The 56,033-nt window shown below is 70.6% G+C and carries 54 protein-coding genes and 2 pseudogenes; 19 read left to right on the top strand and 37 right to left on the bottom strand.

Features of this window, described 5'->3' with window-relative positions; genetic code table 11:
* Positions 1 to 13: 13 nt before the first annotated feature.
* Positions 14 to 670 carry an aminoglycoside phosphotransferase family protein gene (locus GFD30_RS18530; protein WP_153026675.1) on the bottom strand — a complete coding sequence of 219 codons (657 nt, stop codon included), beginning with the start codon at positions 668 to 670 and terminating at the stop codon, positions 14 to 16.
* Between the two features lie 75 nt (positions 671 to 745).
* Between GFD30_RS18530 and GFD30_RS18525 the strand changes: the two genes are divergently transcribed.
* A complete protein-coding gene (locus tag GFD30_RS18525; RefSeq protein ID WP_227996596.1) occupies positions 746 to 1,456 on the top strand; it encodes a sulfotransferase domain-containing protein in 711 nt (236 codons plus the stop codon).
* Positions 1,457 to 1,519: 63 nt separating this feature from the next.
* Here GFD30_RS18525 and GFD30_RS18520 read toward each other — a convergent pair whose 3' ends face one another.
* The 3 genes and pseudogenes from GFD30_RS18520 to GFD30_RS26365 all read right to left on the bottom strand — a co-directional run bounded on the left by GFD30_RS18520 (position 1,520) and on the right by GFD30_RS26365 (position 2,773).
* Entirely contained in the window at positions 1,520 to 1,981 is a 462-nt protein-coding gene (locus GFD30_RS18520; RefSeq protein WP_153026674.1) for a hypothetical protein, read from the bottom strand.
* Between the two features lie 287 nt (positions 1,982 to 2,268).
* Positions 2,269 to 2,535: pseudogene (locus tag GFD30_RS28355) on the bottom strand (DUF3885 domain-containing protein); the annotation flags it as partial.
* Complete coding sequence (locus GFD30_RS26365) at positions 2,420 to 2,773, bottom strand: hypothetical protein (protein ID WP_194202014.1); 354 nt, start codon at positions 2,771 to 2,773, stop codon at positions 2,420 to 2,422. The gene GFD30_RS26365 and the pseudogene GFD30_RS28355, both read right to left, overlap by 116 nt.
* A 77-nt stretch (positions 2,774 to 2,850) precedes the next feature.
* On the opposite strand from GFD30_RS26365, the gene nucS reads away from it, so the two are divergent.
* Complete coding sequence (nucS, locus tag GFD30_RS18510) at positions 2,851 to 3,516, top strand: endonuclease NucS (protein ID WP_153026672.1); 666 nt, start codon at positions 2,851 to 2,853, stop codon at positions 3,514 to 3,516.
* Between the two features lie 183 nt (positions 3,517 to 3,699).
* Here the strand turns inward: nucS and GFD30_RS18505 are convergent, their stop codons facing one another.
* Complete coding sequence (locus tag GFD30_RS18505) at positions 3,700 to 4,128, bottom strand: hypothetical protein (RefSeq protein ID WP_153026671.1); 429 nt, start codon at positions 4,126 to 4,128, stop codon at positions 3,700 to 3,702.
* A 607-nt stretch (positions 4,129 to 4,735) separates the two neighbouring features.
* Here GFD30_RS18505 and GFD30_RS18500 point away from each other — a divergent pair.
* From GFD30_RS18500 to GFD30_RS18490, 3 genes and pseudogenes are all read left to right on the top strand, one after another.
* On the top strand, positions 4,736 to 5,824 hold the full coding sequence (locus GFD30_RS18500) for a mannose-1-phosphate guanylyltransferase (RefSeq protein WP_153026670.1): 1,089 nt from the start codon (positions 4,736 to 4,738) through the stop codon (positions 5,822 to 5,824).
* Positions 5,824 to 6,354, top strand: a complete 531-nt coding sequence (locus tag GFD30_RS18495; protein ID WP_153026669.1) for a hypothetical protein — start codon at positions 5,824 to 5,826, stop codon at positions 6,352 to 6,354. Before GFD30_RS18500 ends, GFD30_RS18495 begins: the two co-directional genes overlap by 1 nt.
* A 328-nt stretch (positions 6,355 to 6,682) precedes the next feature.
* A pseudogene (locus tag GFD30_RS18490) lies at positions 6,683 to 6,934 on the top strand (WhiB family transcriptional regulator); the annotation flags it as partial.
* A gap of 424 nt (positions 6,935 to 7,358) precedes the next feature.
* Here the strand turns inward: GFD30_RS18490 and GFD30_RS18485 are convergent.
* Positions 7,359 to 7,790 (bottom strand): metallopeptidase family protein, encoded by a 432-nt coding sequence (locus GFD30_RS18485; RefSeq protein WP_153026668.1) that lies wholly within the window; start codon positions 7,788 to 7,790, stop codon positions 7,359 to 7,361.
* Between the two features lie 121 nt (positions 7,791 to 7,911).
* Between GFD30_RS18485 and GFD30_RS18480 the strand changes: the two genes are divergently transcribed.
* The 5 genes from GFD30_RS18480 to manA all read left to right on the top strand — a co-directional run bounded on the left by GFD30_RS18480 (position 7,912) and on the right by manA (position 12,767).
* Positions 7,912 to 8,355, top strand: coding sequence for a DUF3499 domain-containing protein (locus tag GFD30_RS18480; RefSeq protein ID WP_322633387.1), 444 nt, complete (start codon positions 7,912 to 7,914; stop codon positions 8,353 to 8,355).
* A gap of 113 nt (positions 8,356 to 8,468) precedes the next feature.
* On the top strand, positions 8,469 to 9,848 hold the full coding sequence (locus GFD30_RS18475; protein WP_322633386.1) for a phosphomannomutase/phosphoglucomutase: 1,380 nt from the start codon (positions 8,469 to 8,471) through the stop codon (positions 9,846 to 9,848).
* A 3-nt stretch (positions 9,849 to 9,851) separates the two neighbouring features.
* On the top strand, positions 9,852 to 10,073 hold the full coding sequence (locus GFD30_RS18470; protein ID WP_153026667.1) for a Trm112 family protein: 222 nt from the start codon (positions 9,852 to 9,854) through the stop codon (positions 10,071 to 10,073).
* 98 nt (positions 10,074 to 10,171) lie between these two features.
* Complete coding sequence (locus GFD30_RS27600; RefSeq protein ID WP_153026666.1) at positions 10,172 to 11,368, top strand: SIS domain-containing protein; 1,197 nt, start codon at positions 10,172 to 10,174, stop codon at positions 11,366 to 11,368.
* A 250-nt stretch (positions 11,369 to 11,618) separates the two neighbouring features.
* On the top strand, positions 11,619 to 12,767 hold the full coding sequence (manA, locus tag GFD30_RS18460) for a mannose-6-phosphate isomerase, class I (protein ID WP_322633385.1): 1,149 nt from the start codon (positions 11,619 to 11,621) through the stop codon (positions 12,765 to 12,767).
* A gap of 113 nt (positions 12,768 to 12,880) precedes the next feature.
* On the opposite strand, the gene GFD30_RS18455 is transcribed toward manA, so the two are convergent.
* The gene (locus GFD30_RS18455) at positions 12,881 to 13,912 is read right to left on the bottom strand and encodes a GNAT family N-acetyltransferase (RefSeq protein ID WP_194202013.1); all 1,032 of its coding nucleotides are present in this window, start codon (positions 13,910 to 13,912) and stop codon (positions 12,881 to 12,883) included.
* Between the two features lie 346 nt (positions 13,913 to 14,258).
* Between GFD30_RS18455 and ahcY the strand changes: the two genes are divergently transcribed.
* Entirely contained in the window at positions 14,259 to 15,704 is a 1,446-nt protein-coding gene (gene ahcY, locus GFD30_RS18450) for an adenosylhomocysteinase (RefSeq protein ID WP_153026664.1), read from the top strand.
* 63 nt (positions 15,705 to 15,767) lie between these two features.
* Here the strand turns inward: ahcY and GFD30_RS18445 are convergent, their stop codons facing one another.
* The 6 genes from GFD30_RS18445 to GFD30_RS18420 form a co-directional block, all read right to left on the bottom strand.
* Positions 15,768 to 16,646 carry a serine hydrolase gene (locus GFD30_RS18445; RefSeq protein WP_153026663.1) on the bottom strand — a complete coding sequence of 293 codons (879 nt, stop codon included), beginning with the start codon at positions 16,644 to 16,646 and terminating at the stop codon, positions 15,768 to 15,770.
* Positions 16,647 to 16,784: 138 nt separating this feature from the next.
* A complete protein-coding gene (locus GFD30_RS18440; protein WP_153026662.1) occupies positions 16,785 to 17,678 on the bottom strand; it encodes a serine hydrolase in 894 nt (297 codons plus the stop codon).
* 173 nt (positions 17,679 to 17,851) lie between these two features.
* Positions 17,852 to 19,030 carry an adenylyltransferase/sulfurtransferase MoeZ gene (gene moeZ, locus GFD30_RS18435; RefSeq protein WP_153026661.1) on the bottom strand — a complete coding sequence of 393 codons (1,179 nt, stop codon included), beginning with the start codon at positions 19,028 to 19,030 and terminating at the stop codon, positions 17,852 to 17,854.
* Between the two features lie 101 nt (positions 19,031 to 19,131).
* Positions 19,132 to 19,974, bottom strand: a complete 843-nt coding sequence (locus GFD30_RS18430) for a DUF3152 domain-containing protein (RefSeq protein WP_153026660.1) — start codon at positions 19,972 to 19,974, stop codon at positions 19,132 to 19,134.
* 59 nt (positions 19,975 to 20,033) lie between these two features.
* Entirely contained in the window at positions 20,034 to 21,023 is a 990-nt protein-coding gene (locus tag GFD30_RS18425) for an alpha/beta fold hydrolase (protein ID WP_153026659.1), read from the bottom strand.
* Between the two features lie 5 nt (positions 21,024 to 21,028).
* Positions 21,029 to 23,101 (bottom strand): hypothetical protein, encoded by a 2,073-nt coding sequence (locus tag GFD30_RS18420; protein ID WP_153026658.1) that lies wholly within the window; start codon positions 23,099 to 23,101, stop codon positions 21,029 to 21,031.
* Positions 23,102 to 23,277: 176 nt separating this feature from the next.
* Between GFD30_RS18420 and GFD30_RS18415 the strand changes: the two genes are divergently transcribed.
* Positions 23,278 to 23,895, top strand: a complete 618-nt coding sequence (locus GFD30_RS18415) for a TetR/AcrR family transcriptional regulator (protein WP_322633384.1) — start codon at positions 23,278 to 23,280, stop codon at positions 23,893 to 23,895.
* A gap of 147 nt (positions 23,896 to 24,042) precedes the next feature.
* Positions 24,043 to 24,270, top strand: a complete 228-nt coding sequence (locus GFD30_RS18410) for a DUF3107 domain-containing protein (RefSeq protein ID WP_322633383.1) — start codon at positions 24,043 to 24,045, stop codon at positions 24,268 to 24,270.
* A 166-nt stretch (positions 24,271 to 24,436) separates the two neighbouring features.
* On the opposite strand, the gene GFD30_RS18405 is transcribed toward GFD30_RS18410, so the two are convergent.
* From GFD30_RS18405 to GFD30_RS18365, 9 genes are all read right to left on the bottom strand, one after another.
* Positions 24,437 to 26,167 carry an LpqB family beta-propeller domain-containing protein gene (locus GFD30_RS18405; RefSeq protein WP_153026656.1) on the bottom strand — a complete coding sequence of 577 codons (1,731 nt, stop codon included), beginning with the start codon at positions 26,165 to 26,167 and terminating at the stop codon, positions 24,437 to 24,439.
* Positions 26,151 to 27,788, bottom strand: a complete 1,638-nt coding sequence (mtrB, locus tag GFD30_RS18400) for an MtrAB system histidine kinase MtrB (protein WP_153026655.1) — start codon at positions 27,786 to 27,788, stop codon at positions 26,151 to 26,153. The genes GFD30_RS18405 and mtrB overlap by 17 nt, the downstream gene beginning before the upstream one ends.
* Complete coding sequence (gene mtrA / locus GFD30_RS18395; protein ID WP_153026654.1) at positions 27,789 to 28,478, bottom strand: MtrAB system response regulator MtrA; 690 nt, start codon at positions 28,476 to 28,478, stop codon at positions 27,789 to 27,791.
* Between the two features lie 73 nt (positions 28,479 to 28,551).
* Positions 28,552 to 29,928 carry an NAD(P)/FAD-dependent oxidoreductase gene (locus tag GFD30_RS18390; protein WP_407649091.1) on the bottom strand — a complete coding sequence of 459 codons (1,377 nt, stop codon included), beginning with the start codon at positions 29,926 to 29,928 and terminating at the stop codon, positions 28,552 to 28,554.
* 20 nt (positions 29,929 to 29,948) lie between these two features.
* Positions 29,949 to 30,590, bottom strand: a complete 642-nt coding sequence (locus tag GFD30_RS18385) for a hypothetical protein (protein ID WP_153026652.1) — start codon at positions 30,588 to 30,590, stop codon at positions 29,949 to 29,951.
* A gap of 27 nt (positions 30,591 to 30,617) precedes the next feature.
* The gene (locus GFD30_RS18380) at positions 30,618 to 32,000 is read right to left on the bottom strand and encodes a DUF58 domain-containing protein (protein WP_153026651.1); all 1,383 of its coding nucleotides are present in this window, start codon (positions 31,998 to 32,000) and stop codon (positions 30,618 to 30,620) included.
* Positions 31,997 to 32,992, bottom strand: a complete 996-nt coding sequence (locus tag GFD30_RS18375; protein ID WP_153026650.1) for an AAA family ATPase — start codon at positions 32,990 to 32,992, stop codon at positions 31,997 to 31,999. Before GFD30_RS18375 ends, GFD30_RS18380 begins: the two co-directional genes overlap by 4 nt.
* Positions 32,989 to 33,519: a hypothetical protein gene (locus GFD30_RS18370; protein ID WP_153026649.1), complete on the bottom strand. Its 531-nt coding sequence runs from the start codon at positions 33,517 to 33,519 to the stop codon at positions 32,989 to 32,991. Before GFD30_RS18370 ends, GFD30_RS18375 begins: the two co-directional genes overlap by 4 nt.
* Complete coding sequence (locus GFD30_RS18365) at positions 33,516 to 34,238, bottom strand: DUF4129 domain-containing protein (RefSeq protein WP_153026648.1); 723 nt, start codon at positions 34,236 to 34,238, stop codon at positions 33,516 to 33,518. The genes GFD30_RS18370 and GFD30_RS18365 overlap by 4 nt, the downstream gene beginning before the upstream one ends.
* A gap of 191 nt (positions 34,239 to 34,429) precedes the next feature.
* Between GFD30_RS18365 and GFD30_RS18360 the strand changes: the two genes are divergently transcribed.
* Together GFD30_RS18360 and GFD30_RS18355 are read left to right on the top strand one after the other, a co-directional pair.
* A complete protein-coding gene (locus tag GFD30_RS18360; protein ID WP_153026647.1) occupies positions 34,430 to 34,888 on the top strand; it encodes a helix-turn-helix domain-containing protein in 459 nt (152 codons plus the stop codon).
* 1 nt (position 34,889) lies between these two features.
* Positions 34,890 to 35,444: a PIN domain-containing protein gene (locus GFD30_RS18355; RefSeq protein ID WP_322633382.1), complete on the top strand. Its 555-nt coding sequence runs from the start codon at positions 34,890 to 34,892 to the stop codon at positions 35,442 to 35,444.
* A 14-nt stretch (positions 35,445 to 35,458) separates the two neighbouring features.
* Here GFD30_RS18355 and GFD30_RS18350 read toward each other — a convergent pair whose 3' ends face one another.
* The 10 genes from GFD30_RS18350 to pruA all read right to left on the bottom strand — a co-directional run bounded on the left by GFD30_RS18350 (position 35,459) and on the right by pruA (position 45,393).
* Positions 35,459 to 35,881, bottom strand: a complete 423-nt coding sequence (locus tag GFD30_RS18350) for a protein-tyrosine phosphatase family protein (protein WP_153026645.1) — start codon at positions 35,879 to 35,881, stop codon at positions 35,459 to 35,461.
* Between the two features lie 57 nt (positions 35,882 to 35,938).
* A complete protein-coding gene (locus tag GFD30_RS18345; RefSeq protein WP_153026644.1) occupies positions 35,939 to 37,177 on the bottom strand; it encodes an MFS transporter in 1,239 nt (412 codons plus the stop codon).
* 40 nt (positions 37,178 to 37,217) lie between these two features.
* On the bottom strand, positions 37,218 to 39,731 hold the full coding sequence (locus GFD30_RS18340) for a CHAT domain-containing protein (protein WP_153026643.1): 2,514 nt from the start codon (positions 39,729 to 39,731) through the stop codon (positions 37,218 to 37,220).
* A 10-nt stretch (positions 39,732 to 39,741) separates the two neighbouring features.
* Positions 39,742 to 40,272: a hypothetical protein gene (locus tag GFD30_RS18335; RefSeq protein WP_153026642.1), complete on the bottom strand. Its 531-nt coding sequence runs from the start codon at positions 40,270 to 40,272 to the stop codon at positions 39,742 to 39,744.
* Positions 40,262 to 40,876 carry an RNA polymerase sigma factor gene (locus tag GFD30_RS18330; RefSeq protein WP_153026641.1) on the bottom strand — a complete coding sequence of 205 codons (615 nt, stop codon included), beginning with the start codon at positions 40,874 to 40,876 and terminating at the stop codon, positions 40,262 to 40,264. Before GFD30_RS18330 ends, GFD30_RS18335 begins: the two co-directional genes overlap by 11 nt.
* A 9-nt stretch (positions 40,877 to 40,885) precedes the next feature.
* A complete protein-coding gene (locus tag GFD30_RS18325) occupies positions 40,886 to 42,430 on the bottom strand; it encodes a S8 family peptidase (RefSeq protein ID WP_153026640.1) in 1,545 nt (514 codons plus the stop codon).
* 347 nt (positions 42,431 to 42,777) lie between these two features.
* Positions 42,778 to 43,065, bottom strand: a complete 288-nt coding sequence (locus GFD30_RS18320) for a DUF397 domain-containing protein (RefSeq protein ID WP_153026639.1) — start codon at positions 43,063 to 43,065, stop codon at positions 42,778 to 42,780.
* Positions 43,066 to 43,117: 52 nt separating this feature from the next.
* Complete coding sequence (locus tag GFD30_RS18315) at positions 43,118 to 43,438, bottom strand: type II toxin-antitoxin system PemK/MazF family toxin (protein WP_194202012.1); 321 nt, start codon at positions 43,436 to 43,438, stop codon at positions 43,118 to 43,120.
* A complete protein-coding gene (locus GFD30_RS18310; RefSeq protein ID WP_153026637.1) occupies positions 43,435 to 43,692 on the bottom strand; it encodes a hypothetical protein in 258 nt (85 codons plus the stop codon). Before GFD30_RS18310 ends, GFD30_RS18315 begins: the two co-directional genes overlap by 4 nt.
* 75 nt (positions 43,693 to 43,767) lie before the next feature.
* Positions 43,768 to 45,393, bottom strand: coding sequence for an L-glutamate gamma-semialdehyde dehydrogenase (gene pruA, locus GFD30_RS18305; protein WP_153026636.1), 1,626 nt, complete (start codon positions 45,391 to 45,393; stop codon positions 43,768 to 43,770).
* Between the two features lie 212 nt (positions 45,394 to 45,605).
* Between pruA and GFD30_RS18300 the strand changes: the two genes are divergently transcribed.
* On the top strand, positions 45,606 to 46,529 hold the full coding sequence (locus tag GFD30_RS18300) for a hypothetical protein (RefSeq protein ID WP_153026635.1): 924 nt from the start codon (positions 45,606 to 45,608) through the stop codon (positions 46,527 to 46,529).
* Here GFD30_RS18300 and GFD30_RS18295 read toward each other — a convergent pair.
* The 3 genes from GFD30_RS18295 to secA all read right to left on the bottom strand — a co-directional run bounded on the left by GFD30_RS18295 (position 46,512) and on the right by secA (position 51,164).
* Entirely contained in the window at positions 46,512 to 47,717 is a 1,206-nt protein-coding gene (locus GFD30_RS18295) for an RNA-guided endonuclease InsQ/TnpB family protein (protein WP_227996594.1), read from the bottom strand. The two genes, GFD30_RS18300 and GFD30_RS18295, sit on opposite strands and share 18 nt — an antisense overlap.
* Before the next feature lie 71 nt (positions 47,718 to 47,788).
* The gene (locus GFD30_RS18290; RefSeq protein WP_153026634.1) at positions 47,789 to 48,256 is read right to left on the bottom strand and encodes a DUF6912 family protein; all 468 of its coding nucleotides are present in this window, start codon (positions 48,254 to 48,256) and stop codon (positions 47,789 to 47,791) included.
* Between the two features lie 4 nt (positions 48,257 to 48,260).
* Positions 48,261 to 51,164, bottom strand: a complete 2,904-nt coding sequence (secA, locus tag GFD30_RS18285) for a preprotein translocase subunit SecA (RefSeq protein WP_322633381.1) — start codon at positions 51,162 to 51,164, stop codon at positions 48,261 to 48,263.
* A 116-nt stretch (positions 51,165 to 51,280) separates the two neighbouring features.
* On the opposite strand from secA, the gene GFD30_RS18280 reads away from it, so the two are divergent.
* From GFD30_RS18280 to GFD30_RS18270, 3 genes are all read left to right on the top strand, one after another.
* Entirely contained in the window at positions 51,281 to 52,399 is a 1,119-nt protein-coding gene (locus GFD30_RS18280) for a GNAT family N-acetyltransferase (RefSeq protein ID WP_194202011.1), read from the top strand.
* Positions 52,400 to 52,477: 78 nt separating this feature from the next.
* On the top strand, positions 52,478 to 53,446 hold the full coding sequence (locus GFD30_RS18275; protein ID WP_153026632.1) for a GNAT family N-acetyltransferase: 969 nt from the start codon (positions 52,478 to 52,480) through the stop codon (positions 53,444 to 53,446).
* 183 nt (positions 53,447 to 53,629) lie between these two features.
* A complete protein-coding gene (locus GFD30_RS18270) occupies positions 53,630 to 54,676 on the top strand; it encodes a L,D-transpeptidase (protein ID WP_153026631.1) in 1,047 nt (348 codons plus the stop codon).
* 157 nt (positions 54,677 to 54,833) lie between these two features.
* Here the strand turns inward: GFD30_RS18270 and hpf are convergent, their stop codons facing one another.
* Together hpf and GFD30_RS28290 are read right to left on the bottom strand one after the other, a co-directional pair.
* Positions 54,834 to 55,508: a ribosome hibernation-promoting factor, HPF/YfiA family gene (gene hpf, locus GFD30_RS18265; protein WP_322633380.1), complete on the bottom strand. Its 675-nt coding sequence runs from the start codon at positions 55,506 to 55,508 to the stop codon at positions 54,834 to 54,836.
* Positions 55,509 to 55,884: 376 nt separating this feature from the next.
* Positions 55,885 to 55,995 (bottom strand): hypothetical protein, encoded by a 111-nt coding sequence (locus tag GFD30_RS28290; protein ID WP_407649095.1) that lies wholly within the window; start codon positions 55,993 to 55,995, stop codon positions 55,885 to 55,887.
* Positions 55,996 to 56,033 lie beyond the last annotated feature (38 nt).

Raw genomic sequence — 56,033 nt, 5'->3', positions numbered from 1 at the left:
GCAGGCCACCGCCCTACCTCGCGGGCCCGGCACTCCAAGCCGCGGTGATCGCGGCCCGCGACTCCCATTGGCGGACACCGCCTTCGGACTCCCAGCGCCGGCAGAACTCCCGAAGCTCGGCACACCGTTCGAGCATCGCGGCGCGGCGCAGCGGCCATGCCGGCACCGGCAGGCCGTACGCCGCGTGGAACCGCGGAACCGCATCAACGTGATCGGGGTGGTGCATCCGCACGATCCACTCGCACCACGCCAGGTCCTTGACGGGTTCGCCGATCCCCGCGAACTCCCAGTCCACAATGGCGGTCACCGCGGACGACTCCGGGTCGATCAGCAGGTTGTTCGGGCCGAAGTCGCCGTGGACCGGCACTCCGGGAGGCGAACCCGGCGGAGGCGCCACCGAATGCAGCCGCCGCAGCACCGTGCCGCACGCCTGAAGCACCTGGTCTGCAAAACCGGCCTCGATGAGCTCCTGCCCCTGCACGCCCTGGACGAAACCGAGTGTCAACCCGTCGCCCTCAGTCGAAAGCACCGGCGGCACCGGGACCACGCCTTGCAGCTCGGTCAGCCATCGCCGCTCGCGTTCACGACGCACCTCGGCATCAGGGCCGAGGTATCGCTTGACCACCGTCTCGCCGTCGCCGTCCGTCTGATTGGTGTAGCCGTGTCGCATCCCCTCATCATCGGGACCGCGTCAACCCGATCAGCGTGCCCGCACACCGTCCGGAGCGGGCGCTACGCTGCCGCGGTGATCGTCTGGCTCGCTTCGTATCCCCGCTCCGGCAACACCTTCTTCCGCGTGGTGCTGCACCGGCTCTACCGGGTCCCGACCTACACGGTGTACGACGTCGACGGGGTCGCCGAACAGATCGGCCCCGAGCTCATGGACGCCCGCGCCCGGCCGGCCGCGTTCGAGCAGATGCGCGACTCATCCGAAGTCTTCTACGTCAAGACGCACCGCCGCCGTGACGACCCGGTCGTCTCGGAGCAGGACCGGGCGATCTGCCTGGTCCGCGACGGCCGCGACAGCGTGGTCTCCTGGGCCCGCCTGGGCACCCGACACCTCGCGGACCAGCCCGACTACGCCGACCGCTTCGCGGCCGAAGCCCGCACGATCATCACCCGCCGCACCGGCGGCACCGGCGGCTGGGGCCAGAACGTCCGCTCCTGGCAGGAGTCCACCGCGCCCGCCCCGGTCTGGGTCCGCTTCGAAGACCTCATCGCCGTCCCTGAGTCCACCGTCCAAGCGGCCGTCACCGCAGTCGCGCCCGAACTCACCCCGCAGCCTGCGCCGCTCCCCTCCTTCAACGACCTCCAGGCCCACGACCCCGACTTCTTCCGCACCGGAACCACCGGCACCCACCGCACCGAGCTCCCGCCCGACCTCCACGACCTCTTCTGGCGCCAACCCGACAACGCAGAAGCCATGCACCACCTCGGCTACCGCCGCACGACCTGAATCGATCGGGAGCGGCACCACGCGCGACCAGCGGAGCCCGAAAACACGGAGCCGCTGCGCCGCTCAGTCGCCGGTCATGCCCCAGAACGCCACCCAGCGGCCGCCGGATTCGTCGCTCAGCGTCAAAAAGCGGCCGCTGTCGCGTTCGACCACATCCCACAGTTCCAGGCCGGGTCCGGCCCCGTCCGAGGACTTCCCGTCCAGCTCGACCTTGCGATTCCAATCCGCGACACTGGGCGTCGCCGTCCCGAAGATCGCGAGCGCCTCAGACTCGGTCAGCGCCAGTACCTCGCCCTGATCGATCTGGCCGAGTTCGATACCCGACACGATTTCCCGCACGTCGACGATCGAGTGGGCACCGGGGTAGTCGTTGCCGTACTCGGACTCCTCCCACTCCGCCAGAGTGCGCGGCTTCGGCCCCTTCTTCGGCTCGTCCTCCGGATCCCACAACCAGTCCCCTGTCGCGAACGCCCGCTCCCGCAGCGCGGCGAACGTCGTCTCCACCGAGCCCTCGAACTCCACCAAATACGTCCAACCTGATGAACCCACTGCCGTACCGCCCAAACTCCTCGAAGGGTCACCCCGCCACTCGCGGGGTCGCCCCGGCAACCTACCTCGCAGGTCCGACAAGCGCCTCGCGCGCTTGAACACCGGCAGTCCCGCGGACACCGGTCCCCTGCGATCCCCATGACCTGGTCCGCCGCAGCTTCCGTCCTCCCGGACCCGACTTCGAAGCCGACCGCCGCATCAGCCCGCTCGGTGCCGCCGTACACCGGTGCCAGGCACCATTGGTCTTCTGAATGCGCGGATAACCCGTCACGATGGCAGTCACGCAGCAAGTCTCGGTCTGCGATGCTCGGGGCGATGACGTCCATGCCGCCGTCGTACAAGTGGAAGTAGCGCAGCCTGGCAAGAAGTCCTCGCTCCTCCGCGGGACCGTCTTCGGCTACCGGTCTTCGCTCGCTATGCCTTCCAGGAACGGCGAGGCCGCAGTTCGAGGTCGGGCACGGCCGACGGATACGGAGGATACTTCTCGACGAGGCCTTCCCAAACCTCGTTCGGGATCGCGAGCCCCGCATCGATCATCGCCGCCCCATGCCACAGTCCGATCGCCTTGAGCGCCTTAGCGGTGCTTCGGCAGATCTCCTCGTTGAGGTTCGCGAACCGCTCCTCGGCCGCCTCCCGCTCCGCCAGCTCCCCCGGATCGGTCGCATCCTCCAACCGATCCAACGCCACCCCCAGCCGCTCGCACTCCTCCACCAGCGCCAGCACCGGCCGGAACCTCGCAGCGATCCCCTCGTCGGTCAACTTCTCCACGCTCCGCCCCTTTCGGGACAAACTCTATCCGCGGCATGGCAGAAGCGACCCTCTCAGGCCCGGGTAGGGTGCATCCCATGCGTTTGGTTGTGGCCCGCTGCTCGGTCGACTACACGGGGCGGCTCTCCGCCCACCTGCCCATGGCACCCCGCCTCATCATGCTGAAGGCGGACGGGAGTGTGCTGGTTCACGCGGACGGGGGCTCGTACAAGCCGCTGAACTGGATGACGCCTCCCTGCACCGTCGTGGAGGGCGAGACCGAGTGGACCGTCACGTCGAAGAAGACCGGCGACCAACTCAAGATCTCGATCGAAGAGGTCATGCACGACTCGAGCCATGAGCTCGGGGTCGACCCGGGTCTGCAGAAGGACGGGGTCGAGGCGCACCTGCAGGAGCTGCTCGCGGCCGACACCGGTCCGCTCGGGAAGGGCTGGACGCTGGTGCGGCGGGAGTACCCGACCGCGATCGGGCCCGTGGACCTGATGTGCCGCAACGCGGACGGCAGGCACGTGGCGGTGGAGATCAAGCGGCGCGGCGAGATCGACGGGGTCGAGCAGTTGACCCGGTACCTGGAGCTGCTCAACCGCGACCCGCTGCTGGCCCCGGTCGACGGCGTGTTCGCCGCGCAGGCCATCAAGCCGCAGGCCCGCGTGCTCGCGGAGGACCGCGGGATCCGCTGCGTCGTCCTGGACTACGACGACCTGCGCGGCGCTGTGAACGAGAGCCAGCCCCGGCTGTTCTAGCACGCGGGAGCGGCCGAACCGGACGGGTCCGCCGGGTCGCGGGCCGGGACGCGGATGACCCTGGACTCGACCGGCTCGCCGCCGGCGCCCGGATCCGCGGCCGAACGCCTGGCCATCGGGAGGGCGCGCGAGAACGACGAAGGGCCGCAGCGGAACCGCCGCGGCCCTGCCGTTCGAGTGGGATCACTCGCCGTAGACGGAGTCTTCGGCGTCCTCCCAGATCTGCTCGCACTCTTCCTGAGTGCCGGCGCCGGACTCGACGCAGTCCGCGATGGTGTCTTCCCGGATCTGGTCGGCGTTGTCCTCGAAGAAGTTGACGATCCAGACGTTCACGAGGATCGCGACGAGGACGGCGACGACACCGAGCACCAGGCCGGTGCCACCGGTGCCCTTGCCCTTGCCACCGCGGCTCGGGGCCTTGACCAGGGCGATGATGCCGAAGATGATGGCGAGGATCGCGAGGGGGATCGCGGTGAAGACGTTGATGCCGGGGATCCACGAGAAGATCACCAGGCCGACGAGGCCGAGGACGAGGGCGGTGACGCCGAAGCCGTTGCCCTGCTTGACAGAGACGGGCTGGGGGGCGGGCGCCGGGGCGGGCGGGTAAGCCACGGGGGTACTCCTATTGTTCTCGTTCTGAGCGGGCGGAACTGCGGTGATTGTATGGGGTCGATGCAAACGGCTCGCATTCGCATACGGGGTAAATCAGAGATACTGCTCACTTCGACCGCGCGGACCAGGACGATCACCGAGCGTGTTCGTCCTGTGTGCACTTACTGTTCGCATCGGTCATTCCACTTTCCGCAGCCTCAGGATAGCCGAGTCCCGGTCCGCCGTGGCCCCCCGAGCGGCAGTCGGAGCGAATTCAGCGCCGGGTTCCAATGCGTCCGGTGTCCCCGTAGAGCCGGCGCGACCCGAGGGCGATCCGGGCGCAGCGGTGCGGGCGGTCGCAGTGCCGCGGCGTCTCGGCGAGCGGCACCGCGGTCCGGCCGAAGACGGCAGGTGCGGGCGGCTTCGTCGAAGCTGATGGGCGTGCGAACCCCTCCACTAGGTGACCGGAACCGGTCTGCATGGGCCCCGACCCGGACGGCAAGCGGTATCCCCGTCCACGGGCGACGAGAATTGACCGGCACTTCACCCTTCGGCAACGGCCGCGTCACCCCGGGGGCGTGTCGCGGGGGTGAACCGGCACGTGGGAGCGGCATGCAAGACTATTGGCATGCTTCACGCGGTGGTCCCCGCAGGCGGTTCCGGAACCAGGCTCTGGCCCCTGTCTCGCGCCCAGCGGCCGAAGTTCCTCCTGCCACTGACAGGAACGGACTCGTCGCTGCTCCAGTCGACCGTGGAAAGGGTGCGGCTGCTGTCGCGCCCCGACCACGTCTACGTCGTCACCGGCGCCGCGCACGCCGTCGACGTGGCGCGCCAGCTTCCCGACGTGCCCGGCGACAACATCCTCGTCGAACCCTCGCCGCGCGACTCCGCGGCCGCGATCAGCCTCGCCGCCGCGGTCATCGCCGAGCGCGAGCCGACCGCGGTCATGGGCGCGTTCGCCGCCGACCACCTGGTCCCGGACGGCGAGGCGTTCGCCAAGACCGTCGAGCGGGCCATGGAGCTGGCCGCGACCGGCCTGCTCATGACCATCGGCATCAACCCGACCGGCCCCGACACCGGCATGGGCTACCTGCGCCTCGGCGCGGCCGTCGGCCCCGGCTACCAGCTCGAGGCGTTCGTGGAGAAGCCCGACCAGGTCTCCGCGGTCGAGTACGTCTCGGCCGGGAACTACCTGTGGAACGCCGGCATGTTCGTGTGGCGCGTCGACGTGTTCCTCGAAGAGCTCGCCCGCCGCCGCCCCGCCCTGCACAGCGCGGTCCGGACCCTCGCCAGGGCCTGGGACTCCACCGGCCGCGAGGCGCTGTTCTCGCAGCTGTGGCCGACGCTCGAGAAGATCTCGATCGACTACGCCGTCATGGAGCCCGCGGCCGCCGCCGGGCGCGTCGGGGTCGTCCCCGGCGACTTCGACTGGCACGACGTGGGCGACTACGACACGCTCGGCCGCGTCCTCAAGGCCGCCGACAAGGTCGGCAACGTCGTCGTCGAGCCGCAGGGCTCCGGCCAGGCGCTGCTGACCGAGTCGAAGCGGAACGTCGTCGTCCCCGCGTCCGGACGCCTCGTCGCCACCGTCGGCGTCGACGACCTCATCATCGTCGACACGCCCGACGCGCTCCTGGTGTGCCCCAGGGACCGCGCCCAGGAAGTGAAGGGCCTGGTCGAGGAGCTCAAGCAGTCAGAACGGAACGACCTGGTCTGATGTCCCCCCTGCGACTCCCGCCGCGCACCCGCACCGCCCTCGCCGCCGCGCTCCTCGCGTGCGCTGCCGCCGTCATCGCGGTCGCCCTGTCCCAGTGGCTGTTCGGCGCGGGCCTGGACCCCCGCGACGACAACCTCAGCCGCGCCGCCGGCATCGGCTTCACCGACGAGGCCCGCGGCACCCTGTTCTCGATCCTCCCGGTCGCGCTCCCCGCGCTCGCCGCGCTGCTCGCCCCGGCGACGCGACCCGGACGGGTGATCGGGAGCCTGACCCGTCTCGTCTACGCCGCCTATCTCGTTATCGGAGTGCTGCTGGCATTGTCGGCGGCACGGTACGGATTCGACGACGCCGGGCAACTGGCGGAGGAAGGACGGGTCTTCATCGACACTCGGGCGGCGGTCGAACGACTGGTGCTCGACGCTGTCTGGCTCGCATTGGCCGGCATCGGCCTCGCGCTCTCCAGAAAGCCCCGCTCACGCGAACGAACCTCCACTGCGGAGGCTGTCAAGCAAGGTCCCCCGCAAGCGTGAGTCTGAGGGGTCCTTCCGTCGTTCGGATCACTGTGCGCTATCGTCTGATATCGAACCGTTATCGAATAATGATGAGCACTCATCGTCCATAGAGATGAGTAGGCGGCGCGGCCCCATCTTCAGGCCGCCCGCGTGGCACCGGGGTTAACGACCACAGCAACTGCAGGACTTGAACACAGCGGGCGACCGGCGCGCCCGCGGCAGGGCCGTACGCGTTTTCAGGGGAGGGGACGCGTCCGGGACTTCGAGTCCGCAATCCGGTGCCGTGCAAGTGATTGCAAGGGGGGAGCACCGGTTTTCCGGTGCGCGAACGAGGAGGCGGACGTATATGGACGGCCGTGACTACTTGGCCGACCTGTTGGGTAACGTTCCGGAGTGGCAGGTTCGCGCATTGTGCGCGCAGACCGACCCGGAGGCGTTCTTCCCCGAAAAGGGGGGGTCCACGCGCGATGCGAAGCGCATCTGCGCGCGATGCGAGGTCAAAGAGAACTGTCTGCAGTACGCACTCGACCACGACGAACGCTTCGGCATCTGGGGCGGGCTCTCGGAGCGGGAGCGCCGCAAGATCAAACGCCAGGCCCGGGAGGCGGCGCGTCGGCGCCACGAGCGGCTGCCGGTCGTGGTGTGCATGCCCAGCCCGATGATCAACCCGGCGCTCGCGTCGGAGTTCGCCTTCACGGCCGAGACTCCGCACGCGGAGCCCGTCCTGACGGGCGGCTTCCGCAGCGAGGCGCTGTTGCACGAACTGGTCGGCCCCCGCCGGGGCGAGCCGGCCGCACAGCGGACCGAGGAACCGGAGCGCGTGCCGGTGGCGGCGTAAGGGACGTCCGTACGAGCGGATGAAGGGGTGGGGCACTCGCGGCGACGAACAGGAGCCGTATCGAGCAGAGTGGTCCGCCCCTTCGCCGTCCCCGCAGCAGACGGATCCAGTGCAATCCCGCAGCCCGGTATGCCTGGACTGCCACCTGCGCCCCGGGTCCGGCAGCGAACCGGACGACCGGCCCTCAGTACTCCAGGTCCTCCGGCGGCAGGTTCAGCAGGGACGAGAGCTGCTCGGTCAGCACCGAGCGCACCAGCGACTCCATGTCCGCCTTGCTCTCGCCCCGCAGCTCGATCGGCCTGCGGTAGAGCACGATCCGCGGCGACGCCGCGACCGTTCCCGGCTGCGCCGGGTACAGCTTCGAGAGCGGCACGCCGCGGTCCTCGACGATGTCGGCATCGTACGACTGCGACTCCGGCGGCACCTCGTCCACCGCGAACTCGATGTGCCTCAGGTCGGTGAACTTCGAGCCCAGGGTCTCCGCGAGCCGCCGCTCGATCGAGACGACCGACTCCATCACCAGCGCGTCGAACTCCTGGACGGGCGTGCGCCGCAGCGGCAGGGCGCCGGGCGCCAGCGGCCCCCGCATCCCCCGTCCGTGTCGATCTCTGCGCATGGGGCCACCTTATCGTCCGGGTCGGACGAAACCGGCCCCCGAGACGGCCCGCGCCGCGAATCCGTCCGAGGCCACTGCTCAGCAACACCGACTTCGACACCGCGAGTGGTAGTTTCGTGGGGTGAGGTCGGATCGGCGTTGCTCCCGGAACGGCTGCCGCCAGCCTGCGGTGGCCACTTTGACATATATCTACTCGGATTCGACTGCTGTGGTCGGCCCGCTCTCGACGACGCGGGAGCCCCACAGCTACGACCTGTGCGATGCGCATGCCCGGCGCCTCACCGTGCCCCACGGCTGGGAACTCGTCAGGCACCAGGGCGACTACGCCGTGCCCATGCCCACCGACGACGACCTGGTCGCCCTGGCCAACGCCGTCCGCGAGGCCGCCGTCGGCGAGCGGCACGAGCCCGATGCCGGCCTCGGCGAACCCACCGACGCCGCCACCCTGGCGAGCCGCCGCCTCGCCGAGACCGAACCCGCTCCGCGCCAAGGGCTCCGAGGGCCCGGATTCGGTGCCCGGCGTCACCTCCGGGTGGTGTCCGGGGATGAGGACGCGCAGCGCTAGTCTCGTCTGCGGGGGCGGCCGCACCGGCGCGGGCGAGCTGCGGAGCTTCTCCCCCGATCGGCCCCGTTCGGCTTGCGAGCCGAATTTCATGGACACCGGAAAGGCGGCACACCGTGGCTCCCCAGCTCAGTGAATTCGTGAAGGCCTACGACGTCCGCGGACTCGTCGGTTCGCAGCTCACGCCCGAGGTCATGGAGGCGATCGGCGCTGCCGCCGTCGCCGTCACCGGCGAGCTGAAGTGGGCCGTCGCCCATGACATGCGCGACTCAGGCCCCGGCTTCGCCGAAGCGTTCGCGCGCGGCGCCACCCGCGCCGGAGCCGACGTCATCGAGGCCGGCCTGTGCTCGACCGACATGCTCTACTTCATCGCCGGGCAGCGGAACGTCGCCGGCGCGATGTTCACCGCCAGCCACAACCCGGCCGAGTACAACGGCCTCAAGATGTGCCTGCCCGCCGCGCGGCCCATCGGCCTCGACACCGGCCTGGCCGACATCCGCGACCGGGCCCAGGCGATCCTCGACGGCGAGCCGGCCCCCGAGGCCGAGAAGCCCGGGACGGCCACGAGCGAGGACTTCCTCGCCGCGTACGCCGCCTACATGCGCGAACTGGTGGACCTGTCCGGGATCCGCCCGCTCAAGATCGTCGTCGACGCCGGCAACGGCATGGGCGGCCACACCGTCCCCGCCGTCCTCGGCGATCAGCTCCTCGAGGCGCTCCCGCTCGAGATCGACCCGCTCTACTTCGAACTCGACGGCACCTTCCCCAATCACGAGGCGAACCCGCTCGAGCCGGCGAACCTCGTCGACCTCCAGGCCCGCGTGCGCGAGGTCGGCGCCGACCTCGGCCTGGCCTTCGACGGCGACGCCGACCGCTGCTTCGTCGTGGACGCCGACGGCGAGCCCGTCACCCCCTCCGCGATCACCGCGCTCATTGCCACCCGGGAACTCGCCGAGCACCCCGGCTCGGCCGTGTGCCACAACCTGATCACCTCGAAGGCCGTCCCCGAGATCATCGCCGAGCACGGCGGCCGGCCGCTGCGCACCCGCGTCGGCCACTCGTACATCAAGGCCGTCATGGCCGAGGAGGACGCCGTCTTCGGCGGCGAGCACTCCGGCCACTACTACTTCAAGGACTTCTGGTTCGCCGACACCGGCATGCTCGCGGCGATGCACGTGCTCGCCGCCGTCGGCGGCTCGGACCAGACCCTCGCGCAGCTCGCCCGGGAGTTCGTCCGCTACACCGCCTCCGGCGAGATCAACTCCAAGGTGACCGACCCCCACGGCAAGATCGAGGAGGTCGCCGCCCACTTCGACGCGCAACCGGGCGTCGAGACCGACCGCCTCGACGGGCTCACCGTCTCCTTCGCAGACGGCTCCTGGGCCAACCTGCGCCCCTCGAACACCGAACCGCTGCTGCGGCTGAACGTCGAAGGCCCCGACCAGGCCGCGACCGACCGGCTGCGCGACGACATCCTCCGCATCGTAAGGAACTAGCCCATGCCCGCCACCGCGCCCAAACCAGTGCTCCTCGAACTGCTGCGCTGCCCCGAACCCCACCACGCGCCGCTCTCGTTCGACCGCGAGACCAACGCCCTCACCTGCTCCGAGTGCGCGAAGGTCTTCCGCGTCGAGGACGGCATCCCAGTGATGCTCCTCGACAGCGCAGGTCACCACAGTGCCGGTCACAACATCCCCGGCCACGACGACGCCGCCGGATGACCGTGCGGCACTGAACAGGTCGCGGCGGGCGACCCCGGACGATCCCACTGGCAACCGAAGCGAACCGCGACGGCCGCGACAGGCCAAGGAGGAACAGCATGGGTCTTGAGGACGACGGCCTCGCCGGCATCACCGGCGACCGGCTCCCGGACGAGCGCCGCATCGAAGGCGACCTGAGCGAGTCGATCCGCCCCGGCGGCGCCCTCTGGGCGCTCGCCTCGGCCGGACCGCAGCTCAGGGAGTCGGCCGCGCTCGCCGCCGACGCCGGGCTCGCCGCACTCGCCGAGGAGGGCCGCCCCCGGGCGGTCGTCGTCGCGGGCGTCGGCACCGCAGCCCGCACCGGCGACATCCTCGCCACCGTCGCCGGGCCCCGCTGCCCGGTCCCGATCCTCGGGCACCGCTCGGCGGGCGTCCCCGGCTGGGTCGGCGCCGCCGACGTGGTCATCGCCGTCTCGGCCTCCGGCCGCAGCCCCGAGGCGCTCGCCGCCGCCGAGGCCGCCGCCCGGCGCGGCGCCCGCCTCGTCGCCATCGGCGCCCCCGACTCCGAGCTCCAGGCGCTCGCCGAACGCGCCCGCGCCCCGTTCGTGGCCGTCCCCCGCCGCGCCCCCGCCCGCCTCAGCCTGTGGGCGCTCACCGTCCCGGTGCTCATGGCCGCCAAGGAACTCGCGCTCGTCAGTCTCGTCGAGGCCGACATCGCCGAGACCGCCCGGCGCCTCGACGAGGACGCCGAGCGCTGCCGCCCCGACGCCGACGCGTACGTCAACCCCGCGAAAGAGCTCGCGATGAACCTCGCCGGCTCGATCCCGGTCGTGTGGGGCTCCAGCCCGCTCGCGGGTGTCGCCGCTCGCCGCTTCGGCGACATGCTCGCCGCGAACTCCCGCTACCCGGTCGTCTCCGGCGAACTCGGCGAGGTCGGCCGCGGCCGCGTCGGCCTCCTCGACGGCGTCTTCGGCTCGCTCGCCGAAGGCCAGAAGGACATCTTCGCCGACCCCGAGGAGGACGAGGAGCTGACGCGGCTCCGGATCGTCCTCATGCGCGACGACGGCCTCGACGGCGACGACTCCACCCCCAAGCCCGACACGCGCCGCGCCGACGCCGTCGCCGACCTCGCGGGCCGCCGCGGCATCCGCTGCGACGTGATCCCGGCCGAGGGCGGCTGCGCCCTCGAGCGGCTCGCCTCGCTCATCGCGGTGCCCGACTTCGCGTCGGTGTACCTCGCGCTCGCGCACGGCCTCGACCCGATGCGGGTCCCGGCCGTCTCCGAGATGAAGGACCTCACGCTCGGAAGCGAGTAGCCGGACCCGAGTCCAAGGCCGCGGACGGCGCACCCGTCCGCGGCCTTCGGCGTCCCGGTCGCGTACCGGCCGGGCCCGGGACACCGCCGCCGCGTCGTCGGCGGGCATGCGCCCGGCGGCGTCCTCGCCGCCCTCCTCGGCGCGGTTCCCGGGACGGCGCCCGGCCGCATCCCGAGGACACGCCCTGAGAGACGCGAGGGCCGAACCGATAGAGTTGAGGCCTCCGGACAGAGACAAGTGAGGAGCGGCGGTGCAGGGGCTCTACGGCGTCATCCGCAACTACGCGTGGGGATCGCAGGACGACATCGCCAGACTCCAGGGCCGGGAGGTCCCCGCGGACCTGCCCGAGGCCGAGGAGTGGTTCGGCGCCCACCACAGCGCCCCGTCCACGCTCCACGACGGGCGGCCCCTCGACGACGCGATCGCCTCGAACCCCGCCGCGATGCTCGGCCGGCGCGCCTACGAGCGCTTCGGTCCGAAGCTCCCGTTCCTGCTCAAGCTCCTCGCCGCCGGCAAGCCGCTGTCGCTCCAGGCGCACCCGAACGCCCGCCAGGCCCACTCGGGCCACCAGCGGGAGATGCGCATCGGCATCGACATGGCCTACCGCAACTACGTGGACGACAACCACAAGCCCGAGATGCTGGTGGCGCTCACCGAGTTCCGCGCCATGTGCGGCTTCCGCGACCCGCTCGACGCCGCCGCCGACATCGAAGCGCTCGGCGTCCCCGAACTCGAAGGGCTCGCCGCCACCCTCCGCGACCGCAAGGCCGGGCTCCGCAAGGCCGTGCCCGACCTCCTGGGCCTCGCCCGCGAGGAGTGCCGCTCCATCATCGACGCCGCCGCGAAGGCCGCCTCCGAGCTCGACACCGACGACGGCGCCGACCTGGTGTCCCTGGCACGCTCCTATCCGGACGACCCGGGCGTCCTGGTGAGCCTGCTGCTCAACCACGTCACCCTCCAGCCCGGCGAGGCCGTGTACATGCCGGCCGGAAACCTGCACGCGTACCTGCGAGGATTCGGCGTCGAGATCATGGCCGCCAGCGACAACGTGCTCCGCGGGGGCCTCACCAACAAGCGCGTCGACGTCCCCGAGCTCCTGCGCGTCCTCGACTTCCAGGCCATGGCCGACCCGCGCGCCGACGCCGAGGACGACGGCCCGGTCCGCACCTGGCCCGTCCCGATCGACGACTTCGCGCTCCGCCGCGTCGAACTCACCGGCGAACCGCTGACCGTCGACGTCGACGGCCCCCGGATCTGCCTCTCGACCGGGGGCAGCGTGACCGTCGCCGACGACGACGGCGAATCGGCCCTCTCCCCCGGCCGCGCCGCGTTCTCCGCCGGCACCGCCGGGCCCCTCGTCGCGAGCGGCGAAGGCGAGCTCTTCATCGCGAGCGCCTAGGACGCCGGTGAGGCTTCGGCCCCGGACCGAACAGCCGAACCGAGGAACGAAAGACCGGCCCGGCCGCACAGCGGCCGGGCCGGTTCCCTTGCAACGCGGGAACTCGCGGTGTTCTAGAGCTTCTTCTGGACGTCGAGGTCGCGGCAGAGGGCCCGGTAGCCCATGGCCTCGTTGATCGCGATCATGTGGTCGTTGGCCTCGGCGTTCCAGGTGTGGATGTAGCGGATCTGCGGGCGGTACTTCCGCATGAGGCGCTGGTTGGCGATCTTGAGGATCATGCCGAGGCGGTGGCCGCGGTGCTTCTCCTCGACGATCGTGTCGTCCTGGAAGGCGTGCAGTTCCTCACCGGGGTAGACCACGATGCCGGACATGCCCGCGAGCTCGCCGGACTCGACGTGCCGGACGGCCGTCATGAACTGGGTCTGGGCGCGCTCTTTGAGAGTCCACTCGGTGTTGCGGATGCGGGCGGCGTCGTACTCGGCGGGGCGGATGTCCAGTTCCTCGCCCTGGGGCGGGTCGGTGTACATGCGCTCGCAGAGGGCGGCGTAGCCGTCGATGACGTCGTCGGGGCAGTCGCCGATCCACTGGACGAGCTCGTATCCGGCGGCCTTCTCCCAGGCGTCGGCGTACAGCCTCCCGAGTTCGTCGTCGCCGACGAGGGTGAGGTCGTTGCGGCGGTGGATCTCCTGGTCGACGGTCTTGTAGCCGCGGGCCTTCGCGAAGTGCTGGCCGGCGTGGTCGAACCGGGGGCCGTGCTCGAGGGAGTCGACGGCGGCGGTCAGGATCGTGTCGCGGCCGAGTTCGGCGGTGCGGCGCTCGGCGAACTCGAGGAGCGCGGTGCCGATGCCGCGGCGCCGGTGCTGCGGGTGGACTTCGAGGTCGAGCTGCACCAGGTGCTGGTTGTCCTGGGTCGGCATGACGAGTTCGAGCGCGCCCACGACCTTGCCGTCCTGGACGGGCACGTAGCGCTCGACGTCGAGGGAGTCGGGCCACAGGAGGAGGCGGAGGCGCTGGAGTCCGGGGCTGGGGAGCGGCTCGCCGGGCAGGTCGTGCTCGGTGACGGCACGCTGGGTCCGGATCCAGCCGTTGACCTGGTCGCGGTTCAGCGGGTCGATCGGGACGATTCGAAGATCAGGGTTGCTCACGCCCCGACCCTCTCGCAGATCCGGGCGGGTCCGCAATCGAATTACATGATGGCGCTTGCCAATCGGGGCATTAATGTGCCGGGCGGCCACCCCAGACCGCCCGGCACTCCCCCCGGTTTGGTTTCCCCGTGGCGCCGCCGGTGGTGGTCTGGAACCCTGTGGATTCCCGCACCTCCGTGACGCTGCGTATCTGCAATATTACCCACCGCCTCAGCAGTGTCAAGCAGAAACAGGGGTTGACTCCAATATTTTTTCCGTGTGCCCCGCCACGGCCGTTCCTACACGTGGCGGCAGCCACGCACGCCGTCGGACCGGGGCCTACGGCGCGGCGCGTAGCATTTCAGGCATGACGAACACGCTGCGAGCCGACGACTACAAGGTCGCCGATCTCAAGCTGGCCGACTTCGGCCGCCATGAGATCCGACTGGCCGAACACGAGATGCCCGGCCTGATGGCCCTGCGCGAGCGCTACGGCGCGTCGCGTCCGCTCGAGGGCGCCCGCATCACGGGGTCGCTGCACATGACGATCCAGACCGCGGTGCTCATCGAGACCCTGACCGCGCTGGGCGCCCGCGTCCGCTGGGCCTCGTGCAACATCTTCTCGACCCAGGACCACGCCGCCGCCGCGATCGCGGTCGGGCAGGGCACGCCCGAGGCGCCGCAGGGCGTCCCGGTGTTCGCGTGGAAGGGCGAGACGCTCGAGGAGTACTGGTGGTGCACCGAGCGCGCCCTCGACTGGGGCGGCGAGGAGCCGAACCTGATCCTCGACGACGGCGGCGACGCCACCATGCTCGTGGTCAACGGCGCGGCGTTCGAGTCGGCCGGGGCCGTCCCGGACGCGTCCACCGCCGCGAGCGAGGAGGAGGCCGTGGTGCTCGCGCTGCTGGCCCGCTCCCTCAAGGAGGACCCGACCCGGTTCACGCGCAAGGCGCGCGAGGTCAAGGGCGTCACCGAGGAGACCACCACCGGCGTGCACCGGCTGTACGAGATGGAGCGGGAGGGGCGCCTGCCGTTCCCGGCGATCAACGTCAACGACTCGGTCACGAAGTCCAAGTTCGACAACAAGTACGGCGTGCGGCACTCGCTCATCGACGGGATCAACCGGGCCACCGACGTGCTCATCGGCGGCAAGGTCGCCGTGGTCTGCGGCTACGGCGACGTCGGCAAGGGCTCGGCCGAGTCGCTGCGCGGCCAGGGCGCCCGCGTGATCGTCACCGAGGTCGACCCGATCTGCGCGCTGCAGGCCGCGATGGACGGCTACCAGGTGCTGACTCTCGAGGACGTCGTCGAGTACGCCGACATCTTCATCACCGCCACCGGCAACCGCGACATCATCTCGGTCGACCACATGCGCCGGATGAAGCACCAGGCGATCGTCGGCAACATCGGCCACTTCGACAACGAGATCGACATGGCCGGCCTCGCCGCCGAGCCGGGGATCACGAAGCTCGAGGTCAAACCGCAGGTGCACGAGTGGCAGTTCAGTGACGGGCACTCGGTCATCGTGCTCAGCGAGGGTCGGCTCCTGAACCTGGGCAACGCGACCGGGCACCCCAGCTTCGTGATGAGCAACAGCTTCACGAACCAGGTGCTCGCGCAGATCGAGCTGCACACGAAGCTCGACGAGTACCCCGTCGGCGTCTACACGCTGCCGAAGCACCTCGACGAGGAGGTCGCGCGCCTGCACCTCGACGCGCTCGGCGTCAAGCTGACGACCCTGACCAAGAGCCAGGCCGACTACATCGGCGTCCAGGTCGAGGGCCCGTACAAGCCGGACCACTACCGGTACTAGGGCTCCTGCCGGCGTTCGAACGCGACGGCCCGGTCCACCGCGGACCGGGCCGTCGCGCGTTCCTCAGACGACCGTCTTGTCGATGATCGAACGCGAGATCCTGGCGATCTCCTCGACGATCTCGATGCCGCGGGACTCGTTGGGGGCCTTGCTGGTCAGGATCGCCATGCGGATGGCGGTCTGGCCCGGGCTGGTGATGACGCCGCACGAGTGGACGACCCACAGTCCCCCGAGCGAGGACCGGGAGTCCCAGCCGTTCTTGAGCCAGACCGTCTCGCCGGTCCGCTTGGCGGCCCGGATGCCCCAGGCCTGCACGGAGGCCACGCCGCCCATGAGCCAGCGCGCGTAGTCGACCTTCTCCTGCGTCAGCCGTCCCTTGTAGAGCAACTGGTTGAGGATGAGAAGCTGGTCGCCGACGTTGGTGGTGGTCAGTCCCCAGCGGCAGTCGTCGGAGACGTTCGTGTAGGCGAGCCCGTAGCGTTCGTGGGCGGCCTGGAGGGCGTCGCAGCCGCCGAGGAAGTTGTACAGCTCGGTGGTCGCGGCGTTGTCCGACCACACGATCATGTTCCGCGCCTGGTCCTTGCGGGTCTGCGGGATCGCGGCCATGGTGCTGTACTTCTCCAGCAGCATCAGCAGGATCTCCATCTTGACGATGGAGGCCGTGTCGTGGATCCTGCGGGCGTAGGTGCCCACGAAGCGGGTGCCGCGCTGCATCTTGACCGAGGCCTCGGTCTCGGTCCCGGTGGTGGCCAGGTAGTCCGCGACGCGCTCGAACAGCTCGGTGGAGAGCTCGGCATCGGTGGGGGTCTGGGCCTGCGCGGCGCCGGGCCGGGCGGTGACGCCGGCGAGGGCCGCGGCCGCGGGGAGCGCGGATCTGAGGAGGAGGCGCCGGGAGGAGCGCGGCCCCTGGACGGGTCCGCGGGAGTGGTCGTGCCGAATCATCCGGCCAGGCTATGAAACCGGAGCAATCCTCACAATGGGCCGCGCGGCCATTCCTCGCCGCGTCGTTCTGTCGGGTTCCCGGGCAACCGAACCGGCGCGCACGGTCGAGCCCGCACGCGACGGTCCGGCCGCGGCGGTTCAGACCTTGTCGATGACCTTGCGGGAGATCCGCGCGATCTCCTCGACGACCGGGATGCCCTCGACGTCGTCGACCGCACCGCTGGTGAGGACCACCACCGTGACCGGGTCGTCGCCGTCGCCGCCGAGCACCCCCATCGAGTTGACGACCCACAGGCCGTCGAGCTGGGACTCGACGTCCCAGCCGTTCTTGAGCCAGACCGACTCGCCCTCGTTCGCGGCGGCCGAGACGCCCCACGCCTGCTCCTCGACCACCGAGCCCATGAGCTCGCGGGCGAGGGCGACCTGCTCGGCGTCGAGGACGCCCTCGAAGAGGTTGAGGTTCGTGACGACGAGCTGATCGGGGGCGCTGGACCAGCCGACGCCCCAGCGGCCCTGGGCGTCCGGAGTGGTGTCCTGGAGGCCGTACCGCTCATGGGCGGCGACGAGCGCGTCGACCCCGCCGAGGTAGTTGTAGAGCGAGGTCGCGGAGTCGTTGTCCGACTCGCGGATCATGCGGTCCAGCAGCTCCATGTGGTCCTCGGGGATCGCGTCGACCGAGCCCCAGTACTCCTGGACCATCGACATGATCTCGACCTTGACGATCGAGGCGGTGATGTGCGTCTGATCCGGGTTGTAGTCCAGGCGCATGTCCCCGCGCTGGACCGCGACCGAGGCTTCGACCAGCGTGCCGGTGGACGCCAGGTACGCATCGATCTCGGTCTTGAGCTCCGCTTCGAGCGCTTCGCGGGACGGGCCGAAGATCGCTTCGAGGCCGTTCTCGGAGGCGCTCGCCGCGACCGTGGCCACGGCTCCTGCCCCGACGAGGGCTGCCGCCGCGGGCACGCCGAGCCGCAGCAGATTGCGGCGGGAGGGGCGGAGCAGACGGGATGATGGTTCGCTTCTGCGGATCATCGCCCAAGGCTAGGGAACCGGTCAAGCGGGAGTCAACCCGCCCGCAACGGATTCCGCCCACCAAGAGAGTCTGAAATGTCATAACGGCGCGAAGCAACCAGGGCGCGCGAAGGGGCGTACGGCCATCGGCCGTACGCCCCTTGCGATGTCGCGTCGCCTGGCAGCTGCGCAGACTAGTAGCTGGGCAGGCTCGGGTCGACCTGGTTGATCCAGCCGAGCACGCCGCCCTGGACGTGGACGGCGTTCTTCAGACCGGCGGCTTTCGCGGCGGCCAGGGCCTCGGCCGAGCGGACGCCGGCCTTGCAGTAGAACACCGCCTGGCGCTCCGTCGGCAGGTCGCTCAGCGCGACACCGGAGACGATGTCGCCCTTGGGGATCAGCCGGGAACCGGGGATGCGCACGATCTCGTACTCGGCGGGCTCGCGCACGTCGATGAGGTCGATGTCGCGGCCCTCCTTGATCCACGCCTCAAGCTCGCGCGGAGTGATCGTGGAGCCGACGACGGCCTCGGCGGCCTCGTCGCTGACCGAGCCGCAGAAGTCCTCGTAGTCGATGAGCTCCTTGACCGTGGCGTTCGGGCCGCAGACCGCGCAGTTCGGGTCCTTGCGGACCTTGATCTTGCGGTAGGTCATCTCCAGGGCGTCGTAGACCATGAGCGAACCGACGAGCGGGTCGCCGGTGCCGGTGAGCAGCTTGATGGCCTCGGTGACCTGGATCGAGCCGATCGAGGCGCACAGCACGCCGAGGACGCCGCCCTCGGCGCAGCTCGGGACCATGCCGGGCGGCGGGGGCTCGGGGTAGAGGCAGCGGTAGCACGGGCCGTGGTCGGCCCAGAAGACGCTGGCCTGGCCGTCGAAGCGGTAGATCGAGCCCCACACGTAGGGCTTGCCGGAGAGCACCGCGGCGTCGTTGACCATGTAGCGGGTCGCGAAGTTGTCGGTGCCGTCGATGATGAGGTCGTACGGCTCGAAGACCTCGAACACGTTGTCGTTGTCGAGCACCGTGTTGTGGATGACCACGTTCACGTACGGGTTGATCTCGCGGATCGACTCGGCGGCGGACTCGGCCTTGGGGCGGCCGATGTCGGACTGGCCGTGGATGATCTGGCGCTGCAGGTTCGACTCGTCGACCGTGTCGAACTCGGCGATGCCGATCGTGCCCACCCCGGCCGCGGCCAGGTACATCAGCGCGGGGGACCCGAGGCCGCCCGCGCCCACGCAGAGCACCTTGGCGTTCTTGAGTCGTTTCTGACCGTCCATGGCGACGTCGGGGATGATGAGGTGGCGCGAATAGCGGCGCACCTCGTCGACCGACAGCTCAGAGGCTGGTTCGACCAGCGGCGGCAAACTCATATAACCAATAATGCATGTCCAGTCCGCGGATATTCCACCGGGAACCGCGGTGTGCCGAGATTCACCCCGTGGGATCCGATGTCCCACATGCTGATATGAGTCTAGCGGTCGACGAAGTCGTCCGGCGGCAGGTCCGGGCCGTTGTAGTCCCCCGCCGGGCCGGACACGTACGTCGCACCGTCCGGATACGGCCAGGCGTTGCCCGTGCAGCCGGCCAGCTGGTACGTCTGCTGGGCCATCACCGGCGACAGCTCGCCGGCGCCCGGGCACACCTCGTGGCCATGGCCGAGCCGGTGCCCGACCTCGTGGTTCACCGCGTACTGCCGGTACGACTCGAGCGTGCCGTCCCAGTGGTCGACGCCGCTGATCCAGCGCGCCGAGTTGATGACCACGTTGTCGCCGTTGCGACACGAGACCGTCGTGTTCTGGGAGCCGCACAGGTACGCGCGCTGCTCGGGACTGGCCAGGTAGACCGTGAAGTCCGCATCGCCGCCGCCGACCTGCTGGAACCGCCACGCGCCGCCCGCGATCCACGACCGCGGATCCGCGAGGGTCGCGCGCACGATGGCGCCGACCTCCGCCGCGTCGAGCCCGATGCCGTTCTCGACCGCCACGTTGTACTGCAGCAGCGTGCCCGCGCGGCCGACCACGCCCGCGTTGACCGGCTCGGCGTACGTCCAGGTGCCGGTCCCCGAGAAGTACAGCGGGACGGCCGCGACGTCGGGCGAGGCCGACGGCGACGGCGGCACCGCGTCGTCGGAGGCGGGGGCGCTGGTCGGCGCGGCCTGCTCCTCGTCGTTCAACGCCTGCGGCCTGCCGTCGGTGACCGCCGCGCCCAAGGCGAAGAACGCGCCGGTGCCGGCCATCAGGACCAGGATCGCGAGCAGCACGAAGCGCCGCCGTCTCCGGAGCCTGCGGTTGCGGCCCAGCCTTCCCTCAATCACACCCGCGATTCTAAGTGAGAAGCGGACCCGGAGGGCCCAGGCTCGGCGGACCGGTGAGTTCACAATGTGCTCAAGGCGTCCTCCGCGTCCTCAGGAGCCTCGTCGTTCACTTCGTCGAGCATCGCCGCCATCGCGCGCGCGACCGCCTGCGGGTGCTCCATCATCGCCACGTGCCCGGTGTTGTCGAGGATGAGCAGGCGCGAGTCGGGGATCGCCAGCGCCGTCGGCGGGGCCTGGCGGACGTCGATGACCCGGTCCTGCTTGCCCCAGATGACCAGCGTCGGGCACTGGATCTCGCGGGCGAGGCGCCACAGCGAGTTCGTCCCGGGCACGAGGGCCTGCATGAAGGAGGCCATGAGGCCGCGATAGGTCTGGAAATAGGCCCGGTTGTTCCACGGGACGGCGAGGCGGTGCCGGGCCTCGGCGATCGCCTCGCGGCGCCGCTGCGGGTGGATCGAGTCCGGGTCGGCCCAGGTGCCGCGGATGACCTCGTCGACCACCTGCTGCGGGGTGCGGCCGCGCATCGCGCGGTCGGCGAGCCAGGCGATGTTCGGGACCGCGAGCATCGGCAGGTAGCGCGACTGGTGCGAGCGCCGCGGGTTCCCGAACGGCATCGCGGGCGAGATGAGCGTCAGCGTGCGGATCAGCCCCGGCCGGGTCGCGGCCAGGTACACCGCGACGGCGCCGCCGAGGGAGTGGCCGGCGAGATGGACGGGGCCGCGGGTGGACTCGATGATCCACGCGGCCACGTCCTGCGCCAGCAGCGGGATGGTGACGCGCGGCGCCGGCGCCGAGTGGCCGAAGCCGGGCAGGTCGATCGCGTCCACCTGGAGCCGGTCGGAGAGCGCGTCGGCGAGGTCGGTCCAGTTCTGGGCCGAGCCGCCGAGCCCGTGGACGAACACGGCGGGCTCGGCGTCCGGCGCGGTCGGCGGCGTGTGCCGGATGAACAGCCGGCGGCGGCTGACCTGGTGCTCGATACCGGGCCAGGGCGAGTGCGGTCGCCGAGGAGTGCGGACCTCCTCGGCACCGACCAGCCGCGCCCGTTTCATGAGAGCTAGTGTGCCACTTCGGCTGCCAGCGCGCCCAAAGTAGCCGAAACCACCGCGCGGGCGCGTTCGGCCGTCACGACCGATGCGCCGGAGAGGCGGCGCACGGACCTGCCGTCGAGCCAGAGGATCACGACGACCGCGGTCTTGACCGGTCCGGTGGGGACGATCGAGGCGTGCTCGACCTCGACGCGCACGTCGCCGGTGCCCAGGCGCGGACGCAGCGCCTCCACTGTGGCCGCCGCGGCGGCGTGCTGGATGTGCCAGTCGATCGGCGGGACGGCGACCTTGCCGGTGGACTCGGTGTCGCCGAGCGCGAGCGTGACGCTCACCTCCGCCTCGAGCCCGGCGGACTCGATCTCGACGCGGCGCAGATCGACCGGCCCGACCGACGCGACCTCGACGTCGGTCGAGGCGGACTCGACGTGGCCGCGGATCTCGGCCTCGTCCACGGACTGCGGGCCGGGTTCGACCGCGCGCTGCTCGTTCACGACGGCGGAGACGACCGCGTGGACCTCGTCGGGGTCGACGCCGTCCTCGAGTTCGAGCCGGAGGCTCGAGGCGCCGTCGGGGGCCGTCACGTGGAAGGCGTCGCGGACGCCGGGGACCTGGCGGACGGCGTCGACGAGGCGGGCGGATTCGGTGTCGGGGGCCCCGACGGTGGTGGCCGGGTTCGCTGCTCCTGGCATCGGTCCTGGGTTCTCTACGGTCGCGGGCGGCGTGGGTTCGGCGATGGGCGGCCGGTCGGCCGGCGCGGTGCGCAGCGGGGCCTGCTCAGTGACGGGCGGGCTGGGGACGGCTGCGGGCGAGACCTCGGTGATCGGCGGCGGCTGGACGACCGGGAACTGGTCGGTCTGCTGCTCGACGACCGCGGGCGGCGGCGGGGTCGCGGGTGCGGGGGGCCGGCTCGGGACGCGCGGCCGCTGGGCGTCGAGGGGCTTGGCGGGCCGGGGCGGGGAGACCGGAGGCTCGGCGGTCTGCGGCTCGGGCGGCGCGGGGCGGTTCGCGCCGGGAGGTGCGTACGCGGGCGGGGCGCTCGCGGCCTGCGGGAGTTCGATGGGGCCGGTGTGCTGCGGCTGCATCGGGGCGCTGTACTGCTGTTGCGGCGCTTGGGGTTCGGGTGCCGGGGTCTGGACGAACTCCTGGTTGGGTCCGGGCGGCGCGGACGTCGGCTGCGGGGCGGCGTACTCGCCGGGCAGCGGCGGGGCGCTGTACCCGGGGTGCTGCTGGGGCGCGCCGAAGTCCGGGGCGGGGGCGCTGTAGAACTGCTGCGCCGGCTGGCTCACCGGCGGCGCAGGCTGCTCGGCCGCGGGCTGCTGGGGTGCGGGCTGCTGCGGGGCGGCGGGGTTCTGGTTCGGGGCGCCTTGGGCGGGCGGGGCGTACTCCTGGTTCGGCGCCGGGCGGTCCTGGTGCTGCTGCGGGGCGCTGTAGTCCTGGCCGCCGGGTGCGCTGAAGTCCTGCTGGTTCGCGCCCTGCCGGACCCCGAAGTCCGGGCCGGCGCCCTGCGGCGGGTGCGGCTCCCGGTTCGCGCCGGGGGGCGCGTACTCCTGGTTCGGGCCCGGCTGCGGGCCGCCGTGCTCCCGGTTCGGGCCCGGAGGGGCGTACTCCTGGTCGGCACCGGGCGGGGCGTACTCCTGGTTCGCACCCGGCGGCGCACCGAACTCCTGGTTCGCACCCGGCGGCGCACCGAACTCCTGGTTCGCACCTGGCGGTGCGAACGGGTTCACCGGGGCCTGCTCGCCCTGGAAGCCTTGGGGGCCTTGAGGAGCCGGAGGGATCGGCTCGAACTGCTCGCCCGGCGAGGGGCGGCGGGTCGCCGGGACCATCGGGCCCGTCTCGGCGATCTCGACCGGCACGTTCGCGGCCTGTCCGGTGGGGTCCTCGCTGTAGCGGTGGCGCCGACCCCGGTCCGGGTCGAACCGGTACTGCTCCGGCGCCTGACCCGCCCCCTGGCGGGCCGCGTCGGCGGTCTCGTCGGCCTCGTCCGCGGGCGGGCCCCAGGACCTGCCGATCCGCCTGCGGGCTGCCCGTTCCTCCCCGCTCGGACGCTGCTCATCCGGTCGGTTCTGGTCATACACCACTAGACAACTCCTTCATATTCCCGCCCTCAAGGTACCGTGGCGCGCCCAGTGACTCGAACCCGCATTTGTCGCCCCCGTACGCTGGGAGACTGGATTGAGACTTCCGTAAACTTCGCTCAGGTCGCAAGTGCTCGCGACTGACGGATGGGCGACATGGTTCGAGGAGAGGTACCCGAGTGAACAGCGCAGGTGAGGGCCGGGTCCGACTGCCCAGGAGCGAACGCCGTGCGCAGCTGCTGCGGGCCGCTCAGGACGTCTTCGTCTCCAAGGGGTACCACAGCACCTCGATGGACGACATCGCCGAGAACGCCGGGGTCTCGAAACCGGTGCTGTACCAGCACTTCACCTCGAAACTGGAGTTGTACCTGGCGCTGCTCGACGGCCGCGCCGCCGAGCTCGTGGGCCAGGTGCGCGACGCCCTTCAGTCCACTGAGGACAACAAGGAGCGGGTCAACCGCGCGATGCGGGCGTACTTCGAGTTCGTCGACGCCCAAGGCGAGGCGTTCCGGCTGGTGTTCGAGTCCGACCAGCGCAACGACCCGGAAGTCGCCGAGCGGGTGCTGAAGATGGAGGCCGAGTGCGTCGCGGCGATGGCGGACACGATCATGGCCGACACCCACGTCGACAAGGCCCGCGCTGAACTCCTGGCCACCGGGCTGCTCGGGACCGCGGAGGTCTCGGCCCGGAAGTGGATCGCCTCCGGCCGCGCCATCCCCAAGGACGAGGCCGTGCAGCTCATGAGCACCCTCGCGTGGCGGGGCATCTCGCACTTCCCGCGCGAGGGCGAATCCTGAGCCGGCACTGATCGGGCGCCGCCCCGAGGATGAATTCTCCGGGGCGCCCGTTCGCTCTCGGCGGAGCGCTCCGTGCGGTGGAGCGGGGGTCGCCGCGAGTAGTCTTGCATCGGACCGAAGGTCAAGCATTTCGATTGAGGAGGGCCCGTGGAGGTCAAGATCGGTGTCCAGTACGCCCCACGCGAACTGGTGTTGGAGAGCAAGCTGTCGCCGAAGGACCTGTCCGAGACGATCGAGCAGGCCGTCAAGGACGGCGGCGTCCTTCGCCTCGAAGACGAGAAGGGCCGCCAGGTGATCGTCCCGGTCGAGAAGATCGCGTACGTCGAGATCGCCGCCACCAGCGTGCGCTCGGTCGGCTTCACCGTCGACGCCTGAGCTTGCGAAGGCTTCGCGCGGTGAACGGGAAGCACGGCACCGTCGACGCCTGAGCCTGCGAGGGCTTCACGCGGTGAACCAGGTGCAGATCACCGTCGACGCGTGAACACGGACGCCTTCCGCAGACAGACTTGAAGGCCCGGAGCAGCCGCTCCGGGCCTTTCGGCTACTGAAGGACCGTGAACGGCGCGGTGCCGCCCACGGCGACGTTGCCGTTGCGCACGCCTTCGGGGCCGCTCGAGTGGACCCGGTACAGGGTCGCGTTCGCGACCGCGAGCACCGGCTCGCCGCGGTTGACGATCGACTCGACCGGGTCGGCCGGATTGGCGCCGATCTGCGAGAACACCAGCCCGGCCGTGCCGGCCTGGACGTCCGTCCGGGAGTTGTCGAGCGCGACCTGGAACAGCGTGTCGTCGTCGCGCTTTCCGGCCACCCACAGGTAGTTCTCGGAGCTCCACGCCACGTCGGTGACCTCCTCGATGCCGTAGCCGATCCGCTCCGGCTCGCCGGCCTGGATCTTCCCGTCGGCGTCGACGGTGAGCGGCGCGACCCAGACGTGGCCGCCCTCGACGTACGCGAGGCGCCGGCCGTCGGCCGAGAGGGCCATCGCGGTCACCGCCTCCCCCGAGGTGAGCGAGTGGACGACGGCCCGCGTGTTCGGGTTGACGACCGTCGGCACGCCGTCGGAGACGACGAGGACCGCCGACTCCGGGTGCCACTGCGGGTCGGCCAGCGAGGTCCCCAGGCCCGGGACGGCCCCGAGGGCGTCGTTCGTGGGGCCGACCTGGAGCACGTCGCCGCCCGCGCCGGCGACGACCGCGGCGAGCTGGTCGGCCGGGCCGATCGCGACCTCGCGGAGGCCCTCGGCGGTGAAGCCGACCCACGGGTGCTCCCGGGAGGTCGTGGTGACCTCGCTGCCCGTGTACTCCCAGACCCGCTCCTCCGCGATGAAGTAGGCGGTCTGCGGCAGGTCCGCCGGGATCGCGTTCCAGCTCCGCCAGTCCTCTAGGGCGCCTTCGGCGATGGTCTCGCCGTCGGCGGTGAGCACGAAGCCCTCGCCGAGGCCGAGGGTCCAGGCGATCTGCGCGGCCATGGCCTGCTGCACGGCGGTGTCGTCGATGGGCTCGCTGAGCGTCAGGTCGATCTGGACGGTGTCGTCCTGCCGGGCGACCTCGCCGTCCGAGTCGTCCGGGATCGCGCTCCGCGCGGACTGGCTCGTGAAGTCCGACGGGCCCTGCAGCAGCCAGTCGAGCAGGATCCGGCGGCCGACGTCGGCCTCGAGGTCGTCGTAGATCCAGCGCAGGTCCGGCACCAGCAGCTGCGAATCGCCGGCCCGGAAGTAGAGCGGCGCCTCGGTGTACGAGGTGAGGAACTGGTCGTAGTCGAGGACGACCTGCAACGGCAGGGTCGCGATCTCCCACGGGTCCTGGAGGCCGCCGTCGCGCTGGAGGGTGAACGTCTCCTCGTAGGTGCTCGGCGTCGAGTTCATGCGGACCGAGCCGTCATCGAGGTAGTAGTTGCCGACGACCGAGCCGGTGACCGTGACGATGGCCGATTCGACCGAATTGCCCTCGCCGAACGAGATGTCGATGCCGTCGAGCAGGCGGATGCCGTCCCCTGCGGCTGAGAACTGCTCGGCGCCGGAGGCGGTGAACAGGTTGAGCCGGTCGTCGCGGCCGGCCGGGTCGCCGGCGGCGGCCTTGAGGAAGTTCGCGACCGTGACCTCGGCTTCGGCGGTCGGCTCGAACCGCTCGGCGCTGGTCCCGGAGGACTCGCCGAAGTCGGTCGGGGCCTCGCCGATGACCTCGGGGTCGCGGCCCGTGGGGATGCCGCAGGCGGCCGCGAGCCAGGCGGTACCGACGGCGAGTGCGGCCGCGAGACTAGTCCTGCGTCGCACGGGTGGCCTCCTTTCCGGTGCTCCGCCGGTCGAGGCGCAGCGGGATCGGCGAGGTGATCACGCGGTTGCCGGCCTGGAGCGGCAGGGTGAGGACGAACAAGGTGCCCTTGCCGGGCTCGCCGACGGCCTGGAGCGTCCCCGAGTGGAGTTTGGCGTCCTCGAGGCTGATCGCGAGGCCGAGGCCGGTGCCGCCGGTCTTGCGGTTGCGGGAGGGGTCGGCGCGCCAGAACCGGTCGAAGACGCGGTCGGCGTGGCCGGGTTTGAGGCCGACGCCCTCGTCGCGGACGGCGACCGCGACGGCCGAGTCGGACTCGGCGACGGTGATCCGCACCGGCTTGCCCTCGGCGTGCTCGATCGCGTTCGAGACGAGATTGCGCAGGATGCGCTGGACGCGGCGCGGGTCGACCTCCGCGATGACGCGGCGCCTCGGCTTGGAGACGGTCACCTCGACACCGCACTCGGCCGCGAGGCCGGACAGGCCCTCGACGACGTCCTCGGCGATGCGGCCGACGTCGACGGCGTCCACTTCGAGGGACGCGAAGCCGGAGTCGAAGCGGGAGATCTCCAGCAGCTCCTGGAGGAGGTCCTCGAAGCGGTCGATCTCGTGCTGGAGCAGCTCGGTGGAGCGCTTCGTGACCGGGTCGAAGTCGTCCCGGTTGTCGTAGAGCAGGTCGGCGGCCATGCGGATCGTCGCGAGCGGAGTGCGCAGCTCGTGGGAGACGTCCGAGGTGAAGCGGCGCTGCATCATCGACATCTCCTCCAAGCGCCGGATCTGGCTCTGGAGGTTCTCGGCCATGAGGTTGAACGACCCGGCGAGCCGGGCGAGGTCGTCGGAGCCGCGGACCTCCATGCGCTCGTGGAGCAGGCCGGCGGCGAGCCGCTGGGAGGTGCGGGCGGCCTCGCGGACGGGCGTGACGACCAGGCGGGTGACGAGCGCGGCGATGACGCCGAGGAGCAGCACCAGCGCGACACCCGCGAGCGCGAGGTTGGTGCGCAGGAGGCTGATGGCCTCCTCCTGCGACTCGAGCGGGTAGAACGCGTACAGCTCGAAGTCCACGCTCAGGTCGATGTAGGAGCCGACCACGAGGTAAGGCGCCGACCGTTCGCCGTCGATCGCGAAGTTGCCGTACTGGACCGCGGTGTTGCGGCCGGCGACCGCCGCTTGCAGCTCCTCGGAAGGCCGGACGTCGGCCGAGACCGGGTGCGAGCGGGTCACGACGCCGTCGCCGGTGCGGAGCACGATGACCGGCGCGTAGACCGGGTCCTGGGTGAGCTCGTTGACGATCTTCTGCATGGTCGTGGCGAGCGCCGTGTCCGAGGAGGACGTGTAGGTGCCGAGCTGCTCGGCGGCGCGGGCGACGGCGTTGTTGGTCTCCTCGACGGCGGTGTCCTGCCGTTCGGTGAGGAGCCCGGAGGTGACCGAGCCGGCCACGACGAAGCTGAAGATGAGGACCAGGATCGTGGAGGCGATGAGGGTCGAGGAGACGACCCGGAGCTGGAGGGAGGCGCGGAAGCGGTCGATCAGCGGCCGCGCGGCCCGGCCGGCCCAGCGGACGCTGCGCGTCCAGGCCCGTCGCAGCCACACCGGGCGCTCGCGCGCCCGGTCCCCCTCACGCGTCATCTAGCCCAGTCCGGCCTTGTACCCGACGCCGCGGACGGTCTGGATGAGCTGCGGACGCTCGGGGTCGGGCTCGATCTTGGCGCGCAGGCGCTGGACGTGGACGTTGACCAGGCGCGTGTCGGCGGAGTGCCGGTAGCCCCAGACCTGCTCGAGCAGGACCTGGCGGGTGAACACCTGGCGGGGCTTGCGGGCGAGGGCCACGAGCAGGTCGAACTCGAGCGGGGTCAGCTTGACCTCGGCGCCGTTGAGGGTGACCTGGTGGGCGGGCACGTCGATCTGGACCTGGAGGCCGGGCTTGCCGATCTCGAGGCGCTCGGGCGTGACGTCGTCGCCGCGGCGCAGGCGGGCGCGGATGCGGGCCACCAGCTCCTTGGGCTTGAACGGCTTCACGATGTAGTCGTCGGCGCCCGATTCGAGGCCGAGGACCACGTCGACGGTGTCGGACTTCGCGGTGAGCATGACGATCGGCACGCCGGACTCGCCTCGGATCGCCTTCGCGACGTCGATGCCGCTCATGCCCGGGAGCATGAGGTCGAGCAGCACGATGTCGGGCCGGTGCTCTTTGAACGCGGCGAGCGCCTTCTCGCCGTCGACGACGAAGGTGGGGGTGAAGCCTTCGGTCCGGAGGATGATGCCGAGCATCTCCGCCAGCGCCGGGTCGTCGTCAACGACGAGTACGCGTGCTCTCATGGACACCAGTTTTCCACCTCGCAAAAGCCGAGAGCACCACGGGTGGACACCCGTGGTGCTCTAACTGTAACGACTAACCGACGGACTTGGCGGCTCGTGCGGGGTCGGTGCCTGCGGCGATGGCCTCGAACGGTTCGCGGCCCGCCTGGATCTCACCGAGCTGGACCATTTCGCGCTTCGTGAAGAAGCCGACGATCCAGTCGGCGAGGACGCGGCCCTTGCGGCCGGTGCCGGGCACGCGCGACAGGTGGTAGCCGCGGTGCATGAGCCAGGCGAGGAGGCCCTTGGCCTTGAAGCCGTAGGTGTTGGCGACGCCCTTGTACAGGCCGAGCCCGGCGACCGAGCCGATGTACTTGTGCTCGTACGGCTTGAGTTCGCGCCCGACGTGGTTGCGGTAGACGTTCTCGGCCAGGGTGGCGGCCTGGCGGACGGCGTGCTGCGCGGAGGGCGTGCACCAGTCCATCGGGAAGTCCGAGGTGTCGGGGACCTGCGCGGAGTCGCCCGCGCCCCAGGCGCCTTCGACGACCTCGCCGATGGTGTGCTTGCCGGCCTCGACGCCGGTCGCGACCTGGAGCCGGGTGTTGCACTCGAGGTGGCCGCGGGGGCCGATGGGGAGGTCGGTCTGCTTGAGCATCGGGTGGGGCATGACGCCGGCGGTCCAGATGATGGTGTCGGTGTCGAACTCCTCGCCGTCGGTGAGGATGACGTGGCCGCCCTCGCAGGACTTGAGGGTGGTGCCCAGGCGGATGTCGACGCCGCGCTTGGTGAGCTCGCGGGCGGCGTAGGCGCCCATCTCGGGGCCGACCTCGGGGAGGATCTTGTTGGCGTACTCGACGAGGTACCACTTGATCTCGGAGGCGTCGAGCATCGGGTAGTTCTTGACGATGTTCGCCGTGAGGTCCTCGAGCTCGCCGAGGGTCTCGGCGCCGGCGAAGCCGCCGCCGACGGTGAGGAACGTGAGGGCCTTGCGGCGCACGTCGGGGTCCTCGGTGGAGGCGGCGATGTCGAAGCGCTGGAGGACGTGGTTGCGCAGCCAGATGGCCTCGCCCATCGACTTGATGCCGATGGCGGTGTCGGCCAGGCCGGGGATGGGGAGGGGCCGGGACACGGAACCGGGGGCGACCACGACCTCGTCGTATTCGATCTCTCGGGCGGGTCCGGCGAACGGCTGCACCATGAGCTTGCGCTCGGCGTGCTTGACCTCGGTGACCGCACCGGTGATGATCGTGCAGAGCTTGAGGGCCTGTCGGAGCGGCACAACGCCGTGTCGCGGGGAGATGGAGCCAGCGGCCGCCTCGGGCAGGAACGGCTGGTAGGTCATGTGCTGGTTGGGGTCGATGACCATCAGTTCAACTTGACCGCGCTTGATGTCGCCCTTCAACAGCTTGCTCAAGCGTTCGGCAACGTAAAAACCGACGTGACCGGCACCTATCACGACTATACGTTTCACGGGTTCAATTCTTGCCCTGTTCAGGGGGTCTTGTGTAGTGAACGCGCGAGGACGTAGATCACGGTGACCGCGGCCACGATCCCGGCTGCGACGGCGAGACCTGCGGTGAGACCGGTGAAATACGCGGTGAACAGCGCCAGGGCGAGGGCGAGGGCCGCAGTCGACGCCAGGACCAGTCCGAGGTGTTTCGCCCAGGTGAGCATGATCTCACCGTCCATTGCGGTAGTCGTTCGGAAGCGCTGCGCGACGGCGGCGGCCGAGTGGGCGGTGTACAGCAGGCAGGCGAGGGCGGCGGCCGTCCACAATGCGGGAGCGCGGGGCGCGCCGGAGGCGTTCTCGGAGGCACCGCCGAAGGCGTCGGCGAGGAGCCATGCGGCGAGGACGAAGCCGATGGCGACCAGCGGCGCCGGCCCGGCGGGCGCGAGGGCCGCGGCGAGGGACACGAGTGCGGCGGCGGCGACGTAGAAGCCGGTGCCGGCCCATTCGGGCGGGACGGCGATCTCGGCGGCGACGAAGAGGGTCAGTGCCACGAGCAGCCGCAGCAGGACCGGGGCGGGCGCGACGCGCCGGGCCCAGGTGAGACCGGTGGCGCGCCCGGCCTTGGCGCGCTCGCGGGCGCCGTCGCGGAGGGCCTGGAGGAGGCCGCGCTGGACGTCACTCATGCACGGCTCGCAGCGTCGTCAAGGGGCTCATCGGTAGCGCCTCCGGTTGAGTTCGGCGAGCACGGTGTCGAGGGAGGCCGAGCCCCGCCAGGGCTCGACGGCGACGCCGAGGTCGCGCAGCTCCATGACGGTGTTCTCGCGGGCCAGCCGCCACAGCCGCTCGGCGTACGGTGTCCAATGTGTCCGGCGGGGCGGGGCGAGGTGCGGCGGGAGCGTGTCGACGCACAGGACCGGCCGGCCGGCGCGGGCGAGCGAGGCGACGAGCGCGATCGAGCGGTCGGTGAGCAGCGGCGTGAAGACCACGTTGAGGCTGCGCTGGCCGCCGAGCTGGCGGCGCAGCAGCTCCGGCGAGGGCGGGATCGGGTCCGGCGGGATCTCGACCGAGGCGAGCCAGCGGAGGGTCGCGGCGGCGTGGCGGCGTCCCGCCCCGGCCCGCATGCGGCGGCCGCGGGCGCCGAACTCGACGCAGGCGGTGCGGTCGCCTTGGAGGGCGTAGTGGGAGGCGACGGCGCCCGCGGCGCGCACGGTGAGGTCGGCGATCGACGGATCGCCGTCCACGCCGCCGGAGACGCCGGCCTCGACCTGGAGGTCGAGGACCAGGGTGACGTCGGTGTCGCGTTCGGAGAGGGTCGCGTTGACGTAGAGGTCCTGCGTGCGCATCGAGGTGCGCCAGTCGATGCGGCGGAGGCGGTCGCCGGGCTGGAAGAGGCGCACTTCGGCGAGTTCGCCGGAGTCGCCGCCGCGGCGGGAGCGGTGGACGCCGGTGACGCCGTCGGCGAACGGGAGGGACTCGGCCGAGTCGAACCAGTCGGGGACCGGCAGGACCCACGCGGTCGCGCCGGGCAGGCGCTGGACCGTGGTCTCCAGGAGGCCGCCGCAGGCGATCGAGCGGACGTGCACGGGCCCGAGGTGGTGCTCGCCCCAGCGGCGGGCGGTCCCGGCGACGACGAGGTCCCGCCCGGAGCCCGGCCCGATCCACGAGGCGAAGTCGCCTTTGCCGGTGTGCAGGTCGATCCAGGGGTCCGCGGCGGCGGTGACGAGCGTGGCGACCGCGACCGGCTCGGGGTTGGCGACGATGACGCGCACGGCGGCAGTGCCGCCTTCGGGGCAGGCCAGGTCGTCGGCGGTGCCTTCGAGCGGGGCGAGGCGGGCCTGCGGCGGGCGGACCGGGCGCCGCTGGAGGAGCACGGCGGTGCCGATCGCGAACGGCGCGGCGATGAGGACGAGGTCGACGCGGCCGAAGGCGACGGCGGCCAGCAGGCACACGGCGCCGATCGCGACGGCGCGGGTCAGGGCCTTCGTGCGCCGCCACGTCACGGGCGCCTCGACGGCGCCGCCGTACCCGGCCGGCCGCACCGGCCGGGCGTTGTCGGTGCGCAGGCTCAGGACCGGGTCGCGTGCGATCGTCATCGCCGTGCGGAGTAGGTCGGGGCCTGCGCGGTCTGCGGGGCCTCGACGCCGCGGCAGATGTCGGCGACGACCGCCGCCGGGTCGATGCGGCGCATCCACAGCTCCGGCTTGAGCGTGATGCGGTGGGCGAGCGCGGCGGCGGCGACGCCCTTGACGTCGTCGGGGGTCACGAAGTCGCGTCCTGAGAGGACGGCGAGGGCGCGGGAGGCGAGCAGCAGCGCGAGCGAGCCGCGCGGGGAGGCGCCGACCTGGACCTGCGCGTGGCCGCGGGTGGCGGTGGTGATGGCGACCATGTAGCGGCCCACGGAGTCCTCGACGGTGACGTCCTCGAGGGCGCGCTGCATGCCGACGAGGGTGGGCGCGTCGATGACGGGCGCGAGGTCGGCGGTCTCGGCGCGGCGGCCGATGCGGCGCTGGAGGACCTCCCACTCCTCGTCGGGCGTGGGGTAGCCGAAGGAGACGCGCAGCAGGAACCGGTCGAGCTGGGCCTCGGGGAGCTGGTAGGTGCCTTCGAACTCGACGGGGTTGGAGGTGGCGAGGACGGTGAACGGCTCGGGCAGGAGGTGGGTATCGCCTTCGACGGAGACCTGGCGCTCCTGCATGGCCTCGAGGAGCGCGGACTGGGTCTTCGGCGGCGTCCGGTTGATCTCGTCGGCGAGGAGGAGGTTGGTGTGGACCGGGCCCTTGCGGTAGACGAACTCGCCGGACTTCTGGTTGTAGAGCAGGGAGCCGGTGACGTCGGCGGGCAGCAGGTCGGGCGTGAACTGGAGCCGGCGGAAGTCGAGGCCGAGGCTCTGCGCGAAGCAGCGGGCGGTGAGGGTCTTGCCGAGGCCGGGGAGGTCCTCGAGGAGGATGTGGCCGCCGGCGAGGATCCCGGCCAGGACCAGGCGCAGCGGCTCGTCCTTGCCGACGATGACCGACCGGACCGACTTCAGGACGGCGTCGGAGTAGTGCGCGACCTGGTCGAGGCTGATGCGCGGGGTGTCGGTCATGAGATCTCCTCGATGGCGTGCAGGTGTTCGCCGAGCTGCCGCGGCGTGGGGCAGTCCGGGACGGGCCCGGTCAGGAACCGGTACGTGGATTCGCCGAGGACGGCCCGACACTCGGCGGGCTGCTCGGTGAGGGACAGGCCCCGGCGCAGCCGCAGCCGCTCGGCGGCGAGCGCGACGAGCTGCTGCTTGGCGTTGGTGGTGTCGAACCGGCCGGGCTTGGCCTCGGCGAAGATGAACCGGTCCTCCCAGCGGTTGACGTCGGCGAAGGGGCGCCAGGACGGTTCGTTGACGGTGTGGACGACGAGTTCGGGGGCGGCCTCGGTGTCGGCGCGCATCCCGGAGACGACCGAGTGCGCGAAGAGCGCGGCGAGCGCGAGCATGACGACCTGCCAGAGCGCGAACTCGACGCCGGACATGCGCGCGACCGCCCAGGCCAGGCCCGCGGCGGCGACGGTGCCGACGACCGGCCACATCCGCAGGCGCCCGAACGGCGCCAGGAAGTCCTTCACGTCGTCCCGCCTGGTCATGTCGCCTCCCTGAGGCCGAGCTCGGTCCGGAGTGCCACGAGCGCGTCGCGGGCCCGGTCGCGGTCGGCCTCGACGACCTCGTGGGTCGAGTAGCGGGCCCGCAGGTACGCCTCGGTGAGCCGGTTCAGGGCCGAGCCGTCGAGGTCGTGGCGGGACAGGAGTTTGCGCACCAGGTCGGCGGGCGTGTCGGAGGCGTCGCGTTCGATGCCGACGGTCTCGGCGGCGCGTTCGAAGTGGACCCAGCAGGCGATGATCGCCGCCCTGGCGTCGGCCCCGAGGTCCATCTCGGCGAGCGCGGAGGCGATGGCGTCCTCGACGAGCGCGAAGTCCCGGCGCAGGTACGCGGGTTCGGGCTCGGGTTCGCCGCTGGACTCGGGGGCGTCGACGAGCCAGTCGATGACGCGGCGGACCACGAACAGGACGATGAGCAGCGCGGGGACGCCCAGGAGGATCCCGAGGACGAGCCACGAGACCCAGGGCGGCAGCGTGAAGGCGTCCTCGGCCTCGCCGGCCTCGGGCATCGACGGAGGCGGCTCCTGGCTCATGAACGGCGGCGGGAGGCTCTCCGCGTCGCCGGTCGACCCGGGCATCCGGGCCTCGTCCCACTGCAGGCCGGTCCCCTGCGCGGCGATCCCGACGACGAGCAGCGCGGCCACGACGACGCCGACCGGCAGCCACCGCCGCAGCGTCGAGCGCTCGGGCGGTTCGGTCTGCGTCATGGACGACCTCAAAGGGGTTCGGTGCGGCGGCTGGGGTGATGCGCGTCCCCCACCTTATGCCAAGGCGCCGGAAACCGCCTACCAGCCCGAGGCCGCCGAAAGTGTTCGCAAACCGCGAACTTAATGTACAGAACACTTTCGCTTGCGTTTATTTCGAATAGTTCGTATGATTCGATGAGGAGGTGCAGAGGATGACGGGAATCGGACCGGTCAGTTCAGTGCAACCGGGAGACGTCGACGCCGAAGCGGCGCAGCGTGCGCTGCGCCGTATCAAGGACTACCTCGCGAAGCATCCGGCCGAACCGGAATTGATCGAGGTCATCGTGGAGCACGGCGAGCCGTCCCTGGTGCTCCCCCGTCCTGCGATCACGCTCTTCGCGCAGATCCTGGCGCAGCTCGCGGAGGGGCGGGGCGTGTCCGTGGTGCCCTCGCAGGCCGAGCTGACCACCCAGCAGGCGGCGGACCTGCTCGGTGTCTCGCGCCCCTATCTGATCCGCCTCCTCGAACAGGGCGAGATCCCCCACCGCAAAATCGGGCGGCATCGCCGGATCGCGCTCGCAGACCTCCTCGACTACAAGCGCACTGACGACGAACAACGCCGGCGGACAGCCGACGAACTCGGCGAGCTGGGGCAGGAGCTGGGGATCTGACGTGCCGCTTCGAGTCCTGTACGACGCGAACGCCCTCTACCCGAACACATTGCGCGACATGCTCATCCGCGTCGCGCAGGCCGGTCTCGCGCAAGCGCGGTGGACCGGCCGGATCCTCGACGAGATGCAGCGCGCGATCACCCGGAGCCGCCCGGACATCCCGCCCGGGAAGCTCGACCTGCTGCGCGACCGCATGAACGCCTCGATCCGCGACTGCCTCGTCGAGAACTACGATCCGCTCATCGACGGGCTCAAACTCCCCGACGAAGACGACCGGCACGTGCTCGCAGCGGCGATCGCATGCCGCGCCGATGCGATCGTGACCTTCAACCTGAGCGACTTCCCACCGGACGCACTCGGTCCGTGGGGCATCGAGGCATGGAGCCCCGACGAGTTCCTGCTCGACCTGATCGACCAGGATGCGAAACGCGTGTGGGGCTGTCTCCAGCGCATCGCCGATTCACGGCGCAACCCGCCGCAGACTGTCGAAGACGTGCTGGCGCAGCTCGAACGCTCAGGCCTGATCGAAGCGTCCGCCGCACTGCGCTCGGGCTGACTCGTGGCCGCCGCTCACTGGAAACGGGACACGAAGCGGCGCTGCCAGGGGGTCTCGACCGCTTTCGGGCTGTAGCCGGATCTGACGTAGGCGACGGCCTCGTCGGCGGGGACGCCGTCGAGGACGGCCAGGCAGGCGAGGGCGGTGCCGGTGCGGCCGTTGCCGCCGTGGCAGGCGAACTCGACCCGTTCGGCCTCGGCGCGCTTCCAGGCGTCGCGCAGGGCCGCCGCGAAGGCGGGCTTGTCGGCGGGGAGGCGGAAGTCGGGCCAGCGGACCCATGTCGCCTCCCATGCGACCGCCGGCGGCTCCTTGCCGAGGAGGTAGAGGGCGAACTGCGGCTCCGGTCCGTCCGGGAGCGGGCGCGCGAGGCCGCGGCCGCGGACGAGCCGGCCGGACGGGAGGCGGAGCACGCCGGGTGCGTCGGGATCCCAGGTCATCCTCTGATGCTACTGCGGCACGGCATCATCCGATGCTGCTGCGGCGCAGCGAGAACGCTAACGGACCTCGCGGAGCCCGGAGCCCTCCTCGGGGAGTTCCCTGAGGGTCCGGATCGGGGTCCTGAGGAGTGCCAGGCAGCCGGCGAACAGCATTCCGGCGGCGATGAAGAGCACGGCCCGGGCGCCGACGGCCTCGCCGGCGAAGCCGCCGAGGATCGAGCCGATCGCCATCGAGCCCCACGTGATCACCCGCTGGGTCGCGTTGACGCGTCCCTGGATCGGGTCGGGCGTGACCGCCTGCCGGTAGCTGACGACGTTCACGTTGAACGCGACGATCGCCGCGACGTACAGGATCTGCCCCAGGAACGCGCAGACCGCGCCCCACCCGGGCCCGGACATCGCCACGACCGCCATGCCCGGTCCCGAGAGCGCGAGCGCGACGAGCGCGGTCCGTCCCATGCCGGCCTTCGCGGAGATCTTGCCGACGAGCACCGCCCCGAGGACGCCGCCGACGCCCGACCCGGCGAGGATCAGGCCGACCGCCGCGCTGGTCTGGCCCGTGTCGCGGATCAGGAACACCACGAGCATGGCCTGGAAGGCGCCGATGGAGAGGTTGCACCAGGCGCTGGAGAACGCCACAGTGCGGATGATCGGGTCCTTGAGGATGAAGCGGATGCCTTGGGCGATCTCGGATCTGAGGTTCGGCTGCTCGGGGCGGACCGGTTCGGCCTCTTCGAACCTGATGCGCCACACGCTGAACGCCGACACGGCGAACCCGACGACCGCCACGACGACGGCGACCGGCGCGGTCAGCGCCGCCACCAGCGGGCCCGCGGCGAGCGGGCCGCCGGTGTCGGACGCGGACCTGATCCCCTGGAGGTGCGAGTTCGCGCCGGTGAGCCGGTCGTTGTCGATGAGCATCGGGATGTAGCTGGCCTGCGCGACGTCGAAGAACACCGAGACGAGCCCGAGCAGGAACATGACGGCGTACATCTGCCAGGCGGCGAGCGCGTCGAGCATCCACACGACGGGCACGCTCAGCATCACCAGCGCCCGCAGCGACTCGCTGACGACGACGATCGGCTTGCGCCGCATCCGGTCCACCCAGGCGCCGATCAGGAGGCCGAAGAGCGCCAAGGCGATCTGGTCCATCGCGTTCAGGACGCCGATCTGGGACTCGCTCAGGTCGAGGACGACGACGGCGATGATCGAGACGGAGAAGAACGCGATCTGGAGCCCGATCTGGCTCGTCGCGACGGAGACGAGCAGGAGCCGGTGGTCGGGGTGGCGGAACATCGGTTCGGGCGGTGCCTTTCAACGGGGGTGTTCGGGCAGGCTACGCCCCGAACGCGACGAACGGGTGCCATGGACGCCGCTCCCCGACGGCGGCAAGCGCCTCGGCGGGCGACGCGCCGGCGGCGCAGCGGCGGTGGTACTCGAGCATCATGTCGGCGGCCATCGCGTCGGGGACGCGGGCGAGGCTGGAGACCACGGTCGAGGCGCCCGCGTGCAGCAGCGCCGCCGTGAAGCCGAGCGTCTCGTTGCCGACCTCCACGGTCGAGCGGCCGAGGTCGCACGAGGACAGGACGACGTGGCTCGGCGGCTGGTCGAGCCCGAGCAGCTCGTACGCGTTGAGCGGTCCGAGCCCGAAGTCCAAGCGGGAGAACAGGACGTTGTCCGGCTCGTGGTGCCCGTGCGCGGCGAGGTGCGCGACCGAGGCGCCGTCGAGGGCCCTGAGCACGTCCTCGGGGTCGGACTTCTCGGCGCGGATCAGCCTCGCGTCGGGGTAGAGGGCGGCGACCGACTCGATCTCGCTGTCGGCGCGGACGAGCCGGGGCCCGGCGGCGATCAGCGCCGGGCCGGTCGCGGCGGGCCGCTGGGCCGCGCGCCACCAGACCTCGGCGGAGGGCGACACCGTGATCGGCCTGCCGCGCAGCGCCGGCAGCAGCGGCCACGGGACCCACGCGAGGCGGCTGTGCGGGACGATGACGATCTGCCGGTCGCCGACATAGTCGGCGATGGGCTTCCAGATGCCTTCGGAGAGCGCGTCCGCGTTGCGGCGCATGGCGCTCTCGACGCTGCCCCGGAGCCGCGGCGGGTGGTTGAAGGTCCGGCTGAGCGCGTCGAGGTCCGCGCCGAGGCGCCGTTCGAGCTCGGTCGCCTCCTTGAGCGGCATGAGTTCCACGTACTGGAGTCCGTCGCCGCCGACGAGGACCGCGCGCAGGGTCTCCTCGACGTGGAGCATGTTGACGAGGACGGTCTCCCTGGCGTTCGCGAGCTCGTGGATCGCCTCGGGGGCGATCCGGTCGGCCTGCTCCCCCGGTCCCGGTCGGGCCCGGTCGTAGTCGCGGATCTCCGCTTCGAGCGCGCTGACCCGGGCGAGCGCTTCGGAAGCGTTCTCTCCTTGGAGTTGCAGGTCCCAAAGCTCCTGGCGCGCTTGGCGGAGCCGGCCGAGCGCTTGGCGCGCGTCAGGGTCGGCCGAGGACTTGACCGGTGGGATCCGCAGCGACTGAGCGCGCGACCGCTCCGCCCACCACAGCAGCTCGGCCGGCACCTCTCTGGTGGCGGCGTAGCTGAGGCCCTTGTTGGAGAGCTGCACTCCGAGCGCCGAGACCCCGGCCTGGAACTCGACGGACCCGAACGTCATGCGGTAGTTGTCGAGGAGGTCCAGGCCGGCGCGCAGTTCCGGGGTAGGGTCGCCGTTCCGGGCCCAGGCGAGTTCGGCCTTCGCCAGGCACCTGGCCAGGTCCTCGGCCAAGGCGTCGTAGCCGGTGCCGCTGGCACCCTCCTGGAGCAGCGCCTCCACGCCGTCGAGCTCCTTGGCCCGGATCTTCGCGCGGGCGGCGAGGATCTTCGCCTGGTTGAGCCGCAGGCTCCAGCCGCGCTGCTCGAGCGCGTCGCAGAGCCGCTGCACCTTGTCGGCGAATCCGGGCCCTTCACGGCCGGCATCGAACTGCCCCTGCAGGATCAGCAGCTGCGCGAGGAACGCCATCGGCTCGTTCCCCTGCTCGTACAGCGACTGCAGGGCCTGGTTCGCCCACTCCTCGGCGAGGTCGAGCCGGTTGTCCTCGTACGCCGCCACGGCCCGCCAGTACTCGAACATCGCGGCGCTCCTCCGGTCGCCGAGCAGCCGCTGCGAGGCGATCGCCTCGGCCCAGCGCTTGGTCGACTGCCGGAACATCCCGACATAGGAGAGCGCCTCCGCATAAGAGCCCTCGATGTACGGTTCCAATTCGGGTGCGAAGGCGCGGTATTGCGCCCGCACTTCATCGAACGCCTGGAGCGCCTTGGTCACTTCTCCGAGATCGAGCCAGATTAGCGCCTCGATATGGAGGGACTTGGCGCGGTTCGCCGGGATGTCGAGTCCGTCGAGAATCGCGACGGCACGCTGAATGCTCGTCAGCGAATGGTGCAGTTCGCCGAGATCCCTCCAGACCAGCGCCCGATTATGGAACAGGGCCGCGTACATGTAGTCGGGGCCGTGCTCGGCGAGCAGCGGCTCGGCCGCGTCGAACCAGCGGAGCGCGTCCGTCAGCCGGCCGCTCTGCCAGAGAATGAAGGCCCGCTGGTGCAGCATCATGCCCCGGTCGCCGGGCGCGATGAACCGTTCGGCGAGATCGAGGAATCGCAGTCCGCGACCCGGGTCGCCGAGGGTCACCTGCTCGATGGCGAGGACCAGGAGCACTTTCGCGGTCAGGCGGGCTCGCGCGGTTCCGGCCGGCGGGAGCCGCTCGGGGTCCCAGTCCAGCAGCTCCAATGCCTCTTCCAGTGCCGTCGCCGATTCTGCGACCCGGCCGCGGCGGTACAGTCGCTGGCCGCGAGTGAACAGACGCCAGGCATGTTGAAGCATTCTTCACATGCTACAGACGGACGGCAGGCGTCACGACCACCGCTGGCAGCCCTTCCCTTTGCAGCGCTTCGTCGGGCCGGATCACGAGTTGGAACATCTCATTGTCCGGAAGCCCCTCGATGACGAATCTGCCGCTCTCATCGGACGAGGCGCGACGGGTTCCCTGAGGGCTTCTGAATTCGACCGCATAGGTGCCTTCCGGCCCTATCCACCCGTCCAGACGCATTTCATGAGCGGCCGAGGGCCTGGGGGTCACCATCACCGTGACCGTCTCGCAGTCGAAGGTGATCGAGGCGGGATCGCCTTGGTTCACCGCCAGTTCGGTGTCCCCTCGCATGAGCGCGAATTCCTTCGGCCGATATACCGAGGCGACTTTGGCGTCCAGCGCCGCCTCCAGTTCGAGGACGAATTCGACCCGATCGTTCAAGTCGTTCGGAATCGGATCGTCCCGATGGTGCAGCTCGTTGATGACCGCGAGAATTCGCTCATCGCAGGAGTCCAACGGTTCGAACTCGCTCTGGTTCCCAGTCTCAGGTTCCATCTGCATCCCGCTCCTCACCTGAAGCCCAGGACGGATCATCCATGAGCGTCTTCCTCAGCTTGTCCAAGCAGCGGCCCCGAGTGGGTCCGATGCTCCCCCTTTTCATCCCGAGCTCCTCGGAGATGACGTCGTAATCCGGCCGGGCGAAGGCCGCCACGTAGGCGAGCAGCGCCCGGCACTTCACGTCCTGCGCAAGGAAGGCCCGGCGGACCGCCTCTCGTTCGGCACTGCGGACGAGGTCGTCCTCGATGCCTTCGATGACCGGCTCCTTGATGTCCAGCGGGTCCGAGACGACCTCCCGCTTCGCGCGTCCGGCGACGTTCCAGGCCTCGCGGCTGACCGTGGTGTGCAGCCATTTGGTCAGCGCGCGAGGCTGGTTCAGCCCGTCCTTGGTGCGCCACAGCCGAAGCCAGGCGGTCTGCACCACGTCGGCGGCGCTCTCCGCATCGAGGCCGGCCTTCCGCGCCACCCGCCAGAGCGGCACGTTGAGCTCCTCGATCAAGGTGCGCTGCGCACTGCGGTCGCCGGCACGCGCGGCGATGTAGAGCCGCGCGTACCGGTCGTAGTCGACCGCCGCCACCGTATGAGCCGAAATCGCGTTCATGGTCTCAGGCTAGCGACTTTTCAGCCGGGAGAGCGCCGCGTGCGCGCGCTCGGCCGCCTTGACCGCGTCCTGGACCTCTTCCACACCGGACTCCGCCATCGCGTTCAGGAGGTACGCCGCCGCGACCGGGGCCGCGAACGAGGTGCCGCTCCACACCGCGAAACCGGACGAGAAGTCGTCGAAGTCGTAGCTTTCGCGGAAGCGGTTGCGCATCGTCGACTTCGAACGGCGCTCGGGTTCGCGCGACCCCTCGGCCTCGCACGGGTACGTGCTCACCAACCCGGCCCCGGTGGCGTAGCACGAGACCCACGGGCCCTCGTTCGAGAACATCGCGACCTCGAGGTTCGGGTTCAGCGCGCCGACGCTCACGATCGGCGCCGCGTTCTCGGGCTGCCCGTGCGCGGCGAACGCCGCGGGGTAGAACGGCCGGTCCGAGGACTGGTTGCCCGCGGCGGCGACCACGGGGATGCCCAGTTTCGTCAGCCGTTCGACGGCCGAGCCCATCCAGCCTCCCGGCTGGTCGTCGGCGTCTTCGTCCACATAGCCCAGTGCGAGGACGACCACGTCGACGGGGAACGCCTCGGCGTCGCCGGCGCGGGCGGCCTCGATCTGGTCGGCCACATGGTGCAGCGCGCCGATGATCTCGTGCTCGTAGGAGAGGCCGTCGTTGTGGACCACTCGGAGCGAGTACACCTGGACGTCCGGGGACATCTGGCGCAGGAGCCCCGTGATGAAGGTGCCGTGGCCGAAGTGGCTGGCGACCTCGCCGATGAGGGTCGGCTCGTGGACCGGGCCGTCCCACGGGTCGTCGAGCGGCGGCGCGGGCGAGTCGTTGTGCTGGCCGAGCCGGGTCTGGAAGGCGTGGTCGACCACCACGAAGGTGTCCTTGCCTTCGGTGCGGTCCGAGACGTCGAAGGCGGGGTGCCCCGGCGGGACGCCGGTGTCCAGGACGGCCACTCGGAGCCGCCGGTCGAGCTTCTTCCGCTCCGGCATCGGGGCGACCATGTCGACCGGAATACGGCCGAGCGAGAGCTGGTGCGGGCCGGGGTGGGGCGGCTCGCCGGTGCCCATCCCGGGCCCGGTCCCCTTGGAGCAGATCATCAAGTGCTCCAAGCGGACCTTGTCGAGCAGCTCGCTCGGGAGGCTCTCGTCGCTGGTGTCGGTCTTGAGCCGCTGGAGCAGCGACCACGCGTCGACGCCGGCCTGGTCGCCGTGGCTGCTGACGACCGGGACCCGGTAGGGGCCCTGGCCGGTGACGAGGGCGCTCGCGGAGCGGCTCTCCAGCGACATGCCGGAGGGGCGGACGGCGCCTTCGAGGCGGCGGCGGGCCTCGTCGTCGAGGATGACCGACTCGTCGACGAGGAGGCGGTCGTAGCGGTAGATGGTGCCGACCGGGGCCGAGCTGCCCGCAGTGCGGACGACCTGTCCGGGGGCGAGGACGCGGCCGCCGTGCCGGTCCAGAGTGGAGTAAGCGAGTTCGGGCACGCCGCTCATGTGGTCGCGGCGCGGATTGGGCTTCAAATGGGGTTCGTGATCGGCGAACACCAATCGCATGGGAGCTCCTCAAGTCGTCTTCCGGGGGACTATGCGGTTGTGGAGAGGAGGGGGATCCTTCATGACCGATTCTCCTCACCTTCTGCAAGACGCGGGGTACACGCCGGTCCCGACGAGTCGGGAGGCACTCGAGCCCGGAATGCCGCGAACGCCGCGGGCGGACCGGTACGGCGGCGCTCACCAGGGAAGAGGCGGGGCGGTCCGGTCGGATACACGCGGGAACGCGGTTTCTCAGATTGGCACGTTCGAGGGATGCGGAAACGCCCCGGAGGCGCGGCCTCCGGGGCGTGGGTCGTTTAGGTGTTTCGGTGCGCCCGGTGCTGCCGGGCTCTTCGGTCCGCCTGGTGCTACCGCTTCGCGGGCTCGTCCTCGATGACCTCGACGATCGGCTCGTCGTCCCAGGTGTCGAGGTCGAACTCGCCGTCGCGGACGCCCTCGACGAACGCCTCCCACTCGGACGGGGTGTAGATGAGGATGTCGCCGTCGGGATCCTCGGCCATGCGCAGGGCCACCAGCCCGTTGTCGGCGTAGCCGATCTCCAGCGCCGCGGGCGTCCCGTCCTCGTGCGTCGTGCGCTCCCAGCGGGCCGCGGCGGTGTCGAACTCGCCCTTGAGCGGATGCTCACGCTTCGTCATGCCCCAAGCATAGAAAGCACCGACGGCGAGCCGGCAGTGCCCCCGAACCCGGTCAGTGCAACCCGAGCATCCGCTTGAGCATCATCTCTACCTGCAACATGACCAGCCCATCGACTTCGCCGATCTTGTGGAGCAGCCGCTTCACCGAAGCGACACGGATCTGCTCGCACTGAAGGTAGCTGGTCGTCGAAAGCACGCCCTCGAGTTCGATATGCGTGGGGTACCCCTTCTTGGTCTTCGAAATCGGTATCACGATCGGTATACCGGCGCGCGCCATCTCCCCCTGAGAGGCGATCAGGACCGGACGCTTGTGCCCCTGCTCATGTCCGACCGGGACGCCGAGGTCGCACAGGTAGATCTCCCCGCGGTTCACTCGTACTCGCTCCAGTCCTCGGGCTCGAGTCCATCGCCGATGGTCCCTCCCAGCTCCTCGGTCTCACGGAGGATGTCGGCGCGCGCTTCCGGAGTCGTCATGGTCGCACGGACTTCGGCCCAGAACTGCTCGGTCTCAGCCCTTTCGATCGCCCACTCGACCGCCCCCGCCATCGTGGTGTGCTGACTGCGCGCGATCTTGGAGATACGGTCCCGAAGCTCCGTTGGAACCTTGATTGTAGTCATGGAAGTCATACAATCAGTATTCCACCTGGTAGCAGCATGCACAAGGGTCCGAGCCGAACGGCCCGGACCCTTGTGCGCAACGCGCTACCCCTGGTGCGGGTAGCGGTACTCCGTCGGCGGGAGGAAGTTCTCCTTGATGGAGCGGGGGCTGACCCAGCGGATGAGGTTCTGCCAGGACCCGGCCTTGTCGTTGGTGCCCGAGCCGCGGGAGCCGCCGAACGGCTGCTGGCCGACGACCGCGCCGGTGGGCTTGTCGTTGATGTAGTAGTTGCCGGCGGCGAAGCGCAGGGCTTCACCCGCACGGGTGATGGCGGCGCGGTCGGTCGCGAAGACCGCGCCCGTCAGCGCGTACGGCGCGATGTCGGCGGCCTGGCCCACGACGGCGTCGAAGTCGGCGTCGTCGTAGACGTGGACGGCGTTGACCGGCCCGAAGTACTCCTCGGTGAACAGCTCGTGCGTCGGATCGGTCGACTCGACGAGCGTGGGCTGCACGAAGAAGCCGTGGGAGTCGTCCGCGGTGCCGCCGATGACCACCGTGGCCTTCGGGTCGCCTTGCAGGCGTTCGAAGAGCGCGGTGTGCTTGGCGTAGGCGCGGGCGTCGATGACGGCGCCGCCGAAGTTGGCGAAGTCGGCGACGTCGCCGTAGGTGATGTCCTCGGTCATGCCGACGACGGCGTCCTTGAGGCCGTGGTTCCACAGCGAGGCGGGCACGTAGGTGCGCGAGAGCGCCGAGCACTTCTGGCCCTGGTACTCGTAGGCGCCGCGGACCATCGCGACCGCGAGCGACTGGAGGTCGGCGCTCGGGTGCGCGATGATGAAGTCCTTGCCGCCGGTCTCGCCGACCAGGCGCGGGTAGGTGCGGTAGCGGCCGATGTTCTCGCCGACCGTGCGCCACAGGTGCTGGAAGGTCCTGGTGGATCCGGTGAAGTGGATGCCGCCGAGGTCGGGGTCGAGCAGCGCCGTCTCGGAGTGCTCGCCGACACCGGTGACCATGTTGATGACGCCGTGCGGCAGGCCGGCCTCGATGAGCACCTGCATCACGAAGTGGGCCGCGAACTGCTGGGTCGGCGAGGGCTTCCACACGACGGTGTTGCCCATGAGGGCCGGGGCCGTGGGGAGGTTCCCGGCGATCGCGGTGAAGTTGAACGGGGTGATCGCGAGGACGAACCCGTCGAGCGGGCGGTGGTCCATCCGGTTCCACAGGCCCTTGGAGGAGATCGGCTGCTCGCGGTAGATGCCTTCGGCGAAGCGCACGTTGAACCGGAGGAAGTCGATGAGCTCGCACGCGGCGTCGATCTCGGCCTGGGCCGCGGTCTTCGACTGGCCGAGCATGGTCGCGGCGTTGAGGACGTCGCGGTACGGACCGGAGATGAGTTCGGCGGCGCGCAGGAACACCGCGGCGCGGTCGGCGAAGTCGGTGCGGATCCAGTCGTGGCGGGCGGCCTTGGCGGCGGCGACCGCGTCGGCCCACTCCGAGGTGGTGGCCTCGCGGGCGACGCCGAGGACGTGATGGCGCCGGTGGGGCTCCACGACCTCGATCTCCGGACCGGACCCCCGGCGCCACTCCCCCGCGATGTGGTGGTCCAGGTCGAGGCTGGTGCTCGCGAGCTCGGCGAGCTTCTTCTGGAGGCTCTCGCGCTCAGGGCTCCCGGGCGCGTACGCATTGACCGGTTCGTTCTCCGGCGTAGGTACCGTAAACAAGGCGTCCATCGCGCCCTCCCATAGATTCGACGGATATCACGATCAGCTGGCTTTGAACACGAGGTTACTCGACCGGGGTTCCTACCGCCATCCTCGCACAGTCCAGGCCCTGTGAACTGGTGCGATGCGAACAAAGCACCACCGCACCGCGAACGGGCGCGCCGGGCCACAACCCCGGCGCCGCGAGCGGCCCCGCGGCACGCGGTCCGTACTCTGGGCTCGTGACCGAAACGCAGGAGCAGCAAGCCGAAACCGCCGCGACCGCGCCCGCCGAGCCCCGCCCAGGCCGCACCGCGCTCTGGGTCCTCGCCGCCGCCGCCGTCCTCTCCCTCGCCGGCGTCGTCTACTCCCTGTACCGCCTCACCAGCATGCCGGGCGGCCTCGACGACACCGGCATCATGATCCTCGCGAACTCCCTGTTCAGCCCCATCGTCGTCACCGTCTTCGCCGGCGCGGTCGCCGGCGTGGTCGCCGCACGGCTCGCCAGAGCCCGCCGGAAGTTCTTCACCGTGCTCGGGTCCCTCGTCATCGGACTCGCCGCCGGCGCCACCGCCTACCTGAGCTTCCAGGCCGACGCCGACATCGCCCTCGCGATCGCACTGGTGCTCCTGGGATCGGCGCTCATCGGCGGCCTGTTCGCGCTCCCGCAGCGGCCGGTCACCGTCGTCGCCGGCCTCAGCGCCACACTCCTGCTCCTCGCGTTCATGTTCGGCCGCGGCTACTACGAGACCGCGGCGTCGATGAGCCTGTTCTCCGACCCGCTCGACGAGTACGGCGCCCTCGGCACCGCCGTCCCGTTCATCGCCGGCGTCGCCTGCGGCATCTGCGCGTTCCTCTACCTGCGCGCCCGGAAGGCCGGCGTCAAGCTCCTCGGGCACCTGCTCGCCGGGGCCCTGCCCGGCGCGGTCTGGCTCGTCGCCACCGTCATCGCCCAAGTCGCCGTCGAAGTGGTCCTGAACACCGGCCTGAACCAGGTCGAACCGCTCGACCAGGCGCTCCTCGCCCTGAGCTTCCAATGGCAGTACAACGGGTCGATGACCGCCATGTTCGCCGGAGCGCTGTGCGCCGTCCTCGCCTACGGGCTCCTGCTGCCCAAGCCCCATAGGTCCAAGGCCGCCAAGAAGTCGTCAACTGCCACCGGCTGAAGCCGGTGGCTTGTCGCTCGTGCCCACCGCTGGCTGCGGCGTATCGGCGACCATGGGCTGGTTGACGACAGCCCAAGTCATGCGGGCGCGGTCACGGACGTTTACCGCGGCTACCTGGTCGGCTGGCCCAACGAGTCCGCAACCGACACAGGCGAAATGGTCACGGGACGGCCGGTTGGCATTGGCGGTGTGTCCGCACCGCGGGCACCGCCGCGAGGTGTCCCGGGCGTCGACCACCACGACCGGCACCCCGGCGCGTTTCGCCTTGTAGGCGATGAACGCCTGCAGTTGGTAGAAGGACCACGAGTTAAGCTCGCCTCGCTGGGCGGCTGGGAGCCGTACCCGGTCGCGGATACCGGCAAGGTCTTCCATGCCGATGCCGCGACCGGTGCGTTCAGCCGACGCTACGAGCTGCTTCGCGATCCGATGGTTGACGTCTCTGACCGCCCGCGCCTCCCGACGGGCACGGGCCTTGAGCTTGCGTTTCGCTGACTTCGTGCCCTTGGCCTGAAGCTCTGCCCGAACCTTCGCCATCCGCCTGCGGTACCGGCGCACCCCGGTGCCCGCATGGTTGCGGCCGTCGGAGGTAGTGGCAATGTTGACGATCCCCATGTCAACGCCGAGGAAGTCCACCGGATGGGTGTTCTCCTCGGCATCGGCGACCTCGATGGTCGCCAGCAGGTACCAGTTCCCGTCTCGGAAGACTAGGTCGGTCTCACCTTTCCGGTGCTGCTCAAGGACCTGCAATTGATCGGGATGCCCGGTGAAGGCAATGCCGCGCAGGCGCCCGCCGAGAGTCCATATCGAGACCGTGCGTGCGTCGTGCTGCCACGACAGGCACCGGTCGTCAAACGCCTGCGCCGCGTCGACGCGGAAGACCACCGGCTTGGACCGCGCCTTCACTGCGCGTTTGCCTTGTAGGCGCCCGGATTTGACCAGCCCGGCAATGGTGGCGTACGCGTGGCAGGTCTTCTTGATGACTAGCTGCGCGACCTGGGAGCCAAGCCCACGCGCCTTCAATTCGGTGTATGTGTACTGGCGCAACGCGTACTCCCGCGGCACCCCGTGCGCAAAGGACACTGCCGCAGTCCAGTTCGCAGCCTCATTCACCGCGCGCAAGGTTGCAGCCAATGCCCGCGCCTGTTCTGGCGACGGCAGCAGCTTCACCTGCACCACGCGCTTACCCATACGCACAAGGGTACGAGCCACGGTGGGACACACGCACCCGTCCAGCACACGATTGGGTGATATGGGCTCAATCACTGCCAGTCATGGGTGAGCGACCTTAGAAACTCCTGAATCTCGGAGGGCGCGTACCAGTCCAGGACGTGCGCCTCCACCGCGTCCAGGTCCGGCTCCTCCGCCGCGAGCGCCCGCGCGACCTCCTCGGCCGCCGCGGCGTCGTCCGCGTGCACCGCCGCGACCCGCTTCAGGGCGACGACGCCCTCGAAACCGGCACCGGTGCCCTCATCGTGCTCGGACACCAGGTCGTCCGGGACGTCCGCGGAGATCACGATCCGGCGCGGCACCCCGCCCGCCAGCAGCGGAAGCGAGGCCAGCGCCGCATCGGCGAACGCCGTGTACTCCAGGTCCTCCTCGTCGGCGCCCGGCGCCTCACGCCGGAGCCACGAGGTGACCGTGTGGACGGCCGACACCGGCCGCAGTTCGCCGGTGCCGGCCAGCGTCCGCAGCATCGCCGCGTTCGCGGGTACGTAGATTCGCGCCATGCCCTTAGTGTGCGGCACCCGGGGCGCCGTGGCAGCGCTTGTACTTCTTGCCCGAGCCGCACGGGCACGGCTCGTTCGGGCCGACCTTCTCGACCCGGCGCTGCTGCGGGTTCGCCTGCTGCGCCGGCGGCGCGGTGGCCGCCTTCCGGGGACCGGCCGAGCGCGCCGACTTCGGGGCGACCTTCGCGGCGCCCCGCTGGCCCGCGCCCGGCGTGCGCTTCACGGCCCGCTTCTGGCCCTCGACCGGCTTCGGCGGGCGCTTGAAGACCGTGCCCTCCTCGGTCGTCGTCTCCTGCTGGACGCCGGTCGCGCTGTCGATCGACGGCGCCGACTGGAGCAGCATCTCCGGTTTGCGCAGCGGCTCGAGCCCGCGGATCTCGGCCTCCGGCTCGGCCTGCCCGCCGCCCTCGGCCGGCTTGGCCTTGAGCTCGGCGTTCATGAGGAACCGGACCGTGTCCTCCTTGATGCCGTCGAGCATCGTCTGGAACATGTCGAACGCCTCGCGCTGGTACTCGATGACCGGGTCGCGCTGCGCGTAGGCCCGCAGGCTGATGCCCTGCTTGAGGTAGTCGACCTCGTACAGGTGCTCGCGCCACTTCCGGTCGATCGTCTGCAGCAGCACGCGCCGCTCGAGCTTGCGCAGGATCTCCTCGCCGAACTCCTCCTCGCGGACCGCGTAGGCCGCGTGCGCGTCCTCCTTGACGGCCGTGAGGATCGCCTCGGCGTCGAGCTCGTCGCGCCCGCCCGCCCGCTTCGCGAGCTCCTCGTGCGTGACGCCGATCGGGTAGAGCTGCTTGAACGCGGCCCACAGCTCGTCGAGGTCCCAGTCCTCGCCGTAGCCCTCGCTGGTCGCGCCCGCGACGTACGCTTCGAGGACGTCGTCGATGAAGTGCTCGATCTGCTCGGAGACGTCCTCGCCGTCGAGCACCTTGCGCCGCTCGTCGTAGATGACGGTGCGCTGGCGGTTCATGACCTCGTCGTACTTGAGGACGTTCTTGCGGATCTCGGCGTTGTGGCCCTCGATCTGCGACTGCGCCGACTCGATCTGGCGGGTCACGAGCTTCGAGACGATCGGGACGTCGTCGGGCACGCGCATCCGGTTCATCATGGCGCGCACCGCGTCCGCGTTGAACCGCTTCATCAGGTCGTCCGAGAGCGACAGGTAGAACCGGGACTCGCCCGGGTCGCCCTGGCGGCCGGAGCGGCCGCGGAGCTGGTTGTCGATGCGGCGCGACTCGTGGCGCTCGGTGCCGAGCACGTACAGGCCGCCGGCGTCCTTGACCTCTTCGGCCTCGGCCGCGCAGGTCTCCTCGAACTTGGCCTTGGCCTCGGCGAACGCCGCCGCGTACACGTCCTCTTCGGCCTCGTCGACGCCGCGGGCGCGCAGGTCCTCGGCGGCCATGTACTCGGGGTTGCCGCCGAGCATGATGTCGGTGCCGCGGCCGGCCATGTTGGTGGCGACGGTGACGGCGCCGAGCCGGCCGGCCTGGGCGATGATGTCGGCCTCTTTCGCGTGGTTCTTCGCGTTGAGGACGTTGTGCTTGATGCCGCGCTTGGTGAGCAGGCGCGAGAGCATCTCCGACTTCTCGACCGAGACGGTGCCGACGAGGACCGGCTGGCCGGTCTCGTGGCGCTCGGCGATGTCGTCGACGACGGCCTGGAACTTCGCCTCTTCGGTCTTGTAGATGACGTCGGGCTGGTCGCGGCGGATCATCGGCTTGTTCGTGGGGATCGGGATGACGCCCATGCCGTAGACGTTGTTGAACTCCGACGCCTCGGTCTGGGCGGTACCGGTGATGCCCGCGAGCTTCTCGTACAGGCGGAAGTAGTTCTGGAGCGTGGTGGTGGCGAAGGTCTGGTTCTCCTGCTTGATCTCCACCTTCTCCTTGGCCTCGATGGCCTGGTGGATGCCCTCGTTGAACCGCCGCCCGGCCAGCACGCGGCCGGTGAACTCGTCGACGATGAGGACTTCCTTGCTGTCCGAGACGATGTACTCGCGGTTGCGCTCGAATAGCTCCTGCGCCTTGATCGCGTTGTTGAGGTAGCCGACCAGCGGCGTGTTCACCGAGTCGTACAGGTTCTCGATGCCGAGGCGGTCCTCGACGCGGGCGACGCCGGCCTCGGTGATCGCGATCGTGCGCTTGCCCTCGTCGACCTCGTAGTGCTCGTCGCGCTTCATGGAGCGGACGATGTTCGCGAACTCGGTGTACCAGCGCTTGGAGTGCTCGGCCGGGCCGGAGATGATGATCGGCGTGCGGGCCTCGTCGACCAGGATCGAGTCGACCTCGTCGACGAGCGCGAAGTTGTGGCCGCGCTGCACGAGGTTGTCGGCCGAGCTGGTCATGTTGTCGCGCAGGTAGTCGAACGCGAGCTCGTTGTTCGTCGAGTACGTGATGTCCGCGGCGTACGCCTCGCGGTGCTTCTCCGAGCCCTCGCCCGGGAGCACGACGCCGACGCTCAGGCCGAGGAACCGGTGGATCTCGCCCATCCACTCCGCGTCGCGGCGGACCAGGTAGTCGTTGACGGTGACCTGGTGCACGCCCTTGCCGGTCAGCGCGTTCAGGTACACCGGGAGCGTCGAGACCAGGGTCTTGCCCTCACCGGTCTTCATCTCGGCGATGTTGCCCTGGTGCAGGGCGGCCCCGCCCATGAGCTGCACGTGGTAGTGCCGCATCCCGCGGACCCGGTCGGCGGCCTCGCGGACCGTCGCGAACGCCTCCGGCAGGAGGTCGTCGGTGGTCTCCCCGTCCTTCAGGCGCTCCTTGTACTCGTCGGTGAGCGCGCGGAGCTCCGCGTCGGTCAGCGACCGGTACTCGTCTTCCAGGGAGTCGATCGCGTCGGCGATCGCTTTGAGCCGCTTGAGCGCGCGGCCCTCGCCGGCCCGCAGTACCTTCTCGAACAACGACACGGAAGATCAGCTCCCACAGCAACGTCTCGGCCAGATTCAGGGTGGATTTCCCGGTCCATAGTACGCGTACTCGGCAGCTGGCCCGGATGCCAGCCGGTGGGGCACAATCGTTGCCTATGGAACCCGTCACCTTCGACGCCGACGGCTTGCGACTCGTCGCCTGGGAGCAGCGGCACATGGCCGACCTCGCGAGGATCTACGCCGACCCGCTCATCGAGCGGTTCCTCGTGATGCCCCTGCCGTGGACCGGGCCCGCCCGCGACCGGTTCGTCGAGACCCAGCGCCGGCACTGGAGCGGCGGCAACCCGCGCTGGGCCGTCGAGGAGGACGGCGTCCTCGTCGGCTCCATGGCCCTCACCAAGTCCTTCCCCGGTGAAATGGTCATCACCTACGTCACCGCGCCGTGGGCGCGCGGCCGCGGCGTCGCCCAGCGCGCCATCCGCGCCGCCGCCGCGTTCGGGTTCGAGCGGGCCGGCGCCCGCCGCATCGCCTGGGACGCCATCGTCGGCAACCACGCCTCCCGCCTCGCCGCCCTGCGCGCCGGCTTCACCGTCGAAGGCGTCGCCCGCGGCGGCGTCAACCAGCGCGGCGCCGTGCGCGACTGCTGGGTGGGTGGGATGCTCCCCGGGGAGGTCCGCGGCCCGGACGACCCGCCCCCGCACTACGAGGCCGTCAAGCGGCAGGCCGCGTTCTTCACCGCCGCGCAGCCGGAACTGCAGGCCGGCGCCGGCCTGCGGCTGCGGCCCCTCGAAGCGCGCGACCTGGACGAGGTCGCCGCCGCGTGCGCCGACCCGGAGACCCAGCGGTGGCTCGCCGACCTGCCGTCGCCGTACACGCGGGCCGACGCCGACCGGTGGTTCGCGGCCTGCCGCCGGCAGTGGGACCTCGGGACCGCGGTCCAGTACGTCCTCGCCGACGAGGACGACCGCTACAGCGGGTCGGTCGCGCTGCGCCTGGGCGAGCCGGCCGAGGCCGAGATCGGGTACCACACCGCGCCGTGGGCCCGCGGCCGCGGCCGGATGACCGCCGCAGTGAAGCGCTTGTGCCGCTTCGGATTCGACGAGCTCGCCCTGGAGCGGATCGAATGGCGGGCCGTGGTCGGCAACGAGGCGTCGCGCCGCGTCGCCGAGAAGGCCGGGTTCACCGTCGAGGGCACCCGCCGCGGCCTGCGCCACGGCGGGGACGGCCGCGTCGACTCGTGGATCGCGAGCCTCTTCCCCGAGGACCTCGGCTAGCGCGGACCGGTGCGAGTCGCGCGATTCAGAAAGCCGCAAACGGTTGACGCACCGCGTCCGGCCTGCTTGTCTGAGGACGTGCGATTCTTCGAACCCGTCGAGGCGACGGCGTTCGTGCTGCGCCCCTCCGAACCGGACGCGGCAGTGGACTGCGGATTCGCACCCGACGCCGTAGCGGTGGGCCCCGAAGGCGAAGCCGTCTGGGGCGCACTCGCCTTCGAGGGCGCCGCCGTCGCGGCCGTCCGGTACTGGATCGCTCCCGAGCGGCGCGGCAAGCACCTCGCCGCCGCGATGCTGCGGGCCGCCGCACCGGTCGTCTTCGCGGCGGGCGCGAACCGGATCGAGGCGCGCCCGCCCGTGCGCGACCAGGCCGCCGTCCGCGCCGCCCTGAGGGCCGGCTTCCGGCCCGACGGCGGCGTCTCCCGCGGCGCCGCCTGGGACGGCACCGAGGCGCTCACCCTGGGGCTCCTGCCCGGCGACGGCCCCGGTCCCACGCCGCGGGTCCTCCCCGACCTGCCGGGCGGGAACCTCACCGACGGCGTGATCGCCCTCCGGCCCCTCGCCCCCGACGACTACGAGGAGCACCTGCGGCACCGCTCCAGCCCCGACGTGTACGCCGGGGCGGCCCTGCCGCTGCCGCCCAGCGCCCTGGAGGCCCGCGAGGTGTGCGAATGGCGGGCCGCGGTCGACTGGCTGCGCGGGCGCAGCGCCCTCATGGTCATCGACGACGGCACCGGCTACCAGGGCACGATCGGCCTCTACGATGTGGCGCGCGTCGTCGGCACCGGCATGATCGGGTACGACCTGCGCGCGTCCGCCCGGGGCCGCGGCTACGCCACCCGCGCCGTCGAGCTGGTCAAGCGCTGGGCCTTCCGCGAGGTCGGCCTCGACCGGCTGTGGGCCGGGACCGACCTCCACAACACCGCCTCGCAGGCCGTGCTGCGCCGCGCCGGCTTCCGCCTGGAGGGCGTCGAGCGGGGCGGACTGCCGACATTGTCCGGCCGCCGGCGCGACACGTTGGTGTGGGCTGTGTTGAGCAGTGACTGAGGTGCAACCGAAGGGGTGGGGCCGGGCGTCGAGGATATAGTGAACTCGTCGCTTCGCTTTGTGGAGGAACCCCCTTTGAAACGCCGGACCTTCGTCGCTGCCTCGGCGACGTCGTTGCTGCCGCTTGCTGCGTGTGCGGAACCCCAGCAGGGGTCGTTCACGCCGGCCCCCATCGTGCCCGTTGTGTCGCTCGACGCCGTCGACGACCATGACCCGTCCCAGCCGTTCAACCTCTCAGTGGTCGACGGCATCCTCGAAGAGGTCAATGTCACCTCCGACCGGTCCAAGACCATTGAAGGCGAGTTCACCGAGGATCTGACCGCCTGGACCTCCGTGGGCGTGCTCGACGCGGGGTCGGTGCACACCGTCTCCGCCAAGGCCGTCAGCACCGACGGCACCGTCACCGAGTTCGAGCAGCAGTTCGCGACCCAGCGCCGCGACGGAAGCGGCTTCGGGGTCGCGGACGTCACCCCGATCGTGGAAGGCGAGACGGTCGGCGTCGGCGCGCCGATCATCGTGTTCTTCACCGAGGACGCGCCCGACCGCGCCGAGGTCGAGAAGAATCTCACGGTCGAGTCCGAGCTCGGCCACGAGGGCGCCTGGCACTGGATCAGCGACAGCCAGGTCATCTACCGGACCAAGGAGTACTGGCAGCCCTACCAGAAGGTCACCTTCAAGGCGAACTTCGAAGGGGTCTTCCTCGGCGGGGACACCTGGGGCGACGAGAACCACGAATCGGTCATGGAGATCGGCGCCTCGCAGGTCTCGCACGCCGACCTCGAGACCCACCGGATGAAGGTGACGATCGACGGCGAGGTCGCCAAGGACATCGCCATCAGCGGCGGCTCCGGCGAGGAGTGGGAGTACTACACCGCCACCGGCGTCCACCTGGTCATGGAGAAGTTCGCGCAGAAGACGATGGTCTCCCCCGGCCGCGAAGAGGGCGACGAGGGCTACTACTCGACCGACGTCAACTGGGCCACGCGCATCAACGCCTCGGGCGAGTTCGTCCACGGCGCCCCTTGGAACGGGAGCCTGGGCTCCGCCAACCTCTCGCACGGCTGCCTCAACGCCAGCGAGAGCGACGCCGAGTGGTTCTACGGGATCGCCCAGCGCGGCGACCCGGTCGACGTCACCGGCTCGCCGCGGGAGATGCCGTGGGACAACGGCTGGGGCTTCTGGATCAAGTCCTGGGACGACTGGAAGTCCGGCTCGGCGCTGGAGAGCTGACGCGCGGCGACCGCGAGGCCGCTTCGCGACACCGATCGGGGCCCGGGCTCTCGCCCGGGCCCCCGTCGGGTCCGGATGCCGCCCCGCGGCTTGGCAAGTCAGTGCATCCGGTACCTGGAATCGAGTCCCCCCAACGGTTCCGGACGGCGGAGCGGGTCTAGATGTCGAGCCTGAGCAGGCCGTAGTCGAAGGCGCGGCGGCGGTAGACGACGGACGGCCGGCCCGTCTCCTTGTCGTGGAACAGGTAGAAGTCGTGTCCCACCAGCTCCATGTTCTGGAGGGCGTCGTCGACGGTCATCGGCTCGCCCGGGTGGATCTTCTCGCGGACGATCCGGCCCGGCAGGTGGTCCTCGACGAGGCCGTCGAAGTGGTCGACGTCCTCGGAGATGAAGCGGGCCTGCGCGGCCGCGCCCTGCGTGTCGGGGTCGTACAGCAGCGTGGTGCCGGACTGGAGCCGGCCGCCGCCGTTCGCGGTCGCCTCGGCGACCGAGATCGGGGCCTTGGTGCCGCCGCGGTGGATGCGCTTGCGGTCGGAGGTCTTGCGGAGCTGGTGGCCGAGCTTGGTCGCCGCCAGTTCGAACGCGGACCGGAAGTCGGCGGCGCACGCCTCGGCTCGGATGACCGTCCCCTTGGGGCGGCACGTGATCTCGACGCGCTGCGCGTGGTCGGCCTGGCGGGGGTTGGGCTCGTGATAGAGCTCGACGTCGATCTTGATCGCCTCCCCGTCGTAGCGGGCGAGGTACTTGGCTATCTTGCCTTCGATCTTGTCTTCGACGAGCTCGCGGTAGTGGTCGGGAACCTCCACATTGCGGCCCTTGACGACGATGTCCACCTCTGAACCTCCCAGGTGCATCCCTGCTGCGGCGATGCTGACGTAGTTGCGTGTGCTGGGTCCGGAGCCGAAGATCCGGTACGGCGGATGGAGCGACCTCCCTTCACGGACTGGGACGACCTTGCGGGAGCGCCTCACGACAAGGGGGCGTTCACCTTTGGGCCAACTGGCCTCTGCCGTCTCGTTACCGATCTGAGATTTCGAGACTATCCCCTAGGTCACCGAAAGTCGACCCTTCGGCTACCGGAATTCTCCAATGCGTTCACGCCCGCCGCTTGGATTCCGGCGGAACCGAGATAACTCTTCGCATTCCTGCGCGAACCGACGGTTTCGGTGTCAGACAGCCGACAGCCCGCGGCGGGGCCGCCAGGCGGGTTCAGGCGGCCGCGACCGCGATCGCGGCCGGGACCTCGACGCCGGCGGCGCGCAGCGCCAGGGCGGCCGCGCGGAGGGTCGCGCCGGTGGTCACGACGTCGTCGACGAGGATCGCGGGCCGGCCGGAGGCGGCGAGGACCCGGGCGCGCG

The organism is Glycomyces albidus, from assembly GCF_009451885.1.
Lineage (GTDB): Bacteria > Actinomycetota > Actinomycetes > Mycobacteriales > Micromonosporaceae > Glycomyces > Glycomyces albidus.
The sequence above is the reverse complement of the archived record's forward strand: the minus strand, read 5'-3'. Positions and strand labels throughout refer to the sequence as shown.

Coding starts and splice junctions, on each gene's coding strand:
- GFD30_RS18530 (WP_153026675.1), bottom strand. CDS start 670: ATGCGACACGGCTACACCAATCAGACGGACGGCGACGGCGAGACGGTG.
- nucS (WP_153026672.1), top strand. CDS start 2,851: ATGCGTTTGGTTGTGGCCCGCTGCTCGGTCGACTACACGGGGCGGCTC.
- GFD30_RS18500 (WP_153026670.1), top strand. CDS start 4,736: ATGCTTCACGCGGTGGTCCCCGCAGGCGGTTCCGGAACCAGGCTCTGG.
- GFD30_RS18495 (WP_153026669.1), top strand. CDS start 5,824: ATGTCCCCCCTGCGACTCCCGCCGCGCACCCGCACCGCCCTCGCCGCC.
- GFD30_RS18485 (WP_153026668.1), bottom strand. CDS start 7,790: ATGCGCAGAGATCGACACGGACGGGGGATGCGGGGGCCGCTGGCGCCC.
- GFD30_RS18470 (WP_153026667.1), top strand. CDS start 9,852: ATGCCCGCCACCGCGCCCAAACCAGTGCTCCTCGAACTGCTGCGCTGC.
- GFD30_RS27600 (WP_153026666.1), top strand. CDS start 10,172: ATGGGTCTTGAGGACGACGGCCTCGCCGGCATCACCGGCGACCGGCTC.
- ahcY (WP_153026664.1), top strand. CDS start 14,259: ATGACGAACACGCTGCGAGCCGACGACTACAAGGTCGCCGATCTCAAG.
- GFD30_RS18445 (WP_153026663.1), bottom strand. CDS start 16,646: ATGATTCGGCACGACCACTCCCGCGGACCCGTCCAGGGGCCGCGCTCC.
- GFD30_RS18440 (WP_153026662.1), bottom strand. CDS start 17,678: ATGATCCGCAGAAGCGAACCATCATCCCGTCTGCTCCGCCCCTCCCGC.
- moeZ (WP_153026661.1), bottom strand. CDS start 19,030: ATGAGTTTGCCGCCGCTGGTCGAACCAGCCTCTGAGCTGTCGGTCGAC.
- GFD30_RS18425 (WP_153026659.1), bottom strand. CDS start 21,023: ATGAAACGGGCGCGGCTGGTCGGTGCCGAGGAGGTCCGCACTCCTCGG.
- mtrB (WP_153026655.1), bottom strand. CDS start 27,788: ATGACGCGTGAGGGGGACCGGGCGCGCGAGCGCCCGGTGTGGCTGCGA.
- mtrA (WP_153026654.1), bottom strand. CDS start 28,478: ATGAGAGCACGCGTACTCGTCGTTGACGACGACCCGGCGCTGGCGGAG.
- GFD30_RS18385 (WP_153026652.1), bottom strand. CDS start 30,590: ATGAGTGACGTCCAGCGCGGCCTCCTCCAGGCCCTCCGCGACGGCGCC.
- GFD30_RS18380 (WP_153026651.1), bottom strand. CDS start 32,000: ATGACGATCGCACGCGACCCGGTCCTGAGCCTGCGCACCGACAACGCC.
- GFD30_RS18375 (WP_153026650.1), bottom strand. CDS start 32,992: ATGACCGACACCCCGCGCATCAGCCTCGACCAGGTCGCGCACTACTCC.
- GFD30_RS18370 (WP_153026649.1), bottom strand. CDS start 33,519: ATGACCAGGCGGGACGACGTGAAGGACTTCCTGGCGCCGTTCGGGCGC.
- GFD30_RS18365 (WP_153026648.1), bottom strand. CDS start 34,238: ATGACGCAGACCGAACCGCCCGAGCGCTCGACGCTGCGGCGGTGGCTG.
- GFD30_RS18360 (WP_153026647.1), top strand. CDS start 34,430: ATGACGGGAATCGGACCGGTCAGTTCAGTGCAACCGGGAGACGTCGAC.
- GFD30_RS18350 (WP_153026645.1), bottom strand. CDS start 35,881: ATGACCTGGGATCCCGACGCACCCGGCGTGCTCCGCCTCCCGTCCGGC.
- GFD30_RS18345 (WP_153026644.1), bottom strand. CDS start 37,177: ATGTTCCGCCACCCCGACCACCGGCTCCTGCTCGTCTCCGTCGCGACG.
- GFD30_RS18340 (WP_153026643.1), bottom strand. CDS start 39,731: ATGCTTCAACATGCCTGGCGTCTGTTCACTCGCGGCCAGCGACTGTAC.
- GFD30_RS18335 (WP_153026642.1), bottom strand. CDS start 40,272: ATGGAACCTGAGACTGGGAACCAGAGCGAGTTCGAACCGTTGGACTCC.
- GFD30_RS18330 (WP_153026641.1), bottom strand. CDS start 40,876: ATGAACGCGATTTCGGCTCATACGGTGGCGGCGGTCGACTACGACCGG.
- GFD30_RS18325 (WP_153026640.1), bottom strand. CDS start 42,430: ATGCGATTGGTGTTCGCCGATCACGAACCCCATTTGAAGCCCAATCCG.
- GFD30_RS18320 (WP_153026639.1), bottom strand. CDS start 43,065: ATGACGAAGCGTGAGCATCCGCTCAAGGGCGAGTTCGACACCGCCGCG.
- GFD30_RS18310 (WP_153026637.1), bottom strand. CDS start 43,692: ATGACTTCCATGACTACAATCAAGGTTCCAACGGAGCTTCGGGACCGT.
- pruA (WP_153026636.1), bottom strand. CDS start 45,393: ATGGACGCCTTGTTTACGGTACCTACGCCGGAGAACGAACCGGTCAAT.
- GFD30_RS18295 (WP_227996594.1), bottom strand. CDS start 47,717: ATGGGTAAGCGCGTGGTGCAGGTGAAGCTGCTGCCGTCGCCAGAACAG.
- GFD30_RS18290 (WP_153026634.1), bottom strand. CDS start 48,256: ATGGCGCGAATCTACGTACCCGCGAACGCGGCGATGCTGCGGACGCTG.
- GFD30_RS18280 (WP_194202011.1), top strand. CDS start 51,281: ATGGAACCCGTCACCTTCGACGCCGACGGCTTGCGACTCGTCGCCTGG.